The sequence below is a fragment of the Caballeronia hypogeia genome (assembly GCF_001544875.2).
Lineage (GTDB): Bacteria > Pseudomonadota > Gammaproteobacteria > Burkholderiales > Burkholderiaceae > Caballeronia > Caballeronia hypogeia.
This window is the reverse complement of sequence record NZ_FCOA02000002.1, coordinates 398,975-456,645: the sequence shown is the minus strand read 5'-3', so window position 1 is coordinate 456,645 and position 57,671 is coordinate 398,975. Positions and strand designations below refer to the sequence as shown.

The following is a 57,671-nucleotide window of genomic DNA, read 5'->3' as shown; positions in this document are numbered from 1 at the left end:
CGCCGCAATTTCTGCGGCCGGGACTCGACCTTTCGCCGTTCGAAATGGAGGAGGCGTCGATCTTCGAATATCCGGAGCTGGCGCCGTTTCTCTACGAAGGCCATGTCGACTTCGATTTCGGCGAAGCCGAATTCGCCTATGTGCAAGGCGTGATTCGCCACATGATGACGCTCAACCAGCGGCGCGGTCTCGGCACGCTGGAGCGGCTGCGGGGCATGTTGCTTGAGCTGATCGGCTTCGTGACCGAGACTTATCAGGACGCGCTGCGCGAGATGGCCGAACAGCGCGTCTTCCTGCAGCGCCGCTCGGATACCTTCAAGCGCGTGATGCGGCATATCGAAGGCAATCTGGCCGCTCCGCTGTCGATCTATTCGGTCGCGGAGGCCGCGCACGTCTCGCCGAATTATCTTTCCCAGCTTCTCAAGAAGCACACGGGTCTGGCGTTCGTCGAATGGGTGACGGCGCAACGCATGGAGCGCGCGAAGTATCTGCTCGCACATGGCGAGGACCGCGTCGGCGAGATCGCGAAGAGCGTCGGATTCGCGGACGAGGCCTATTTCACGCGCCGCTTCACGCAGCGCTTCGGGCAGTCGCCCAGCAAGTTCCGGAGGCAGATGCAGGTGCAGACGTCGGCCGAACAAGCCTGAAACGCGAACGCGCGTCTTCATTTTCGGCTCGACACGCGCCTGCGCTTGCTTCATAGTTCGCTATATTCTTGCGTATATTGCGAAACGTGTGGAGCGGGGCAATTCGTATGGGTGATCTAGGGACTGTTTTTGGCCAGGCGGAAGATGTCGCGCGCACGCGCTTGCACGAGAACGTGTGCCGCTTTGTGATGTCGATCGCGCACTCACTGGGCGATGACGAGTCCGACGAGATCATCGCTTCGTGTTCGTTCGACGACGTGCTTATCTCTTTGCACGAACACGCCTGCGCGATCGGATTCGGCGGTATGCGCGAGCTGACGGAAGTGATCGATACGGCGCGCGTCGTCGCAGATGCATTGACGCTGGAGGCGCTGGATCAAGCGCTCGCGCGTCTTCACGCGCGATACGTTCTGGAGGAGGGTGCGCGCACCGTGTGCGCCAGTGCGTATCTCGACTAGCGTTCAATCACCGCGCGCCGCTTCCTTCACAAGCCAGTCGCGAAACGCCTTCACCGGCGGAAAATCCACCTGATGGGGCCGCGTGAAGATGTAATACCCCATGCCTTGCACCGGCTCCGCATTGCACGCAATCTCCAGTTGCCCGCCGCGCAACTCTTCCTCGACGAGAAACGTCGCGACCAGCCCAACGCCGATATCCGCCATCACCGCCTGAAGCAAATGCGACGTCAGTTCGAAAACCGGTCCTGGCCGCATGTCCGATAGCGGCAGGCCATGGCGCACGAACCAGTCGCGCCAGTTGTTCGGACGCGCGGCCACCTGAAGCAGTTGCAGCTTCGTGATATCGCGCACGGTTCCATCGCGCAACGCCTTCGCGACGTTCGGGCTGACGACCGGCACCAGCACCTCATCGATCAATTTTTCCGAGACCGCGCCGGGCCATCGTCCATCGGCGCTATTGCTGATCGCCACATCCATGCCCGCCAGTTCGAGATCGAACTGGCCGATCCGCGAATGGATGTGAATCTGCACGTTCGGATTGCTCGCATAGAAGCGATGAATCCGCGGCAGCAGCCATTTCGATCCGACCGAAGGCAGGATCGAAAGATGAAACGAGCCGCCGCCATGCCGGTAGCTGATCGCCTGCAAGGTCGCGTTGCGAATCTTGCCGAGCGCGATCGCGACTTCGTGCAGATAAGCCGCGCCGACGTCGGTCAACGTGATCTTGCGTCCGCTGCGCAGAAACAGATCGACGCCCAGTTGTTCTTCGAGCGTCTGAACATGGCGGCTCACGGCGCTTTGCGTGAGCGCGAGTTCTTCGGCCGCGCGCGTGAAGCTTTGGTGCCGCGCGGCCGATTCGAATGCCAGAAGCATCGACATCGATGGAGTCAGTCGTCTTGGATTCATACATAAAACTCATGCATAGACGGTGAAAAACCCGTTTTGACGGGCAGTTCGAGAATCATACACTGCATTTTTTGCAGGGAATTCACGATTACCGGAGACGCAATGCCAGCATCGAACCTCATCCGCTTGCGCGGACCGTACGCGCCTGTCCTCACGCCTTTCAAAGCCGATCTTTGCATTGATACTGGACGCTTCGTCGAGCACTGCCGCTGGCTCGAATCGCAGGGCATGGGCCTCGCCATTTTCGGCACCAACTCGGAAGCGGCGTCCGTCTCGCTTGATGAGCGCATCGAGCTGACGGAGGCCCTCGTCGCGGCCGGCGTCGATCCGATGAAGCTGATGCCCGGCGCCGGCCTGTGCGCGATTCCCGAAGCCGTTCGCCTCACGCGTCACGCGCTTTCGATCGGTGCGCCCGGCGTGCTCGTGCTGCCACCGTATTACTTCAAGACGCCTTCTGAAGATGGCCTGTTCGCTTACTACTCGGAGCTCGTCGAGCAAGTCGGCGATGCGCGGCTCGCGCTCTATCTCTACCACTTTCCCCAGATGTCGCAGGTGCCGATCACGGTTGCTTTGATAGAGCGTTTGCTGAAGCGCTATCCGGACACGATCGCCGGGCTGAAGGATTCGTCGGGCGACTGGGACAACACGCGCACGATGATCGAGCGTTTTGCATCGCACGGGCAGGGCTTTTCAGTGTTTCCGTCGAGCGAATCGACCATGACTCGGGCGATTCCGCTTGGCGCGGCGGGCTGCATCAGCGCGACGAACAACGTCAATCCGGCGCGCGTGCGCGCGTTGTTCGATCTGCTCGACGCCAAAGGCGATGCGAGTGAAATCGAATCACTGCAACGCGATGTCGATGCCGTCCGAAGCATCTTCCAGCGCCTGCCGATGATCGCCGCGATGAAGTCGACGCTTGCGCGTGCACGAGACGCGCGTGGCTGGAACATCGTGCGCCCGCCGCTCCAGTCGTTCGACGAAAGCGCCGCGCGCGATCTCGATGCGCAACTCGCGCGCATCGGCTTCGAACTTGCGCCTCAACAGGCGTGATTACCTCATACATTCAATAAAGAGCACTTGAGCATGTCGACTATCGAATCCGTATCCGTTTGCGTTGCACGCGTTCCGCTGAACCAGCCGGTGACGTTCTCCACCCGCACGGTCAAGGCGCGCGAGTATTGTCTCGTGCGCGTGCGCTCGACCGATGGCGTCGAAGGGCTCGGCTATTGCTATGCGGTAAACACGTCGGGGCATCTGCTGGCGGGCGCCGTCGCGGAATTGCTCGCGCCGGCTATCGTCGGACAGGAATCGCTGCGCGTGGAATGGCTGTGGCAGAAGATGTATCAGGAAGCGCTGCTGCAAGGACGCGCCGGTGGCGTGATGCGTGCGCTATCCGCCGTCGACACCGCGTTGTGGGACCTCAACGCGCGCAGCGCCGGCTTGCCGCTTTATCAATACCTCGGCGCGGTCGCCGACGATCGTGTGCCCGCTTACGCGAGCGGCGGCTATTACATGGAAGGCAAGAGCCACGACATGCTCGCGCAAGAGATGGCCGATCACGTGCGCGACGGCTTCAAGGCGGTCAAGATGAAGTCGGGCCTGCTGAGCCCGCGCGAAGAGGAAGCGCGCCTTGCGGCGGTGCGCGAAGCGATCGGTCCGGACGTGCTGCTCACGCTCGACATCAACAACGGCTGGCGCGACCTGCCGCACGCGCTGCAATACGTGACGCGCTTCGAGAAGCACGATCCGTTCTGGATCGAAGAGCCTTTCTCTCCCGACGATATCGACAACCACGCGCGGCTCGCGCAGGCGACGCGCATCACCGTGGCGACCGGCGAGATCGAAGCGGGGCGCTGGCGCTTCAAGGACCTGATGCAGCGCGGCGCGGCCACGCTCTTGCAAACCGATGCGACCGTGTGCGGCGGCATCTCCGAATGGCGGCGCATCGCGGCCACCGCTTCGAGCTTCGGCATTCCGGTTTCGCCGCACGCGTGGCATGACCTTCACGTGCATCTGGTCGCATCGACGCCGAACGCGACGATGGTCGAATGGATGCCCGACGATCACATCGTCAACTTCCGTCATCTGATCGATCGGCAACTGGAAGCGCAGGGCGGCGACATTCTGCTGCCCAAGGCGCCGGGCCTCGCATTTCAGTTCGATGCCGACGCCATCGCGCGATACGGCGTCACGCAGCCGGGACAGTCGCAACCGTGGCAGACGATATCGCGGGCAAAGCGTGGCCTGAGCGACTGAGCCTATACAAGAACACACAGGAGACGACATGCACGGTATCGAACCCATCGAGAAGCGCGTCATACGCAAGGTCACGTGGCGTATCGTGCCCTTCATCATCGCGTGTTATTTCTTCGCTTATCTGGATCGCGTGAACGTAGGGATCGCGGCGCTTCAGATGAACGATGACATAGGCCTGAGCGCGGCGGCGTTCGGCTTCGGCAGCGGCATTTTCTTTCTCGGCTACTTCCTGTTTGAAGTTCCGAGCAATCTGCTGCTGCAACGTTTCGGCGCCAGACGATGGATCGCGCGGATCATGATCACTTGGGGACTCATCGCGGCGGCGATGGTGTTCGTGCAGGGCACGAAGTCGTTCGTCGCGTTGCGCTTCCTGCTCGGCGCGGCCGAAGCGGGGTTCTATCCGGGCGTGATTCTCTACATCACGTATTTCTTTCCGGCGGCGTATCGCGGACGCATCGTCGCGATCTTCACGACCGGCGTGCCGCTATCGCTCTTTCTCGGCTCGCCCGTCTCGACGATGCTGCTCGAAATGCACGGCATGCTGGGCCTCGCCGGCTGGAAGTGGCTGTTCCTGCTCGAAGCAATTCCTTCCGTGCTGCTGGGCATAGCGTGCCTGTGGGTGCTGAGCGATCGTCCCGCCGACGCCGCCTGGCTCGACGATGACGAACGTCGCTGGCTCGAACGGCGTCTCGCCGACGACCGCGCCGCGCAGCCGGAACGGGCGTCGCGCTCCTTGCTCACGCTGCTGATCGATCCGAAGGTGCTCGGCTGCGCGTTCGTCTATGCGGGCATCGCGGCGGCGAGCGTGGGGCTCGCGGTGTGGCAGCCGCAGATCATCAAGTCGCACGGGCTCACGAATCTCGAAGCGGGCCTTTTGAATTCGGTGCCTTACGGCGCTGCCGTGATCGCGATGCTCGTGTGGGGCCGCATGTCGGATCTGAGCCGCAATCGCCTGTTCTATACGCTCGTGCCGCTGGTGCTGGTCAGCATCGCGCTGGCGAGCGTCGGCGCGATCGATGCGCTGTCGGTCATCATCCTCGCGCTCTCCGTCGCGGTGATGTCCACGTATGCGTTCAAAGGTCCGTTCTGGGCGTTCGTCTCCGAGAATTTCGCGCCGGGCGAAGCGGCGGTCGTGCTGGCTCATGTGAACGCCATCGGCGGACTGGGCAGCTTTCTCGGGTCGTGGTCGTTCGGGCTGGTGAAAGGCGCGACGGGCAGCTACGCGCTCGGGCTTCTTCCGATCGTCGCGCTGACGACGCTCGGTGCGCTGATCGTCGCGTGTCTCGCGAGCCGTCCGCGAATCAGCCAGGCGGTCTGATTACGTAGGCTCGTGCGGCTAAGGCATACTCTCGAACTTGACGCGCGTCCGATGCATCAGCACCGGACGCAACCGTTCCCGCGTCAGTTCGAGGACACGAGCTTTGCCAGAGGACAATCCAACCACCGCCGTCAAGCGTCGCGTGCGCCGTGGCAGCGGGCGCGTAACGCTGGCCGATGTCGCCCGCGCGGCGGGCGTGGCGCAGATGACCGCATCGCGCGCGCTCAACTCGCCGGAAACGGTGAATCCCGACATGGTGGAGCGAGTGCGTCAGGCCGTCATCGAAACCGGTTATGTGCCGAATCTGCTCGCGGGCGCGCTCGCATCGGCGCGCAGTCTGCTGGTGGCCGTCATCGTGCCGAGCATTGCATCGACGATTTATCTGGAGTTCGTCCAGTCGCTGCGCGGCGCACTCGCCAGCAAGGGTTATCAGGTGATTCTCGGCGAGAGCGATTACGAGCACCAACTGGAGCCCGCGCTGCTCGATGCGCTGATCGCGCGCCGCCCCGACGCCATCGTCACGGTCGGCGCGGTGCGCTCGAAAGAGGGCCGCAAGCGCCTGCTCGCGTCGGCGATTCCGGTCATCGAAACCTGGGACATGCCCGCGCAGTCGCTCGACATGGTCGTCGGCTTCTCGCAGCCCGCCGTGGGCCGCGCCGCGGCGGAATATCTGCTGGGCGAAGGACGCCGGCATGTCGCGATCATCAGCGCGAACGACGACCGCGCCGCCATGCGGGCGCAAGGCTTTCTCGAAGCCGTCAAGGAACGCGATTCCGCCGCGCGCGTAGAGTCGGTTTCTATCGCGGCGCCGAGTACGCTCGGCGAAGGGCGGCGCGCGCTCGCCGATCTTCTGTCCCGCGCCACGCCGCCGGACGCCGTGTTCTGCACCTCCGACATGGTCGCGCTCGGCGTGCTCACGGAAGCGAAATCGCGCGGCATGAAGGTGCCGCAAGAGCTCGCCGTGATGGGCTACGGCGACATGAACTTCGCCGCCGACACCGACCCGCCGCTGACCACCATCCGCGCGGATGGCAAGGTCATCGGTCTGCAGGCCGCGCGCCTGATTTTCGAACGCGCGTCGAAGGATGTGGCCGAGCGCGTCGTCGACGTCGGCTTCTCGATCGTCCGCCGGGCATCGGCATAAACCCTCCCGTCCTCTAAGCAACACCTCCGGGTTTTCCGCAAAAACATCGCTTGTCATTCTGTTGAGATAGCGCTATCTTACGCATCAGATAGCGCTATCTTGCGCTAAACACCCGGAGACTGGAATGACCCAAATTTCCCGCGTCGAGATTTTCGACTTTGAATACGAGGTCGAAAACCTCGCCGCCGAGTCCGAGCACACGCACAACCACGTCGCCTACAAGAAGGGCGGCCGGATGAAGCTGAAGAAGTACGCCATCGTGATCGAAACGGACGACGGCGCGCGTGGCGAATACGTCGCGATGTGGGGCGGCACGCGCCCGGCGCTCGCACAATCGATCATGCTCGCGCCCGATCTGCTCGGCCGCGATCCGGCCATGCGCGAGGCGCTCTACGACGAATTCAAGCGCAAGCTGCATCACTTCGATCACATGGGTCACGGCCCGGTCGACATCGCGTTGTGGGACCTCGCGGGCAAGCAGCTGAACACCTCGATCGCGAACATGCTCGGCGGCTATCGCAAGCGTCTGAAGGCGTATGCGAGCACGTTTCACGGCGACCGCAACGGCGGCCTGGACAGCCCCGAAGCGTATGGCGAATTCGCCGTGCGATGCCGCGAAATGGGCTATCGCGGCTACAAGATTCACGGCTGGTTCGACGGCAATCCGCGCGAGGAAGCGGCCGCGATTCTGGCAACGCGCAAGGCCGTGGGCAACGAGATGGACCTGATGTACGACGGCGCGTGCGACCTGAAGACCTTCGCCGATGCGCTCTACGTCGGCCGCGCGTGCGACGAAGCCAACTACTTCTGGTTCGAGGATCCGTATCGCGATGCCGGTCTGTCCGCGTTCTCGCACAAGAAGCTGCGCGAGATGCTGAAGACGCCGCTGCTCATCACCGAGCACATTCGCGGCCTCGAGCCGAAGGCGGACTTCATCATCGCGGGCGGCACGGACTTTCTGCGCGTCGATCCGGAATACGACATGGGCATCACGGGCGCGATCAAGACGGCGCGTCTCGCGGAAGCCTTCGGCCTCGACGTGGAAGTGCACGCGGTCGGCCCGGCGCATCGTCACGTGATGGGCGCGATCCGCAACTCGAACTACTACGAGATCGCGCTCGTCGGTCCGGACTGCGCGAACAACATTCCGCAAGTCTATGCGTGCGATTACAGCGACCAGATCGACTGTATCGACCGCGACGGTACGGTGCCGGTGCCGACCGGTCCGGGCCTTGGCGTCACGTATGACTGGGACTACATCAAGCGCCATACGAAGCAGCATCACGTGTTCGAGCTGAACAAGCGTTGATTCGTTGAAAAAGCATGAGAGCTGCACGAGCAGCCATAGCAGAGGCGGCCGCCAGGAAGGCCGCCTCACCGACGAGCGGCTTCGCTGCTCGACACTCAGGAGACATTCGATGTCAACGCAGGCTGTTCTCAGCGCTGTTCGCGCGCGGCACCGCTACGTGCGGTATTACGTGCTCGCGCTCATTCTGCTCGTCACCGCGGTGAACCTGGGCGACCGCGCGAACCTCTCGATCGCCGGCGCGCCGATGGCCAAGGAACTCGGCCTCAGCAGCGTCGTGATGGGTTACGTCTTCTCGGCGTTCGCGTGGGCCTATGTGATCGGGCAATTGCCCGGCGGCTGGCTGCTCGACCGCTTCAACTCGATCAAGGTCTACGGCGCGGCATTGTTCCTCTGGTCGTTCTTCACGTTTCTGCAAGGCTATGTCGGCTTTCTGCCGACGACGCTCGCCATCGGCGCGCTGTTCGTGTGCCGCTTTCTGGTCGGTCTCGTCGAAGCGCCGATCTATCCGGCCAACAACTACATCGTCGCGGCATGGTTTCCGCTGCGCGAGCGCGGACTCGCGACATCCATCTTCAGCTCGGCGCAATACGTCGCCGTGGTGCTGTTCGTGCCGCTGATGGGCATGCTGAGCCACGCGTTGAGCTGGCATTGGGTGTTCTGGTTCATGGGCGGCTTCGGCATGCTGCTCGCGGTGTTCTGGTTCGCGTCGATGCGCGCGCCGGACAAGCATTCGAAAGTCACCGCCGAGGAGCTCGACTATCTGCGCGAAAACGGCGCGATGATCGATATCGAAGCGAACAAGCGCAAGAAGACACACGCGCCCGCCGGTTCGATCAAGGTGCTGCTCAAGAGCCGCATGATGGCGGGCGTGTACCTCGGCCAGTACTGCATCACGTCGCTGCAATACTTCTTTATTACGTGGTTCCCGATCTATCTCGTCAAAGGGCGCGGCATGGATCTGCTGCATGTCGGCTTCGTCGCGACCTTGCCGGCGATCTGCGGTTTCGTCGGCAGCGTGCTCGGCGGCTGGATCTCGGATCGCGTGCTGAAGAGCGGCGGCAGTATCACGGCGGCGCGCAAGATTCCGTTCGTCACCGGCATGTTGCTCGCCACCATGCTCGTCTTCTGCAACTTCACCGATTCGACCGCCGTGATCGTCGCGCTGATGTCGCTCGCATTGTTCGGCAAGGGCCTCGCGCAGATCGGGCTGGCGGTTGTCGTCGATACCGCGCCGCCCGAGATCGTCGGCGTCGCGGGCGGGCTGTTCGGCGTGGCGGGGAATATCGCGGGCATCGTCACGCCGATCGTTATCGGCTATATCCTCGCGATCACGGGCACGTTCACCGGGGCGATGTACTTCGTCGGCGGACATGCGCTGGTCGGCGCGCTGAGCTATCTCTTCATTGTCGGCAAGCTGAAGCGGCTCAAACTGCCGGAGGCGGTCGCGGCATGAAGCATCGAATGATTTTTTCCCGGCCGATGCAGCCCGCCGTCGAGGATCGCGCGAAGCTCATGTTCGATGCGTTCGTTCCGCGACACGCGCTTTCAGTCGATGAACTCGTGAGCCACGCGCACGCGCACGAAGCGCAGGGATTGCTGTTCTCGGGCGCGTTGCGTCTGGATCGGGCGCTGATCGAACGCTTGCCGAAGAGCCTGCGTGTAGCGTCGACGACGAGCGTGGGCTTCGATCATATCGATGTCGATGCAGCCGCTGCAGCGAACATCGTCGTGACGAACGCGCCTGTGGTGACCGAATGCACGGCCGACGCCACCATGATGCACATGCTCGCCGCGTGCCGCCGCGCGCGGGAACACCTTCAGGTGATGCAGGATGGCTGGGGCCGCTCGCTCGGCCTGACCGAGCTGCTCGGACATCGCGTGAGCGGCAGCGTGCTCGGCATCGTCGGCATGGGGCGCATCGGGCAGGCGGTGGCGCAGCGTGCGCGTGCGTTCGGCATGACGATCCTGTATCACAGCCGCCGGCGTCTCGCCCCGGAACTCGAACAGGGTGCGCGTTACTTCGCATCGCTCGACGAGATGCTGCCGCATGCCCAGATTCTTTCGCTACATTTGCCCGCGAGTCCGGGCGCGTCGCCGCTGATCGGTGCGCCACAACTGGCGATGCTGCCGCGCGGTGCGATTGTCGTGAACACGGCGCGCGGCTCGCTGATCGACGAAGACGCGTTGATCGCCGCGTTGCAAAGCGGGCAGATCGCCGCCGCCGGTCTCGACGTGTTCCACAACGAACCGCGCTTCGACGAACGCTTTCTCGAACTGCCGCAAGTGTTCCTCACGCCGCACAGCGGATCGGCCACGGTGCAGACGAGAAACGACCTCGGATACCGAGCGCTCGACAACATCGCCGCTGTGCTCGACGGCCGTCCCGCCATCGACCCGCTCATCCCTCGGAAAGTCGCTTAGACACGAACGCCATGGCAAGCTCGGAAACCGCATGGAAGAACGGTGCGCTGTATTCACACATCGATCTGGTCAGCTTCGGCTCGACCGCGTTGCAGCGCTGCGGCATGCGCGCGAAACACGCCGACCAGGTCGCGGCAAGAATGGTCGATGCCGAACTGCTCGGGCATCGCAGTCACGGCCTCTGGCTGCTCGCGACGTATCTCGAACGTCTGAAGGCAGGCAACATCGCAACCGTTGGCGAGGTGCGCGTGCTGTCCGATACCGACAGCGCGTTCTCCTGGCACGCCAACCGCCTGCCCGGAGCATGGGTGATGCATCGTGCGATCGAAGAGGTCATCGAGCGTGCGGCGTCGCGCGCGGTGGTGGTCGCGACCATCGCGGAGTGCTCGCATATCGGCTGCCTGCAAAGCTATCTGCTGCCGCTGGTCGAGCGCAACCTGTTCGTGACCTTGTCGGCGACGAACGCGGGCATTGCGTCGGTTGCGCCGTTCGGCGGCATCGACCCGGTGTTGACGACGAACCCGATCGCCTACGGCATTCCGACGCGCGGCGAGCCGATCCTGATCGACCAATGCACGTCGCTCGGCAGCAACTCGTTTTTCACGGCGTTCGCGGATCGCGGCGAGTCCTTGCCCGACCAATGGCTGCTCGATGCGAACGGCAATCCCACCGACGATCCGAAAGTGCTCGCGCAGAATCCACCCGGCACCGTGCTGCCGCTCGGCGGACTCGAATTCGGCTACAAGGGCTTCGGCCTGGGGCTCGCCGTGGAAGCGCTGACGCTCGCGTTGCCGGGCTCGGGCCGCCGCACGAACCCCGACAAGTTCGGGCAGGGCGTGTTCCTTCAGGTGCTCAATCCGCGCCTGCTCGGCGGTCTGGACGCCTTTCTCGACGAAACCACGCATCTCGCCGATGCCTGCCACGCAAGCCGCGTGCGTCCGGGTTCGCCGCCCGTGCGCTTGCCCGGCGAACGCGCGCTCGCGTTGCGCCGCAAGCAGACGAGCGAAGGCATTGCGCTCGCCGATGACGTGCTCGCCCGCATGATCGCCTGGGCCGACAAACTCGAACTGACGATGCCGGTTGCGCGCATCGCCTGAACATCATCATTCATCTGACACTGGAGTCACACATGTTGCGCGATTCAAAAGGGGTTTTCATCGTCACGCAGACGCCGTTCGACGAGAGCGGCGCGGTCGATCTGGAAAGCATCGACACGCTCGTCGATTTCTATATCAGGCATGGCGCGCAGGGTTTCACCGTACTCGGCGTAAGCGGCGAATCGGGCAAGCTCAACGCCGATGAAGCGCTGCAAGTGGCGCAGCGTTTCATCAAGCGCGCGGGCGCGTTGCCGTGCGTGGTCGGCGTGAGCAATCCGAGCCTCGCGCAACTGACCGACCTTTCTGCACGCGTGATGGACCTCGGCGCGGCCGGCGTGATGATCGCGCCGCCCACGGGCATCCAGACCGACGAAGAACTGCACGGCTACTTCGCCGAAGTATTCCGACGCAACGAAGGCGTGCCGACGGTGCTTCAGGACTTCCCGTTCGCCTCGAAGGTGGCGATGTCGGTGCCGGCGATGCTGCAGCTCATCGAGACGCACAAGGAAATCGAACTGGTGAAGGAAGAGGATCTTCCCGATCTCAACAAGATTTCGCGTCTGCGCGCGGGCGGCGGACGTCGCGTCGCGATTCTGACGGGCAACAACGCGATGTATCTGCCGCTCGAACTCGGACGCGGCGCGGATGGCCCGATGGCCGGCTTCTCGTATCCCGAGATGCTCTCGGAGGTGTATGCACTGCACGCCGCGGGCAAGGTCGATGAAGCCGATGACGTTTTCGATATCTACCTGCCGCTGCTGCGCTATGAAGCGATGGGTTTCTGGGGCGTGTGCGCGCGCAAGGAAATGATGCGACGTCGCGGCGCGATCCGCTCCGCCACGATGCGCACGCCGGGCCCGAAGCTCTCCGCCGCCGATATTCAGGAGCTGGACCGGCTGTCGGCACGACTCGAAAAGCGGCTCGCCGCCCGACGCGGATAAGAAGCCAACCATAACGAGGAAGGGGAGACATGCAAATGGAGAGCGGAAGCGTGGCCGCCGGAAGCGCGGCTACGCAGCGCACATCGGTCCGATACTGGGTGCTGGCGATGCTCGTCATCGCGAGCGCCGTCAATCTCGGCGACCGTGCGAATCTGTCGATCACCGGTTCGGCGATGTCGGCGGATCTCGGCATCGGTCCGGTCGCGCTGGGCTATGTGTTTTCGGCGTTCGCGTGGGCCTACGTGATCGCGCAGTTGCCTGCGGGCTGGCTGCTGGATCGCTTCGATTCGATCAAGGTCTACGGCATCAGCCTGGTGCTGTGGTCCTTGTGCACGATGGCGCAGGGCTTTCTCGGCTCGCTTTCGACAGCGGCGGCGATCGCCGGACTGTTCGTGTTGCGCTTTCTGCTGGGACTGGTCGAATCGCCGGTGTCGCCCGCGAACAGCTATATCGTCGCGGCGTGGTTTCCGGTGCGTGAACGCGGCCTCGCGACGTCCATCTACAACTCGGCGCAATACATCGCGGTCGTCGTCTTCGTGCCGATGATGGGCTTCCTCACGCATCGCGCGGGCTGGCCGAGCGTCTTCTGGATCATGGGCGCGCTGGGTCTGCTGCTCGCCATCGTGTGGTTTCAGGTGATGCGCCAGCCGCTCGCGCATCCGCGCGCCAATGCTGCGGAGATCGACTATCTGCGCGAAGGCGGCGCGAATATCGCCGCCGACGAAAAGAAGGCCGCGGGCGCGCAGCGCATCGACTTCGGTGCGGTGCGCTTCTTCCTGCGCAGCCGCCTGATGCTCGGTGTGTATCTGAGCCAGTATTGCCTCACTTCGTTGCAGTACTTCTTCATTACGTGGTTCCCGATCTATCTCGTGAAGGGGCGCGGAATGAATATCGTCGAAGTGGGCTTGCTCGCGACTTTGCCGGCGATCGCGGGTTTCATCGGCGGTATTTCGGGCGGCTATCTGTCGGACCGTATGTTGCGTCAAGGCTTCGGTGTGAGCGTCGCGCGCAAGACGCCGTTCGTCGCCGGCATGCTGCTAGCGTCGTGCCTCGTGCTGTGCAACTTCGTCGTTTCGCCTTATACCGTCGTCGCGCTGATGTCGCTCGCGATCTTCGGCAAGGGTCTCGCTGCAGTGAACTGGGCCGTCGTCTCCGATACGTCGCCGCCGCATCTCGTCGGGCTCGCGGGCGGGATGTTCAATCTGTTCGGCAGCATCTCGGGCATCGTCACGCCCATCGTGATCGGCTATGCCCTGCAGGCAACAGGCACGTTCACCGGCGCCATGTACTTCGTCGCGGCGCATGGTCTGGTCGGTGCGATCGCGTATCTCTTCATCACCGGAAAGATTCGTCGTCTCGAAGTGACGCAGTGAAGGCTGCGCGCTTTCTCAGCAAAAATATTCCTCATCAATGCAATAAGGATTACTTAAATGAACAAGAAGCTTGTGCTCGGCGCAGCATGCATGACCCTGTCCGGCCTGACGCATGCGCAGAGCAGCGTGACCTTGTATGGCGTGATCGACGAAGGTCTGACGTTCAACACCAACATGAACGGAAGCCATTCGTATGCGATGCAGAGCGGCGTGTTGTCCGGCAGCCGCTGGGGCCTGAAGGGCGTCGAGGATCTGGGCGGCGGACTGAAGGCGATCTTCACGCTGGAGAACGGCTTCGATCCGAGCAACGGCAAGCTCGGGCAGGGCGGACTCGAATTCGGGCGGCAGGCGTTCGTCGGCCTGTCGAGCCAGTGGGGCACGGTGACGCTCGGACGTCAATACGATCTGAACGTCGATTTTGTCGGGCCGCTCGAAGCGGCTTCACAGTGGGCGGGCAATATCGGCGCGCATCCGGCCGATCTGGATAACCTGAACAACGCGTATCGCACCAACAACGCGATCAAGTTCAAGAGCATCTCGTACGGCGGTTTCTCGTTCGGCGGCATGTATAGCCTCGGCGGCGTGGCGGGCGACGCGACACGCAATCAGATCTGGTCGCTGGGCGCGGGATATGCGCGCGGTCCGCTGACAGTGGGCGTGGGCTATATCAACGCGCGCAATCCGAACGTGAGCTTCTTCGGCAATTCGACCTCGGGCACGCCTTCGGCCGCCGTCGCGAATTCGGTGTATCCCGTGTTCAGCGGTTATCTGTCGGCGCACACGTATCAGACGATCAGCGCGGGCGCGGCGTATAACATCGGCGCGCTGACGATCGGCGGCATCTATTCGAACATCGCGTTCAAGGGACTCGGCGATACGACGAGCGGCCCGAATCCCTCCGGCTATAGCGGCAATGCGACATTCAACAGCGCTGAACTGAACCTGAAGTATCAGCTGACGCCCGCACTGCTGATCGGCGCGGCGTATAGCTACACTGACGGCGGCAGTGTCTCGACTGCGACCGGTCGAAACGAAGGCGCGACTTATCATCAGGGCGAGATCGGCGTCGACTATTTTCTGTCGAAGCGTACTGACGTATATGCCATCGGCGTTTATCAGAAGGCGTCGGGCACGGATTCGCGCAATCGCGAGGCGGTAGCGTCGATCAATAACCAGAGCTCGCCGTCCAGCAACGATCATCAGGCGTTGATTCGCGTAGGCTTGCGCCACAAGTTTTAAAGCGGGATGGCAAGGACCTGAACACGCGCGCTCACGGCCTCGGCAAGAAGGCATGAGCGCGCGTTCATGCGACTGCGCCTTGAGCGCGTCGAGAACACTGATTGCTGGAGGAGATGAGGATGCAGCAGGGGAGCGAAGTGGAGGCAATTGAAAAACGCGTGATCAGAAAGGCGACGCTTCGTATTGTCCCTTTTCTGATTGCTTGTTATTTTTTTGCGTACCTGGATCGGGTGAATGTCGGGATTGCGTCGTTTCAGATGAACGACGATCTCGGACTCACTGCACAGGCGTTCGGCTTTGGCAGCGGAATATTTTTTCTCGGCTATTTTCTGTTCGAGGTTCCGAGCAATCTCCTGTTAGAACGTTTCGGAGCAAGACGCTGGATTGCGCGAATCATGATTACGTGGGGCGTACTGGCCGCCGCATCGATATTCGTGACGGGGCCGACATCGTTCGTCATCTTGCGCTTCTTGCTCGGCGCGGCGGAAGCGGGCTTTTATCCCGGCGTGATTCTCTACATCACTTACTTTTTTCCCGCTGCTTACCGGGGACGCGTGGTCGCGATCTTCACGACCGGCGTGCCCTTGTCGCTATTCCTGGGTTCCCCGGTTTCAACATTGCTGCTGGAAATGCACGGCTTTCTCGGCATGGCGGGATGGCGCTGGATGTTCCTGCTCGAAGCCATTCCTTCGGTGTTGCTGGGCATCGCGTGTCTTTGGGTATTGAGCGATCGTCCCGCGAAGGCGTCTTGGCTCGATGCGGATGAACTCAAATGGCTCGAACGCCGCCTCGCCGATGATCGCGCGACGCAACCCGATACGCCCTCGCGCTCGCTGCTGAAACTGCTGACGGACCCGAAAGTCCTCGCGTGTTCGTTCATCTACGCGAGCATTTCCGCCGCCGCCGTGGGTCTCGCCGTATGGCAGCCTCAGATCATCAAGTCGCACGGCCTGACCAATCTCGAAGCCGGCATGCTGAACGCCGTGCCTTACGGCGCGGCCGTCATCGCGATGCTCGTCTGGGGAAAGCGCTCCGATATCAGCGGCAACCGGCGCTTCTATACGCTCGCGCCGATGCTGCTCGTCAGCATTGCACTCGCGAGCGTGGGCGCGACGAGCAGCCTCGCGGTGACCATCGGATTGCTGTGCATCGCGCTCATGTCGATCTATTCGTTCAAGGGACCGTTCTGGGCGTTCGTGTACGAAAACTTCACACCGGGTGAAGCCGCCATCGTCCTCGCGCAAGTCAATGCGGTCGGCGGCCTCGGCAGCTTTCTCGGCTCGTGGCTCTTCGGCGTGGTGAAAGGAGCGACGGGAAGCTATGCGCTCGGTCTCATGCCGATCGTCGCGTTGACGGTCATCGGGTCATTGATGGTCTGCATGCTGGGCGGCGCATGGCGGCAGCAGCGGACCGCCGATGCCGCGAAATGATGGCGGAACACGTCTGAGCGTCAGGTCCTGAATATCTCTTCGAGATCGTTCAGCCCCGCAGCTCCCCCGGTCCCTTGCCGGTCCAACGCTTCAGCGCACGTCTGAAATTGGCCGTGTCGCTGAAGCCGAGCAGCATCGCGACGTCATCGGTGCTCATCTTCGTCGTCTTCAGATATTCGAGCGCGAGCGAGCGCCGCACGTCATCGACGATCGCGAGAAACGACGTGTCCTCCGCCTCCAGACGCCGACGCAAGGTGCGGGTCGTCATGTGCATCGATTCCGCGACCGTCTCCATGCCCGGAAAGACTCCGGGCGTGCTCATCAGGATCTGATACACCTCGCCCGATACGCCGCTGGAAATCTTCGCCTGCCCGATCAGACGGTCGCAGGTTTCCTGAAGCAGCGTGGCCGTGAGCTGGTGCGCGAGCTGCGGCTTGCGATCGAGTATCTCGCTGTCGTAAATGAGCTCGCACTGCTCCTGATCGAAATGGCACGGACAGCCGAGGTATTCCGGATAGATGTCCGCGTGCGCGGGCGCCGGATACGAGAAGCGCGCCATCATCGGCGGACACGCGCCGCCCGCGACATCCTGAAGGTGCGTGACATGCTGCGTGTACTGCTGCTCGATGACGAACTCGCGCAACTCGCGCGACGGACTCGTCACGAAGGCATCGGGGAAAGTCCAGACCATTCTGTCGGGATATTCGGTCCATTCGATCGCGACCATCGGCGTCGCGAGCCGGTGATACTTGACGCCCAGCTTGAAATAGTCACGCAGCGAAAGGCATGACATCAGCGCATAGCCGTACATGCCGTAAGCGGACAGATGCAGCTTCCCGCCGACCTTGAAGGGCGTCGCCGGATCGCACGACAACGACACCGCGTTCCTGCACACCGTCGCATATTGACCGATGGAGGTGAGCACGGACGCGTCCTGCAACGCATCGGCGCTGACGTCGGTTCCGCGCAAGCTCTCCTCCGGCGCAATGCCTTGTTCCGCCAGCACCTCCACCAGCGCGGCGATCTTGTAGGGCGCGTACATGCGCTCGTTGAGCGGTGGCCGGTTCGCCGTCATGCTTGTCCTCGCAGCATATTCACTATGTCCTCGCAGGACTTGCGCGTGTCCGAAAATGACCTTTCGGTCCGAATGCTATCCCAATAATATGACTGTCACAAGCCGCCGTCCGTCAGCGACGGCCGGTCGAAGCAGGCATGGAGACGAGGACAGCAAAGATGAGCAATACGGGCCGCAAGGTCATCATTTCATGCGCCGTGACGGGCGCGACACACGTACCGACCATGTCGGAACATTTGCCGATCACGCCGGCGCAAATCCGCGATCAGGCGATCGAAGCGGCCGAGGCGGGCGCGGCGATCATTCATCTGCATGCCCGCGATCCTGTCGATGGCCGGCCGACGCCAAGCCCCGACCTGTTCCGCCAGTTCGTCCCTGCGATCGCCGAAGCGACGGATGCGGTGATCAACATCACGACGGGCGGCAGCACGCGCATGACGCTCGAAGAGCGGCTCGCCTATCCGTTGCAGGCGGCGCCCGAGATGTGCTCGCTCAACATGGGCTCGATGAACTTCTCGATTCATCCTCTCGCCGCGAAGGTTTCGTCGTGGCGCTACGACTGGGAGAAGAACTACGTGGAAGGCATGGAAGACATGATCTTCCGCAACACCTTCAAGGACATCCGGCACATCCTGCTGACGCTGGGAGACAAGGGCACGCGCTTCGAATTCGAATGTTATGACCTCGGGCACCTCTACAATCTCGCGCATTTCGTCGATCAGGGACTGGTCAAGCCGCCGTTCTTCATTCAGTCCGTCTTTGGGATTCTCGGCGGCGTGGGCGCGGACCCGGAGAACATGACCCTCATGCGCGCGACTGCGGATCGTCTGTTCGGGCGCGAGAACTATCACTTCTCGGTTCTGGGCGCGGGGCGTCATCAGATGCCGCTCGTCACCATGAGCGCCATTCTCGGCGGCAATGTGCGCGTCGGTCTGGAGGATAGCGTGTATATCGCCCGGGGCGTGAAGGCGGAATCGAACGCGCAGCAGGTGCGCAAGATCCGCCGCATTCTCGAAGAGCTTTCGTTCGAGATCGCCACGCCCGCCGATGCGCGCGCCATGCTCGGCCTCAAAGGGCGCGACAAGGTCACGCTCTGACGCTTACTGATCATTCGACCTGCGCCGCGATCGAAAAAACACAAGGGCAGCCGATTCAAACGGAGACAAACATGGACACTGCGAAATCACGAATCGACGCACTGCATCGCGCCGCCACGCAAACGGCGATGCTGCGTCTCATCCCGCTCATGTGCGCGATCTACTTCATGTCGTTCCTCGACCGCACGAATGTCGCGCTGGCGAAAGTGCAGCTCGCGGCCGACGTGGGCATCAGCGCGGCGGCATACGGGCTCGGCTCGGGCATCTTCTTCATCGGCTATGCGTTGCTGGAGGTGCCGAGCAATCTCGCCGCGCATCGCGTGGGACCGCGCCGCTGGATCGCGCGCATCGCGGTGAGCTGGGGCATTCTTTCCACCGCGATGATGTTCGTGCAGGGCGAATGGTCGTTCTATGCGCTGCGCGTTTTGCTGGGCATCGCCGAGGCGGGGCTGTTCCCGGCGCTCATGTACATGGTGACGCTCTGGTTCGCGCCGGAGGACCGGCCGATCGCGGTCGGCTGGATCTACACGGCGCCGGCGCTCGCGCTCGTGCTCGGCAATCCGGTCGGCGGCGCGCTGATGCAGCTGGGCGGCGTCGGCGGCCTGCACGGCTGGCAATGGATGTTCATGATCGAAGGCATTCCGAGCGTGATCGCAGGCATCGTGCTGTACTTCAAGCTGCCCGAGCGCCCGCGCGATGCGCGCTGGCTTTCCTCTGAAGAAGCAGAGGCCCTCGAAGCGCGCGCGGTGATCGATACGCACGGTCATCCGGAACTCACGTCGGCGGACTGGTTCGCGGCGCTCAAGCGGCCGACGACCGTGCTCATCGGCCTCATCTATTTTCTGAATCAGGTAGCCTTTGTCGGCCTGTACTTCTTCACGCCGGCGATCGTTCAGCAGATGCACGTCAAGACGCCGTTCATCGTCGGGCTGCTGTCGGCGAGCGTGGGTGTCGGCTTTCTGCTGGGCGTGCTGATCCTGCCGCGCATTCATCGTCGCTATGGCAATGACTGCGTGTATCTCGGCATACTGACGGCGGGGCTCGTGGCGGGCGCATGCGCGTTCATCGCCACCGCGAATCCCGCGGGCCGCATGGTGTTGCTGGCCGTCACGGCATTCTTCGGCGGCGGTGTGCTGCCCTCGTACTGGGCGATCGCGATGAAGCGGCTCCAGGGCATTCAGGCGGCTGCAGGACTCGCGTTCATCAATACGATCGGGCTGATCGGCGGATTCGTCGGACCATATCTGTTCGGCATGACGGAGACGTTCACCGGCCGCAGCGACTCGGGCTTTCTCGTGATCGTCGCGGCATCGGTGCTCGGACTTCTGCTCGTGCCGGTGTTCGCGAGAGCGATCAGACGCGAAGCGGGCGCATCGAACGCCATGGGCAACGGCAACGCAGCAGGCATGCAGTCGTGACTCACACAACGAAAGAGAACGAGACTATGAAACTGAAGAACAAAGTGGCAGTCGTGACAGGCGCGGGGCAGGGCATTGGCGCCGCGACCGCGTTGAAGTTCGCGCGGGAGGGCGCGGTGGTCGTCGCGTGCGACGTGAATCAGGCGTCGGTGAACGATGTCGTTTCGCAATGCCAGCAGGCAGGCGGCGAGGCGAGCGCGTTCTGCATCGACATGTCCGATCGCCGCAGTGTCGACGAGATGGTGGCCGCGGTGCTCGCGCGTCACGGCGGCGTGGATGTACTGGTCAACAACGCAGGCATCACGCGCGATGCGCGCCTGCAAAAGATGACGCTCGAACAGTTCGACGCGGTCATCGACGTGAATCTCCGCGCCGTGTTTCACGCGAGCCAGGCCGTCCTCGACGGCATGATCGCGCAAGCCTCGGGCGTGATTCTGAACGCGAGTTCTGTGGTGGGCATCTACGGCAACTATGGGCAGACCAACTACGCCGCCGCGAAGTTCGGCGTGATCGGCTTCACCAAGACATGGAGCCGCGAACTCGGGCCGAAGGGCATTCGCGTCAATGCGGTGGCGCCGGGCTTCATCGATACGCCGATTCTGTCGACCGTGCCCGGCGAGGTGCTCGACAAGATGCGCGCGCAGGTGCCGATCGGCCGCCTGGGCAAACCCGAAGAGATCGCCAACGTCTACGCGTTCCTCGCCAGCGACGAAGCCAGCTACATCAACGGCGCGGTGATCGAAGTATCGGGCGGCATGACGCTCTGACGTGTATCTGGATCGACGAACGAACATGAATGCATTCGAACTATTGACGCCGCAACCGGGCCTGCGCGTTCTGGTGACGGGCGCGGCGTCGGGCATCGGCGCGGGCATTGCCGAAGCTTTCCTGCAAGTGGGCGCGCAAGTTTTCATCTGCGATGTCGATGCCGCCGCCATCGACCGGTTCACGTCGAGGCATGCGTCGCTGCACGGCTGCGTGGCCGACGTCGGAGATTCGCATCAGGTGGACGCGGTCATCGAACGAACCCGCGAAGCGCTGGGCGGTCTCGACGTGCTCGTGAACAACGCTGGCATTTCGGGTCCCACGGGACCGGTCGAGGAACTCGATCCGGTTCAATGGGAGCGCACCGTCACGACCAACCTGAACAGCCAGTTCTATTTCCTGCGCAGGGCCGTGCCGTTGCTGAAGGAGACGTCCGAGCGCGCCAGCATCATCGCGATGTCGTCGGTGGCGGGCCGTCTCGGCTATGCGTTTCGCACGCCGTACGCGGCGACCAAGTGGGCGCTCGTCGGGCTCGCCAAGTCGCTCGCGATCGAACTGGGACCGAGCAACATTCGCGTCAACGCGATCCTGCCGGGCGTCGTGCAGGGAGAGCGCATGGACCGCGTGATCGCCGCGCGTGCGCAAGCGCTGGGCATTACGTTCGACGCGATGAAGGAGGAATACCTGAAGAAAATCTCGCTGCGGCGCATGGTGACCGTCGAGGACATCGCCGCGATGACGCTGTTCCTGACCTCTCCCGCAGCCGGCAACGTCACGGGCCAGGCGATCAGTGTGGACGGAAATGTCGAGTATCTTTGAGCATGGAAGTTGACCGACAAGTTGCGGTCCGCCTTCGCCCGTCGGCCGAAAGGGAACGTCTTTGTACCTGATGTCGATGCTGTCATTGTGACGGTCGATTCTTTGCTTATGCTTGACAGTAGGGCAGCGAGGCGGCCCGTGAATTGCGACATGCAAGTCATCGGCAGGTCACGCCCCGGGAAGTCGCGCAGACGACGGGAATGACCGGGAGGGGAGAGAAGCGGAGGACGAGATGGAACTTTCGGAAACTGTAGGGTCCCGCGATTTCACGGCGACGCTGGCGCTCAACGGGCTCCTTGTACTGAAGGAAGGTCATCGTGAAGTACTGCGAGGAACCTTGTGCGACGCGCTTGCCGCAGTGGGAGAGCGGCCCGAAATGGCGAATCTGGAAACGACCGTGGAGGACATGTTGCGCGCGTTCATCCGGGCGCATGCGCGTGTCACCTGAGGAAAACGTCTGCTGGACGCGAGATGGTACGGTCCCATTCAATGACCTTGAGTTGATCGCTTTGCGAACTTTTCCTCATTGAGCAGACAGATCCGGTCCGCAAGCGTTTCCTCAAGGTAGTCAATTCGCAAGGCAGGCTTATCGGACGCCTGGCGTCGTACCACGGCGCCGACGCCGGTTATCTCAACATGGACGACGCGATCCTGTTCGCCGGCGTCACATGGCCGCGCATGCAGGAAGGCAGCGCGTAACTTCGGTGGAATCAGTGTTTTCCCGTGCTTCCCGAAAAGCCTTTGACTTAATTAAATCAATTGATTTAATCTGCGTTCCATTGGCACCGCATCAACGGCCATCGGTTGCAATGGAGCGTTCTGACATGTCGAACAAGCAATCCCGACATCAACACGGATACAACGGCCCTCGCGTGCGCGACCTCAATCGCGCGCTCGTGCTCGAGGCCATCCGGCAGGAGCCGGGCATCGCCCGCGCCGACATCGCCGCAGCCACGAGACTCACCGCCGCGACCATCACGAATATCGTCGCGGCCCTTATTGGGGAGGGCGCGGTCGAAGAGTCGGTGGATCGCGAAGTGCGCACCACGGGGCAGCCCGTACGGAGCCTGCGCATCATCGCGGATTACGCGAGCACCATCGGCCTGCATTTCGATCACGAGTTCGCAACAGGCGTACTGGTCGATGTAGCCGGGAACGTCATTCATCAGGTCCGTCAGCAGTTGTCGGTCGAAGACCCGGAGCGCGCGGTCGGCGTCCTGGCAAAGATCCATGACTCGCTGTCCCGACATCCTCGTCGTGGCGGCAATCTGCTCGGCGTCGGCGTTTCGGTGATGGGCCCGATCGACAATCAGCGCGGGCTCGTCTGCCAGTCCGCCGAATATCCGGCCTGGCGCGAGTTCGGGTTCCGTGACGCGCTCGCGAAGCGCATCGACAGCGAGATTCACATCGAAAACAACGGCACTGCGGCGGGCCTGGGCGAATACTGGTTCGGCGACGGTCAGCGACTCGGCAGCTACATCCACGTTTTCATCGGCAACGGACTCGGCGGTGCGTTGCTCATGAACCGGCGCGCGGTGCGCGGCCTGACAGGCAACGGCTGCGAGATCGGACACGTGAACGCCTACAAGGACGGAAAGCCTTGTTTCTGCGGCGCGCGCGGGTGCCTCGAGACCGTCGTGTCGCTGCGAGGGCTCGCGCATGCGCTGGGCCGCGACCATGCCGGCGAACTCGATCTGTCCGCGCTCGGCGAACGCCCGAACAAAGCCCTCATGCAATGGATCGAACAGGCGGGCGCGGACCTCGGCAGGGTGCTGGCGAGCGTGTCGAACATCGTCGACGTAACCGACATCGTCATCAATGGAATGTTGCCGCCGGCGTTGCTCGGACAACTGATCGAGCGCGCGCGCTCATCGGCGGCGGAGTACGAGATGAACGGACGTCCCGGACGCCTCGCTCTTCATCGAGGTCGCGCGGACAGTGAAGTGTCGGCCGCGCTGGGGGCAGCCACCATGCCGCTCTATAGCAATCTGTTCTGAAGTTCACGCATTCGTCGCGGGCGGGCGGATTCGATTGATTCGTCATGCGAAATGACGCTCTCACCAAACAAGTACCATGACCAACACCGAATTGAACCTCGCCGGAAAATCCGGCTACATCCTGACGATGGGCGAAATCCTGGTCGAGATCATGGCCAGCGAACGCGGACAGTCGTTTCGCAGGCCCGGAACGCTCCTCGGTCCGTACGCGAGCGGCGCTCCGGCCATTTTCATCGACCAGGCCGCGAAATCGGGTGGCCGATGCGCGATGATCGGCTGCGTCGGCGACGACGACTTCGGGGCGCTCAATGTCGAGCGTTTGCGCACGGACGGCGTGGAAGTATCGGGAATCTCGGTTGTCGAGGCCGCGACCACGGGGAGCGCCTTCGTCACCTACCGCGACGATGGCGATCGCGACTTCGTCTACAACATCACGAACAGCGCTTCCGTTTTCCTTTCGGCGAAGCGACTCAACAAGGACCTGCTGAAGCAGGCCGCGCATTTCCATGTGATGGGCTCATCGCTTTTCTCCCCGTCGATCATCGACGCGATGAAGAAGGCTGTCGAGACCGTGAAGGCGAACGGCGGCACGGTGAGCTTCGATCCGAACGTCCGGAAGGAAATGTTGCGCATACCCGAAATGAAAGGCGCGCTCGACTTCATTCTCGACTACACCGATATCTTTCTGCCGAGCGGTCATGAAGTCATGCTGCTGACGAGCGCGACCGACGAAAAAGGCGCCATCGATGAACTGCTCGAACGCGGTGTGCGCGAGATCGTGGTGAAACGCGGCAAGGACGGATGCAGTCACTTCAACGGAAAGGCCGAACTTCATCTTGCCGCCTTGCCAGTGCAGGAAATCGACCCGACCGGCGCGGGAGATTGTTTCGGCGGCGCGTATATCGCCTGTCGTTCTCAGGGGCTGAGCATCGAGCAGTCCTTGAAGTATGCGATCGCGGCCGGCGCGCGCGCCGTGACGTTTCGCGGACCCATGGAAGGAACCGCGACCCTGGCTCAGCTCGACGAATTCGTCGCAACCCTTTCGGAGTAGTTCGATGGCTAACGTGGTATCCCGCCTCTCGGGTGACGAAGGCGCAGCAAGCAAACTCAGAGGTATCTATTCGATCTGCTCGGCGCAACCGTGGGTACTGGAAGCGGCGATGAAGCAGGCGCTCGACGACGATACGCCGCTTCTGATCGAATCGACGTCCAACCAGGTCGACCAGTATGGCGGCTACACCGGCATGAAGCCCGCCGATTTCGTGCGCTTCGTCCATCTGATCGCGGACCGCGCTGGCTTGCCGCGCGCGCGGCTGATTCTCGGCGGCGATCACCTCGGGCCGAACGCGTGGCGCAACCTGCCCGCAGAAGAAGCCATGCAACGCGCGGCGGCGCTCATCGACGCTTACGTGTCGGCAGGATTCACCAAGATTCATCTGGATACCAGCATGAGTTGCGCGGGCGATCCCGCGCGCCTCTCGGACGATGTTGTCGCCGAACGTGCGTCATATCTGTGCGCGATCGCCGAGGCCGCGGCCGAACGCGAAGGCAAGCCCCAAAGGCCCGTCTATATCATCGGAACCGAGGTTCCCGTTCCCGGCGGAGCGGCCGAGGAACTGGAAGCCATCGAGGTGACCGGTCCGGATGCGGCGCTGAACACGGTCGCCGTCCATCGCAACGCGTGGCGCGCGCGCGGACTCGATGAAGCGTGGGAACGCGTGATCGCTCTCGTCGTGCAGCCCGGCGTGGAGTTCGATCACACAAAGGTCTTCGACTACGACCCCGAGCTGGCTGCGAAGCTTTCCGCGGTGCTCGACGAGTTGCCCGGCATGGTCTTCGAAGCCCATTCCACCGATTACCAGAAGCCGGAAGCGCTCGCGTCGCTCGTGCGGGACGGGTTCGCGATTCTCAAGGTCGGCCCCGGCGTTTCCTTTGCCTTGCGCGAAGCGCTTTATGCGCTCGCGGACATCGAAACCGAACTCGTCGCGTCCGGAGCCAGATCCAATCTCCGCGAGGTGGTGGAGAAGGTGATGCTGTCGAAGCCTGGCAACTGGGAGAAGTATTACCACGGCGACGACCGCCAGAAACGACTGCTCAGGACCTACAGTTACAGCGACCGCGTTCGTTACTACTGGAAGGATGCGGAGATCGATTCGGCAGTGCAAAAGCTCATCGACAATCTCGCGAGCATTGCGCTTCCGGAAAATGTGCTCAGCCGTTACATGCCCGAGCAGTACTGGCAATTCAGGCGCGGGCTGATCGACGCATCGCCGATGAGCCTCATCCAGAGCAGGATTCGCGAAGTGATCGGCGCATACGCCGCGGCTTGCCGGGCGTAATCTGGTTATGGCTGGAAATTTTTAAATATCGATCGGATAAATGATAAGGATGTCGAAAGACATTCAAGTCAAGGAGGTTCAAGATGAAACTGAAGGACAAGATTGCCGTCGTCAGCGGCGGCGCAACGGGCATCGGTGAGGCGGTGGTGCGCAGATATCTCCGCGAAGGCGCAAAGGTGACCGTCGTTGATGTGAGGCCGAAGTCCGAACTTGAGACGACCTATGGCGACGCAGACGCGGACCGATTGCTGCTGCTTCAGGCGGACGTCACGAAGCGCGAAAGCATCGAGGAAGTCGTCGGGTCGACGGTCGAGCGGTTCGGGTGCATCGATATCCTGTTCAACAACGCCGCAATCTTCGATATGCGTCCGTTGCTCGAAGAGTCGTGGGAAATTTTCGACCGCGTCTTCGCCGTCAACGTGAAGGGCATGTTCTTTCTGATGCAGCGCGTGGCGCAACAGATGGTCGAGCAGGGCGGCGGCGGAAAGATCATCAACATGGCGTCTCAGGCCGGCCGGCGCGGTGAAGCGCTGGTGTCGCACTACTGTGCGAGCAAGGCTGCGGTCATCAGCTATACGCAGTCCGCGGCGCTCGCCCTTGCGCCTCATCGCATCAATGTTAATGGCATCGCGCCGGGCGTCATCGACACGCCGATGTGGAAGGACGTCGATGCGCTCTTCGCGCGCTACGAGAACCGCCCCATCGGCGAAAAGAAGCGGCTCGTAGGCGAGGCGGTGCCGCTCGGACGCATGGGACGGCCCGACGAACTGACCGGAGCGGCGGTCTTTCTGGCGTCCGCAGATGCGGACTACATCACCGCCCAGACGCTCAATGTGGACGGCGGTAACTGGATGAGCTGAGTTTGGGCCGGCATCGGCCGGCATCGCGCGGACGCGCAAATCGAAGTGAATAAACGAATGGAGACTCTCATGAAGATGAAATCCCCGACGCGTCGCGCGTCGCTTTGCAAAGTTGCGCTCGCGGGCTTCTCGGTTTGCGCGGCGCAACTCGCCAGTGCGGCGAACGTGACCATCGCCACGCTCAACAATCCTGACATGCTGGAACTCAAGAAGCTCTCGGCCAGCTTCGAGAAGGCGAATCCGGATATCAAGCTGAACTGGGTGATTCTCGAAGAAAACGTGCTGCGTCAGCGAGCGACGACCGATATCACGACCAACAGCGGCCAGTTCGACGTGGTCGCCATCGGCACGTACGAGGCGCCGCAGTGGGGCAAACGCGGCTGGCTCGTGCCGATGAACAATCTCCCCGCCGATTACGATCTCGACGACGTCGTGAAGACCGCTCGCGATGGGCTGTCCTACAACGGCCAGCTCTATGCATTGCCGTTCTACGTCGAGAGCTCCATGACGTTTTATCGCAAGGACCTGTTTCAGGCGGCGGGTCTCAAGATGCCCGATCAGCCGACCTACGATCAGATCAAACAGTTCGCCGACAAGCTCACCGACAAGTCCAAGGGTCAATATGGCATCTGCCTGCGTGGAAAGGCGGGGTGGGGCGAAAACATGGCGTACGTGTCGACCGTGGTGAATACCTACGGCGGACGATGGTTCGACGAGAACTGGAAGGCCCAGATCGACACTCCGGAATGGCACAAGGCGATCAGCTTCTACGCGGACCTGCTCAAGAACGACGGGCCGCCCGGAGCGAGCTCGAACGGCTTCAACGAGAATCTCACACTGATGTCGTCCGGCAAATGCGCGATGTGGATCGACGCGACGGTCGCCGCGGGCATGCTCTACAACAAGTCGCAGTCGCAGGTGGCGGACAAGATCGGTTTTGCCGCGGCACCGGTCGCGGTTACGCCGAAAGGCTCGCACTGGCTGTGGTCGTGGTCGCTCGCGATTCCGAAAACGTCGAAGTCGCAGGATGCCGCGAAGAAGTTCGTGACCTGGGCGACGTCGAAACAGTACATCGAGATGGTCGGAAAGGATGAGGGCTGGGCGTCTGTTCCGCCTGGAACGCGCAAGTCGACTTATGCGCGTCCCGAGTACAAGCAGGCTGCGCCGTTTGGCGATTTCGTGCTGAAAGCGATCGAATCTGCCGACCCGAACGATTCATCGATCAAAAAGGTGCCTTATAGCGGGGTGCAGTTCGTCGGCATCCCCGAGTTCCAGTCGTTCGGCACCGTCGTGGGACAGGCGATCGCGGGCGTCGTCGCCGGGCAAACCAGTGTCGATGCGGCGCTGAAGTCGGGCAACGCCGCCGCGGATCGGGCGGTGAAACAGGCGGGTTATCAGAAGTAGAGATTGTGCCGGGCGCGGACCGTGTCGGGGATGCGGTCCGCGAACGGGATTTTGGTGTCGCGGTGTTCGGGGGATGGATCATTATTGACATAATACAAATTAGCGTCGGTTTCGGTATTGATATGAAGATACCAAAACCCGCAAACGCAGGCCGCGAGCGCGCTCATCCGCAACTCGCGACCATCCACGCTCAACCGCGCTCAGCCACAAATCCCCCAAAGAACGCCCGCGCATTCGCCTCCAGACTTTCCAGGTGATAGCCGCCTTCCTGCACGATCACCGAAGGCAAGCGCAGCGCACCGACTGTCTCGCCCAGCCGTCCGAATCCTTCGGTCGTCACGGCGACCTGCGCCTGCGGATCGTCCTTGTAGATATCGAATCCCAGCGCCAGCACCAGTGCATCCGGTTCGAAGCGCTTCAGCACGCCCAACGCGTCATCGAGCTTCTCGAAGAACACGCCTTCCGATGAACCATGCGGCATCGGCAGGTTGACGTTGAAACCATCGCCCGCGCCCGCGCCGCGTTCCTCCTCGTAACCGGCGACGACCGGATAGAAGTTCGTCGGATCGCCGTGAATCGAGATGTACAGTACGTCGTCGCGTCCGTAGAAGATTTCCTGCACGCCCTGACCGTGATGCATGTCGGTGTCGAGAATCGCGACGCGCTTGAACTTGCCGCGCAGCGCCTGCGCCGCGATCGCCGCGTTGTTGAGATAGCAGAAGCCGCCCGCTGCATCCGCACGCGCATGATGGCCCGGCGGACGGCACAGCGCATACGTCTCGCGCGCGCCACCGCTCACCGCATACGCCGCGGCCAGCGCACTTTGCGCCGACCAGTACGCCGAACGCCACGTATTCGCGCCAACGGGACAACTTCCATCGGCGAGATAGCGCGCCGCCTTCGCGAGAATTCCGCGAAGCGGATTGGGATCGCGCACGAAAATGTTCGACATGATTTCGTCGCCCCAGTCATCGGGCATCTTCTTCCACTCGCGATGACCTTCCTCCAGAAAGCGCAGATAGTTCATGTCGTGCACGGCGGCGATCGCGGCCGTGCCGTGATCGCCGGGTGCGATCACGTCGAAATCCAGCGACTTCGCCGCGGCCACCAGCCGCGCCGCGCGCTCGGGCACTTCCTGCGGCGCGCGCATCTGTCCGCGCGACATATAACTGCGCGGATGATGCAGCAGTTGTTCGGGGTGAAAGTAGGTTTTCATCTGGATTCCTTTATTGCGCATCCACGGTGGCCGCGACGCCCGCGCGCGCGAGCACCGCTTTCAGCAGCACGTTCGCGCCGCGCGTGACGTCCTCCGGCAGCGCGTCTTCGGCTTCGTTGTGCGAGAGGCCATCGACGCACGGTATGAACACCATCGCCGTCGGACAATGGCGCGCGAGATGAATCGCATCGTGGCCGGCGCCGCTCACGATCCGCTCGTTCGAATAGCCCAACGCATCGACCGCTTGCGCGACCAGCGCGACGCAATCCGCATCGAACGGTGTCGCGGGACTGCGCCAGTAAGTCTCGACCGATACCGTTACGCCGCGCGCTTTCGCGACGCCGGCGAATGCGGCGCGCAGGTCGCGCTCCATCGCATCGACTTCGCTGTCGTCGTGATGGCGCAGATCGACGGTGAACGCGACCTGCCCCGCGATCGTATTGCGCGATGCATTCGCAATGTCCACTTGCCCGACGGTCACGAGCCCGCGCGGCGCATGGCTTTCGACGATGCGCTCCAGTTCCAGCGCCATCGAAGCGGCGGCGAAGTACGCGTCCTTGCGATACGGCATCGGCGTGGTGCCCGCATGCGCGGCGATGCCCGTCACGGTGACGTCGAGCCAGCGGATCGCCTGTCCGCCCGTCACGATGCCGATGGTCGTGCCGTTCGCCTCCAGCACCGGCCCCTGCTCGATATGCGCCTCGAAATACGCATCGATCTGCTGGCCACTCACCGCGCGCGTGCCGCGATAACCGCTTTGCGTGAGCGCATCCGCAAGCGTGATGCCTTGCGCGTCACGCTTGGCCAATGCTTCATCGAGCGAGGTCGCGCCGGTGAACACCGCCGAGCCGAGCATCGCCGGCGTGAAGCGCGCACCCTCTTCGTTCGTCCATGACACGATCTCGATCGGCTTCTCCGTGACGATGCCCGCGTCGTTCAACGCGCGCACCAGTTCCAGCGCGGCGAGCACGCCATAGACGCCGTCGAAGCGACCGCCTTCCGGTTGCGTGTCGAGATGACTGCCGATCAGAACCGGCGGCGCGTCCTTGTCCGCACCTTCGCGACGCGCAAACAGGTTGCCGATTTCATCGACGGAAACCGTCATGTCCGCGTCGCGGCACCATTGCGCGAAAATCTCGCGGCCACGTGCGTCGTCTTCGGTCAACGCGAGACGGCGCACGCCGCCTTTCGCCGTCGCGCCAATCGCGGCCATGTCCATCAGGCTGCGCCAGAGACGCGCGCCATCGATTTGCAGCAGGTCTTTCATGTGCTTTTCCATAAGGTTCGAATTCACATCGCGCCGACGGATTCGGCCTGTTCCACATGGGTCGCGCGGCGCGCATCGAGCGCCACGATGCAAACCAGCGATACCCCCGCGAGGCACGTATAGAACACGGCGAGGGGCCACCATTGCCCCGTGTAGCGATGCGCGAGCCACGTGCCGACGAGCGGCGTCAGTCCGCCCGCGATCGCGCCGCACACCTGATACGCGAGCGAGATGCCCGAGTAGCGCACGCGCGTCGGGAACACGCCGGAGACGAAGCCCGCGATCACAGAATAGAAGCTCGCCATGCAGATCACCGCGATCGCGATGCCGATCACCATGGGCACAGCGGAGCCGCTCTGCACGAGCACGAACATCGGATACGGCGAGATCATCGCGAGCAAGGCCGTGAGCTTGAGGAAGCGTGCGCCGCCCATGCGTTCCGCGAGCCACGCCGCGACCGGCTGCGAGAGCAACTGGATGATCGCGACGGCGAACAGGCAGTCGAGAATCAGCGAGCGCGTGACGCCGACATACTGCGTCGTGTACGCGATCATGAAGGTGTTCGTGAAATACACGCCCGCAATGCCGATGGTGTTCGCGCCGATGCACAGCAGCACGAGCCCCCACGCGGAACTGAAGACTTCGGCGATCGGCAGCTTGGCCGTGCGGTTCGATTCCTTCACGCGCTGGAATTCGGGCGATTCGTTCACGCCCAGCCGGATCACGATACCGACGATCAGCAGCATGGAGCTCGCGAGAAACGGCACGCGCCAGCCCCAGGATATGAAGTCGGCCTTGTCCATCGCGGTCACCGCGCGGAACGCGATCAGCGAAAGAATCAGCCCGGCGGGACTGCCGAGCTGCGCGAACGACGCGAAAAAGGTGCGGCGTCCCTCGGGCGCGTGTTCGCCCGCCATCAGCACCGCGCCGCCCCACTCGCCGCCGACCGCAATCCCCTGCACCACGCGCAGCAGCACGAGCAGCACGGGCGCGAGCATGCCGACCTTCGAGTAATCGGGCAGCAAGCCGACGCCGACGGTGGCTGCGCCCATCATCATCAGCGTGGTCATCAGCGCTTTTTTCCGGCCGACGCGGTCGCCGAGATGGCCGAACACGATGCCGCCCAGCGGCCGCGCGAAAAAGCCCACGGCGAACGTGGCGAACGAAGCCATGGTGCTGACGAACCTGTCGCCCGACGGAAAGTACAGTTCGCCGAAGACGAGCGCGGCGGCGGTTGCGTAGATATAGAAGTCGTACCACTCGATCATCGTGCCGATGAAGGCCGCGGTCGCGGCGCGTCCTGGCTGACGGGTATTGACGATGGCTTGAGTCATGCTGGCTCCGATGCACTTTCGAGTGCGTTGACGGTCGATACGCGTCTTTATCGTCAGCCATAAAACATTAGTCAAATTTCGAGTTATTATTCAGCGCATAAATTCAACTAATACCTTGCCGACACGACCCAACGGATGCGCCCCGAGATCGCCCGCTTTGTGAACGACCGGCTCGACTGGAATCTGCTGCGCACCTTTCTGGTGATCATGCAGGAGCGCAGTCTGAGCCGCGCCGCCGCGCGTCTGTACGTGACCCAGCCGGCGGTGAGCCAGGCGCTGCGGCGGCTGGAGGAAACGCTGGAGCGCAAGCTGATCGAGCGGCGCGGCCCCTACTTCGCGCCGACCCAGGCGGGCGAAGAGGTCTACCGGATCGCGAGCGACATCTACGGCAATATCTCGCGCCTCGAAACCGAACTCGACGACCGCACAGAGGATATCAACGGCTCGATTCGTCTGCTTACGATCAGCCGCATCGAGTCACCCGTGTATGACGAATTCCTCGCGGAATTTCATCGCGCGTATCCGCGCATCGACTTGCAGATCGAGGTGATGCGCTCGTCGGACATCATTTCGTCGCTGTTGCAGAAGACCGCGACGGCGGGCCTGGGGCTGTGCCGCACGCCGCACGACAAGCTCGAAATGCGCTGCTTCCTGCGGCAGCGCTACGCGATTTTCTGCGGCCGGCATCATCGGCTGTTCGGGAAATCGTCGCTGACCATGGACGATCTGCTTGCAGAAAACTTCGTCTCGTTCACGAGCGATCAGATCGGCGACAGCCTCTCGCCGCTCACCGTGTTCCGCGATCAGAAAGGTTTCACGGGGCGCATCGTGGCGTCGTCGCCGAGTCTGGACGAAGTGCGCCGGCTGATTTTCGCGGGATATGGCATTGGCTGCCTGCCGGAGCACATCGTGCGCGACGACATCGCGCAGCAGCGTCTGTGGCGGCTGCCGCCGGAGGATGGGCTTGTCGATGTCGACGTGCATCTGCTGTGGCATCGCGACCGCAAGATGAACGCCGCCGATCACGCGTTTCTCGACAGCATGGAGCGCTGCATGCGGCGCTATGCGCTCGCGGAACGGCTGGGCAAGTAGTCGTCGGGCGCGTTAGCCTTGCGCGCATTCGGCGCGCGTCACCGCGTGTCCTACCATCAGACCGAAATCGTAGGCGCGTTCGAGCGCGCGGCCGATATCTTCCACGCGGCACATGCGGAAATCCGCGCTGGGTTTGCCGACCGGATCGAACGAGTGAATGCCGAGTTCGTCGTGAGCGATCGTCAGCAGAGGTTCCAGGTGCGCGTCCATGTTGTTGCGATAGGTCATGATTTGTGCTCCCAAGACTTGCGTTTCAATAGGTAAAAGCTTAGTGCGAGCTCAACGGGAGCGATGCGACTGATCGACGCGAATCAAAAGTCATATCTGGTAACGGAGCGTTTCATAACGCGAATCGATGGTAATGTCTCGCGCGTTTCTAGACTTAATCGCCCGTATGTTCTATTCGTTGAGCGAAGCACGGAGCCGTTGCCTATGATTGAGCACAGGCCTCTTCCATGGCTCGCGCCCCGCGCTGTCCAGCACGTCCTGGGTATCGACCTCAAACCGTCAACGGACAAGGAGTCGTTCCGATGAAAGCTCCTCAGCGTCTGGCACGGATCGAACTGCTGGCGCCGCTCTCCGGCGTCATGGTGCCGATCGAAACCGTGCCCGATCCGGTTTTCGCACAGAAAATGGTCGGTGACGGTGTGTCGATCGATCCGATTTCCTCGGAACTGCTCTCCCCGCTCGCCGGCAAGGTCACGCAACTGCATCGCGCGGCGCACGCCGCCACGGTGACGAGCGAGGACGGGCTGCAGGTGCTCATCCATATCGGGCTCGACACCGTCACGCTGCGCGGCGAAGGCTTCACGCCGCTGGTGAACGAAGGCGACACGGTCAAGGCGGGTCAGCCGCTGATCTGCTTCGATTCGCTGTTCGTCGGCGAGCGCGCGCTCAGCCTGCTCACCCAAATGGTGATCGCGAACGGCGAGCTCGTGACGCGCTACCTGCCCGCGACGGGCGTCGTCTCGGCGGGCCGCGACGTGGCGCTGACGGTGGAATTCGTCGGTGCGGCCCGCGACGAAGCGAGTGGCGGCGCGGCCGGCGCGGTTCTCTCCGACGAAGTCGAGCTGCCGAATCCGCAGGGCCTGCACGCGCGGCCCGCTGCGGTGTTCGCTGCCGAAGCGAAGAAGTACAAGTCCGATATCCGCGTCGTACGCGGCAGCGACACGGCGAACGCGAAGTCGGTCGTGGCGCTGATGGCGCTCGCGACGAAGTTCGGCGACAGGGTGCACGTCGAGGCCGCCGGTCCCGATGCGGCCGAAGCCGCCGCGGCGCTCGCGCGCCTTCTCGCGTCCGGCTCGGGCGAGAAGCCCGGCGATGCGCCCGCGCCCGCCGCGCCCACAGCGGAAGCGGCCGTCGTGCAGCGCAGCACGCCCGCCGATGCGAACGAGTTCACCGGCGTTTCCGCTTCCCCGGGGCTCGCGGTCGGCCGGGTCGTACAGTTCCGCCAGGAAGTCATCGACGTGGCCGAATTGGGCGAGTCACCTCAGCGTGAGCGCGCGCGGCTCGAAACAGCGCGCCATGAAGCGCGGCAGCAGATCGAGGCGCTCAAGGCGAAGCTCACCGATCCGTCAAAGGCGCAGATTCTCGACGCGCATCTCGAACTCCTCGACGATCCCGATCTCAACGACGCCGCGATCGCCGGCATCAGCGAGGGCAAGAGCGCAGGCTTCGCGTGGCGCGGCGCCTTCGAGACGCAGGCGGGCACGCTCGAAAAAGTCGACAACGCGCTTTTGCGCGAGCGCGCCGGCGATATCCGCGATGTCGGCCGCCGCGTGCTGGCCTTGCTCGCGGGCGTGAAGCAGGCGCGCATCGAGGTGCCCGACGAATCGATCCTGATCGCGGAGGAGCTGTCGCCTTCGGATACCGCATCGCTCGACCGGAGCAAGGTGCTCGGCTTCTGCACGACCACCGGCGGCGCGACGAGCCACGTCGCGATTCTCGCGCGCTCGCTCGGCATCCCTGCGATCTGCGGCATAGACGAAGACGCGTTGCAGTTGCCCGACGGCACGCTCGTCGTGCTCGACGGCTCGCACGGCAGCTTGCGGCGCAATCCGAACGCGGACGAGCTGCGGAAGGCGCGCGAGCGCATCGAGCGGCAGACGGCCAAACGCGCGGAAGAAAAGACCGCCGCGAGCAAGCAAGCCGTGACCGCCGACGGTCATCGTGTCGAAGTGGTCGCGAACATCCGCAATGCGCAGGAAGCGCGCGATGCGGTCGCGGCGGGCGCCGAAGGCGTGGGCCTGTTGCGCTCCGAGTTCCTGTTCGACAACCGCGACACCGCGCCCTCCGAGGACGAACAGGCGGCCGAATATTGCGCCGTGGCCGAAGCGCTGGGGCGCGAACGTCCGCTGGTCGTGCGCACGCTCGATGTCGGCGGCGACAAGCCGCTCTCCTACATGCCGCTGCCGAAGGAAGACAACCCGTTCCTCGGTCTGCGCGGCGTGCGCGTGAGTCTCGATCGTCCCGACATTTTCCGCACGCAGTTGCGCGCGATCCTGCGGGCCGCGCCCATCGGCAATCTGCATGTGATGTTTCCGATGGTCGCCTCCATCGAAGAAGTGCGCGCGGCGAAGAAGCTGTTGCAGGAAGAAGCAGGCGAGCGCATGGCGAGCGTGAAAGTGGGCGTGATGATCGAAGTGCCTTCCGCCGCGCTGATCGCGGAGCCGCTTGCGCGCGAGGTCGATTTCTTTTCCATCGGTACGAACGATCTGACGCAATACACGGTCGCGATGGATCGCGGTCATCCGAAGCTCGCGAAGCAGGCGGACGCGTTGCATCCGGCGGTGCTGCGGCTGATCGGCATGACCGTCGATGGCGCGCACAAGCACGGCAAGTGGGTGGGCGTGTGCGGCGGCATCGCCTCGGATGCGATGGCGGTGCCGGTGCTCGTCGGGCTCGGTATCGATGAACTGTCGGTCAGCGTGCCCGCCGTCGGTTCGATCAAGGCGCAGCTCGCGCGACTCACGATGGACGAGGCGCGCGCGCTCGCGGCAAAGGTAATCACGCTCGGCACGGCCGCGGAAGTGCGCGCCCTGCTCGCCCCGTACGCGGAATAAGGGGAAAACCCGTCATGTTCAAGAACGCTTTCGGCGTGGTGCAGAAAGTCGGCAAATCGTTGATGCTGCCGGTTGCGGTGCTCCCTGTTGCCGGCCTGCTGCTCGGCCTCGGCGCGACCGATTTCCACGGCTACGTGCCGGCTATCGTGCTCGCCTTGATGAAAAACGCGGGCGACGTGATCTTCGGCAATCTGCCGCTCATCTTCGCGATCGGCGTCGCGCTCGGCTTCACGGAGAACGACGGCGTCTCGGGCATTGCCGCGACCATCGGCTATCTCGTGATGACGGCGACGCTCGGCGTGATCGCGAAGCTCGAAGGCGTCGAGCCTGACATGATCATGGGCATTCCGTCGATCCAGACGGGGGTGTTCGGTGGCATTCTCGCGGGCGGCCTCGCGGCGTGGATGTTCAATCGCTATTACCGCATCACGCTGCCGGCTTATCTCGGCTTCTTCGCGGGCAAGCGCTTCGTGCCGATCGTTACGGCCATCGGCTCGATCGTGCTCGGCGCGATTCTCTCCGTGGTGTGGCCGCCGATCGGCGGCGTCATCAAGGCGTTCTCGCAATGGGCGGCGGTTTCCGATCCGCGCACGGCGGCGACCGTTTATGGCTTCGTCGAACGTCTGCTGATTCCGTTCGGCCTTCATCACATCTGGAACGTGCCGTTCTTCTTCGAGGCGGGCAGCTTCCTCGATCCGACGACCGGCAAGGTCGTGCACGGCGACATCAACCGCTTCTTCGCGGGCGATCCGACCGCGGGGATTCTGTCGGGCGCGTTCCTGTTCAAGATGTTCGGCCTGCCCGCCGCGGCCATCGCGATCTGGCATTGCGCGAAGCCGGAGAAGAAAGTGGCGGTCGGCGGCATGATGGTGTCGGCGGCGCTGACCTCGTTCCTCACGGGCATCACAGAGCCGATCGAGTTCGCGTTTCTGTTCGTCGCGCCCGTGCTGTATTTCATTCACGCGTGTCTGGCGGCGTCGGCGCAGTTCGTCGCGAATACGCTGAACATGCACATGGGCTTCACGTTCTCGCAGGGCGCGATCGACTTTCTGATGTTCAACCTGATCGGCAACAAGGCGACGCACGCGTGGTATGTGTTCATCCTCGGGCCGATTTATGCGGGCATCTACTATTGCGTGTTCCGCTTCGTGATCAGCCGGTTCAATCTGAAGACGCCGGGACGCGAGGACGATACGGTGGCGGCGCCGGTGATCAGCTCGGGCGTCGGCGGACGTTCGCGCGATCTCGTGCTCGCGTTCGGCGGACGCTCGAACATCAAGAGTCTCGATGCGTGCATTACGCGCTTGCGCATTACGGTGAACGATCCGGCGCTCGTCGATGATGCAAGGTTGAAGGCGCTCGGCGCAGCGGGCGTGGTGCGCGTCGGCAATGGCGTGCAGGCGATCTTCGGACCGCTGTCGGAGAACATGAAGACCGACATGCAGGACTATCTGAAGACGGCGGGTAGCGACGCGGATCTTCCGGTGGCGGGTGCGGCTGCGGCGCCTGCGACCGAGACGCAACCGGCGGCTGCGCCTGCGGCGCCTGTGGCGGATAGTGCGCAGCAGTCCGCGCGCGCGGAGAAGATTCGCGCGGCGCTCGGCGGTGCGGCGAACATCCTCAAGCTGGAGCCGCGGGCAGCGACACGGTTACGAGTCGCGTTGGGTGACGTGGCGCGCCTGAACGCGGACGCATTGCAGGCAGCCGGCGTGCCCGCGACGCAACTGCTCGCCAATGGCGAAGTCGATCTGATCGTCGGACTGGATGCGGCGGGGATTGCGGGCGCGATGCGGTGAACTCGATCGTCAGGCCGCCACATTCCCTGTGCGCGGCCGCTCGATCACGTAGTAGACAACACAACCCGCCACCACGCCCCAGAACGCCGCGCCCACGCCGAGCAAGGTCACGTCGCTCAGCGTGACCACGAACACGATCATCGCGCTCAGCGGCAGCGCCGACCGAAACGCGCTGACGAAGGCCTTTTCCAGCACGCCCATCATCGCGAGTCCGGCGAGGATCGCGATGTACGCGCCCGGCAGGCTCGTCAGCAGAAACACATAAGCCGTCGCGAACACGCCGATCGCGACGCAAATCACGCCCGCGAGCAACGCGCCGATGTAATGCCGCCCATGCTCGCCGCCCGACACGAGAATCGCGTTGCTCGGCCCCGCCAGCACCGAAGGGCAGCCGCCGAACGGCGCCGTGATCGCGGTCAGCACGCCGCTGTAGATCGTCACCAGCCGCAGCGACGTCCGATACCCCGACGCGCGTGTCACCGCGATGCCCTGCGCGTTCTGCACGAAGAGCACGGTGATGAGCATCGGCAGCAGCAGTTGCGAGATCGCGTGAATGTCGAAGCGCGGCGCGACGAGCGCGGGCGTGGCGGTCCAGGCGCCGCCCGTGTGTCCTGGCAACTGAAAGCCCGTCGCGAAGAGCATGGCCGCGCCCGTCAGCATCGCGCCGATAAGCGGCGGCACGGGCGCCGCGCGACGCCGTTCAAGCCACATCAAGCCGAAGAACGCCAGCAGCATGCCCGTGCCGATGAGCGGCGCGGCCACGGTCGAATGCACGACCGCCAGCACGTATTTGATGAAGAGCCCGGCGATCATCGCCATGACGATGGGCATCGGCACCCACCGGTCGAGCACGGCGACGAGGTTGGTCACGCCGAGCACGAGCAGCACCGCCGCGCACACGAGATACGTGCCCACCGCCGCTCCGAAACCGTACTGCGCGATCACCGGCGCGGCGAGCACCGCCCCTGGAATGGTCCACAAGAAGAGCAACGGCTGACGCGTTTTCCAACTGATCGCGATGCTCGCGAGCCCGTTTATACCGATCGACGCGAACAGCCACGACGATGTCTGCGCGAAGCTCAAGCCCCCTTCGCGCGACGCCGCGATGATGATCGCGACCGGTCCCGTCGCGGAGAAGCTCATGCTCGCGAACGCGAGCGAGAGATACAGAAGCCACGACCGGCCGATGCCGGTATCGGATGCGCCATCAACAGACATGGAAAGCACTCAGTCGGATGCGATCCCGCGCACAATGAAACGCGGAACCGCGTCGGATGAAAAACTCGGGCGTCAATGCGCGGCCGACGCTTCGGCATGCACGGGCGCACGCCACATCAGACCGATGATCAAGCCGAGCACGCAAAGCGCGCAAATGTACCATGCGGGCGCCATCGTGATGCCCTGCCGTCCGACCAGGAACGACGCGATCGCAGGCGCGGTGCCGCCGAAAATCGCATACGCGGTGTTATACGAGAGCGCGAATCCCGTGAAGCGCACTTCAGGCGGAAAGCTCTTGACGATGATGTACGGCCCGAGCGTGATGGTGCCGATGAGAAAGCCGCCGGCGATATACAGCGCCCACACCGACTGGCTGCCCGCGCTCAGGCTCATGTAGAACGCGCCGCAGACCAGCAGCATCGCGACGCTGCCAATCGCATACGCGCGCCCGCCGCCGATCTTGTCGGCCGCCCAGCCCGCGAACGTGCTGCCGAGAATCAGGCCGAAGATCGACCACGAGTTGTTGGTGAAAACATCCTTCGGCGCGAAGTGAAACTGCGCTTGCAGGAAGGTCGGCGTATAGAGGAAGTACAGCACGAAGATGCCCGAGAACACCCACGTCGCGAGCAGCGAGACGATTACCGCGCCGCGATGCTCCTTCAGCACGACCGCGAGCGGCAGACGCGCGTCGGCTTCGCGCTTGGCGCGCAGCGCTTCGAACACCGGCGTCTCCTGCAGATAGCGGCGCAGATACACCGAGATCAGCCCGAACAGGCCGCCCGCGATGAACGGCAGACGCCAGCCCCAGCTCTTGAGGTCGGCCGCATCCATGTTGCCGATCAGGAACTTCGCCGACAACGCGCCGAGCAAAATGCCCGTGCACAGACCCGACATCAGCAGACCGCACGCGAGACCGACGCGGTCGCGCCTCACGTGCTCCGAGCAGAAGATCCAAGCGCCCGGCACTTCCCCGCCGACCGAAAGCCCTTGCAGCACGCGGCACAGCAAAAAGAGCAGCGGCGCAATCATGCCGAGCGTCGCGTAGCTCGGCAACAGACCGATGAGCAACGTAGGCGCTGCCATCAGAAACAGGCTCAGCGCGAACATCTTCTTGCGGCCGATGCGATCGCCGAAGTGGGCGAAGAAGATGCCGCCGATAGGACGCACGAGATAGCCCGCCGCGAAAATGCAGAAGACTTCGAGCTGCGCGAGCCATTCCGGCGTTTGAGGCGGAAAGAACACGGTGGCGAGCAGCTTGGTGAAGAAGACCGCGACGATGAAGTCGTAGTATTCCAGCGCACCGCCGAGCGACGCGAGCATGAGCGTCTTGATATCGTTGCGAGACATCGACCGCCCGTGGATGGCGACGTCGTCCGTCTGTACTGGGGTAGAACTCATCTTTGGCTCCAGACTCTGAGTGAGGTGACGTTCAACGCATTCGCCATGTAATCAGCATGCTGATCGTTCGTGCGACGCATCGTTGTGTTGACTTCATGTGTTGACCAGCATCATTGACTTCCTGCGCTACTGCCATCAGCATTTCGTCAGTACGCTGATGGATATGATTTGTATCCGGAAAAAAATGACTGCGCAACTCTGACCGCACCTAGGTTCGTGACGGTGCGTCACGCACCGCGAATGACATCGGTTATGACAAACGCGCCGTGCGAACGCTACACTTGCGACTGACAGAACTTCTTCGAAAAAGGGTAAAGATGGCCACCGTAGCCGCGAAAAAAACTGCCGTCTCCGAAGGCGGAATCGAGACCGGGCATTTGTGGCAGCGCCCGGGCTTTCTGGTCCGGCGGCTCAATCAGATTCATATCGCGCTGTTTTTCGAGTGCTGCAAGGATTTCTCGATCACGCCCGTGCAATACGGCTTGCTGACGACCCTGAGCGAGCGGCCCGGGCTCGATCAGACCTCGCTGTGCGCGGAAGTCGGCGTCGACCGCACGACCATGGCCGACGTGCTGCGCCGCCTCGAGGAGCGCGGCCTCGTCAAGCGCGAGCCGAGCCCGCACGATGGTCGGCTCAAGCTCGCCAACATCACCGCGAAAGGCCGCCGCGTGATGAAGGACATGTACGGCAGCATGCGCGAAGCCCAGGTGAAATTTCTCGACCCGCTGAGTGCCGAAGATCGCGTTCATTTCGTGCGCATGATGATGCAGCTCGTCGAGGGCAATAACCAGTACGGCAGGACTTCGCTCAAGCATTTCGACTGACTAGCGTGAGATATCGCGGCGGTACGTCTCGGGCACGAAGCACGCGCCGACCGCGAAAGAAACGACCGCGATCACGACCGGATACCAGAGCCCGAAGTACACATCGCCGCGCGCGACCGCCATGGCCGACACGACGAACGGCAGCATGCCGCCGAACCATCCAGAGCCGAGATGGAACGGCAACGATAGCGACGTGTAGCGGATGCGCGCCGGAAACAGCTCGACCATGAACGCGGCCATGGGGCCGTAGACCATCGCGAGATAGAGCAGCAACAGCCACATCAGGAAGACGACCATCGGTGCGTCGATGCGCGCGGGGTCCGCGTGCGCCGACCATCCCGATGCAAGGAGCGCTTCTTCTAGCGCATGCCGGTCGCTGCCGCGCACGATCGTCGAACCGATCGTGGTCGTCGCGCCCTCGCCCGCCTGCTGCGGCGCCTGGTCGTATGAGACACCGGACGCGCTCAAGAACCCGCGTATGCGATCGCACTCGGTCACCGGAGCGGAGAACAGCGTGAAGCGGCAATCGTCGGCGCGAACTGTCACCGGGGCACGCCTTTGAAACGCCTCCAGCTGAGGATTGGCGTAATGCGTGAGCGCGTGGAAGATCGGCTGCGTGGTCGCGGCGAGCAGCAGGCACGCGAGCATCATGATCCATTTTCTGCCGATGCGGTCGGACAGCCAGCCGAACAGGAGATAAAACGGAAACACGGCGATCAGCGCGATGGCGAGAAACAGATTCACCGTGTTCGGCGCAACCTTCAGCGTGTTTTGGAGGAAGTACATCGAATAGAAATGGCCGGTGCCGAATATGACGCCCACGCCCGATGCCGTGCTGAACAACATGATCAGCACGTATTTGAGGTTATCCCATTTGCCGAAGCTCTCGCCGATCGGTGAGGCAGACAATCGTCCGGCCTGCTTCATGTCGCGAAACGTCGGCGATTCCGCGAGCCGCGTGCGCAGCCAGACGGAAATGGCGAGCAGTACCACCGAGACGAGAAACGGCATACGCCAGCCCCAGCTTTTGAACGCGACGTCGTCCATCAAGGCGCGGCTGATGCTGACCGCCGCAATCGACGCAAGCAGACCGAGCGTCGCCGTGGTCTGAAGCGAGCTTGTATAGAAGCCGCGACGTTCCGCCGGCGAATGTTCCGCGAGATACGTGGCCGCTCCGCCCGTTTCGCCGCCGAGCGCGAAACCCTGCAGGAGCCGCAGCGACACGAGCAGAATCGGCGCCCATATGCCGATTCGTTCGAACGAAGGCAGCAAGCCGACGCCAACCGTCGCCACGCCCATCAGCACAATGGTCGCCATGAACGTGTACTTCCGGCCGATCCTGTCGCCGAGTCGCCCGAAGAACAGTGCGCCGAGCGGCCGCACGAGAAAGCCTGCGCCGAAGGTGGCGAGGCTGGCCAGAAACGCCACGGTATCGTTGCCGCCCGGGAAGAACAGCATGCTGAACGTGCCCGCGAGCGCCGCGTAGATATAGAAGTCGTACCATTCGAGCAGCGCGCCGAATGACGACGCGACGATCAGCGTGAACTCGTGACGCGTGACTGTGCGATGCGAGCGCTCCGATAGAGACGTGGCCATAACGATCCCATGCGCGTGGCGGACTTCGAGCTGATCAAAGATTGCCGAGCAGTTCCAGCGCTTCGTCGCGCTGCATCACGGCGGCGTATTTCTGAGCCATGTCGAAGAGATTGGCGTCATGCGGTGCAATCGCCCGATCGCCGACACAGTCCGACAGCACGAACGGACGAAAGCCGTATTGCATTGCATCGACGACGGACGAGCGCACGCAGCCACTCGTCACCGCCCCCGCGATCACCAGCGTGCGTGCTCCGTGCTGCGTGAGCCATGCCGCGAGCGAAGTGCCGAAGAACGCCGATGGAACCGTCTTGCGCACGACGAGTTCGCCATCGCGCGGCGTGAGTTGCGACACGATCGCGCTGTCGTGCGACTGCTCTTTCAACGCGAGCAGGCCCGGCACTTTCATGGTGAAGACGTTGTGATCGGCGTCGTCGTCGGCGAAGACGATGCGGCTATGCGCGACCGGCCAGCCCTTCTCTCGTGCATGCGCCAGCAGCGGAATCGTGTTCTCGATCGCCTGCGGAATATTGCCGCCGCCGAACACTTCGGGATTCGCGAAGCCGTTCACGAAGTCGACGATCAACAGACCGACCGGCGCTTTCGGCTCCAGCATCGAGCCGAAGCTCTGACGCTTGTAGGTTTCGATATCGTGGGACATGTGTGTGTTTTTCGTGTTTTCGTGGATCAGCGCTCGAGCACCACGCCATCGCGCACGACGGCGTCGCCATCGAGAAAGACATCGCAATGACGCAAGGGAATGTCGATATGACACGTCGTCGTGCGGCTACCACCTGCTTCGTTGTTCGGTCCGAGCGAGAACAGGAAGTTGCCTTCGAACGCGCGCGCATCCATGCCGATGGTCGCCTCGCGATCGTAGAGCCCGAGCGTCGACCAGTGCGCGCGAGGCTGCAATCCCCAGCCGATATGCGAGATCGCATAGGCTTCGGGATCGTTGAAGGTCGACATGTACTCGCTGAGCAGTTGCGCGTCGGTGCCGCCGTCGATGCGCGTTGCATAACCGCCCTCGACCGTCAGTTCGATGCGCTCCTGCACGTAGCTCTTTTGCGGCAGCAGGATATCGCCGCGATCGATCACGATGCGGCCGTGCGCCTCTTTATCGTTCGGAAAGGTCAGTGCAAAACCGCTCGGCCAGTGATCCCAGCGCCCAGGCTCATCGACGAAACCGTATTCGGCGATCGGCTCGAACTCGCCCAGCGGACAACGGAAATCCGTGCCGGCCGCCGACACGATGTGCATCTCTTTCGCGCGCGCTATGCGCGCTTGCGCGGCGAGCACGCGCTCGCGATCGGCGGATGTCGGCACGAGACGTGTGAGCACTTCAGGCGGTTCGACGGCAAGAAGAATCTTCGTGCCGGTCTTGAGAATATCGAGTTGCTCGGGCGAGAACAGCAGCGTCATCAGATCGAGCACGAGATCGCTTTCCTTCAGCGCGGCGATGGCGGCGCGATTGCCCGTGAGCGGCGTCGTGCCGAGATAGGCGAGCGAATCGCGGCTCAGGGCTTTTTCGCCGTTCACAGGAGGAAGGTCCAGCCGATTGACGATCGCACTCATCGATTGCGTGGCGATCAGCGCCGTCGAGAGCGTCTGAGGATGCGTGGATGCGCTCGTGAGAATCGTGACTGTTTGCCCCGCCTCGAGACGAGAGAGCTTGAGCACCTTCGTCCATGCATCGACCATCTGGTAATCACTGACTGGCATGCCTGTCTCCTTGAGCGAGCGGCGGCACGGATGCGCCGAGGAAACCGCCGAGCGCGGCGTGGAATCCGGCTTCGTCATCCCACGGAATCATGTGGCCCGCGTTTTTCACGCGCGTATGGTCGAGTTGAGGCACGAGCGCGCGGATTTCCTCGACGTCTTCATCACGTACGACATCGCCTCTTCCTGCCGTGACCAGCAATGCGGGAATCTTCAGATGCGCGAGATCGGCGTGAATGTCATCCGCGTGGAAGCCTTCGAAGCTCGCGCGAATCGCGCGTTCATCGCATGTATGCAGCCATTCGGCGCGCAACGCGAGTTGCTCGTCGGTCCATGTCGTGCAGAACGCGCGCATTGCATCGGCGGTCATGCCTTCGCGCGACTGACGAATCGAATCGATGTACCAGGGCAATTGCGACGGATACGGACGGCGCCCCGGACCCGACACCGGCGGATCGATCATCGCGAGACGGGCCATGCCCACCGGTTTCGCACGCGCAGCACGAATGCCGATGCGCGCGCCCATCGAATGCCCGAGCACGCTGTAACGCTCCATGCCCAGAGCCGTTGCGAAGGCGATCAGGTCGGCGGCTTGCGCATCGAGGCTGTAGTCGAGCGAATCGGATGCTGATGACAGTCCGCGTCCGCGCACATCGAGCACGTAGGTGTCGAAGACCTCGCCGAGATGCTCCGCGACGAATCCCCAGGTCACCGCCGGACTCGTAATGCCCGGCACGATGATCACCGGATCGAGTTCCGCGCGCGCGCCGCCGTAGCGCAAATAATGCTGACGGATGCCGTTGGCCTGAACGTTCGCGCCATAAAGATAGGTCGACATGTTCGCCTCTGTCAGTACGCGCCGGACAGCAACGCGCCCGCGCCCGGCACGATCGGTTCGAGTCCGAGTTGCCTGAGCATTGCGTAGGTCGTGGCGACGGCAGCGGTGATGACGGGCTTGCCGGTCATCGCTTCGACCTTGGCGATCGCGGGCAGCGACGGCATCTGCACGCACGCGGACAGCACGATGGCGTCGGCTTCCTGATAGCGCATCGACATGACGATCTCGGGCAGACGCGCCGGATCGTGACGGCCCACTTCGAGATTGTCGGGAATCTCGAGCGCACGATAGTCGATCACTTCGTAATCTTCGCTGCGAATGTAGTCGACGACGAGCTCGGTCAGCGGCTTCATATACGGCGCGACCACGACCACGCGTTTCGCGCCGATCACCTTCAACGCATCGACCAGCGCGCCCGCGCTCGTTATGACGGGCGCGGCGCCGCCGTTCTCGACCGTGCGTTCGTGCAGACGTTTCTGCGACACGCGATGGTAGCCGTGCCCCATCGCCATGATTGCGACGAGACACGCATAGCCGAGCACATCGACACGCGCATCCGACAACTCGACCGCGCAACGGTCCGACTCGGCATCCATTGCCGCGAGTTCTTCCTTGACCACCTTCTTCATGCGCATGCGGCTCGAATGGAAGGTGAAGCGTTCCGGACGGATCGTCTGCCGGGCGAGCAGCATCGCTGGAATCTCGGTTTCCATCGTCGTATTCGAGCTCGGCACGATCTGGCCGATGCGATAAGGCTTCGTCATTTGCTGCTCCATGTTCTTGAGTCGGGTAGGTTCATCAAAGCCGGAAGATGCGTTCGGCATTGCCGTGACAAACGAGCGCGCGCGTGGCGTCATCGAGCGGCGCACGTTCGATGAAGTCGGCCGCGATCTCCGTCGATTCATACGGATAGTCCACCGAGAACATCACCGCCTCCGCGCCCATTTCGCCGATCGCGCCCATGAGCGCGGGCGCCGAGCACACGCCCGATGTGGTGATCAGGACGTTCGTGCCGATGTAAGCAGACGGCGCGCGTTCGAGGCTCACGCCGTGCGAGTAGACGGCGAAGCGGCTGTCGAAGCGCCAGCGCAGGAACGGCAAGCCCTCGCCCATGTGGCCGAGAATGATCCTGACGCCGGGGAAGCGATCGAACACGCCGCTGAAAAGAAGACGCAATGCGTGGCTGCCGGTTTCGACGCCCCATCCCCAGGTTGCGCCGGTGAGTTCGGGATGACCATCGAGCGCGCGCGGATTCACGAACGCGTCGGTCGGATGCAGGTACAAGGGCACATCGAGTTCCTGCAGCGTCGCCCAGAACGGATCGTACGCGCGATCGTCGTAGTAGACGCCCAGCGTGTGCCCGTTGACCAGCGCGCCCTTGAAGCCCAGTTCGCGGATCGTGCGCGTGAGTTCGTCGGAAGCGGCTTTGGCGGTGTGCATCGGCAAGGTGGCGAAGCCGCCGAAGCGCAACGGATGGCGCGCGATCTGTTGCGCGAGGAAGTCATTGCTTTCCTGCGCCCGGCTGATCGCGAGCGCCGCATCGGGCTCGCCCTGCACGCTCGGCCCGGTCTGCGAAAGAATCGTATAGTCGATGCCCGCGCGGTCCATCTCAACTATGCGTTGTTCGTCGAAATCGCTCAGGCGCGCGGCGAGATCGCGCAGGACTTCGGGCGCGATGTGCTGCGTGAAGCTCTTCGAATATCCCTGGAAGCCCGGTGTGCCGAAGTGCTCTTCCAGAGCGATCTTGCGAATCCGCTTGCTCATTTTCACCTCATTTAATCAGTGGACTGACGATATGCGCGAACGACGACCGATGATGATCGTCCCGACATTGCGCGATCAGTCGCGTTTGCCGAAAAGTCGTTTGATGCGCCCCCAGACGACGCTCCACACGAGGCTGCCCGCGTTGAACTTCGCGGACGCCGCCGCCGCGTTCGATTCAGGGGCCGCGACACCGCCGAGTTGCGCCGTGATACGCGCGCCGAAATCGGCGATCATGCGGCGCACGAAATCCTTCACGAGCCCTGAGCGCGAAAACTGTGCGAGCGGCCCTTGCAGCATGTACTCGAGCGTAACGGCGACACGCGTGCTGTTTCCGCCGTCTTCGCGGCTCAACGCGTAGGTCACGTCGCCATTGGCGCGCGAACGGCTGATGTTGTCCTGTCCCGCACCGCGCATCACGGCGCGATGCGCGGCGTCATCGCGGTCCAGACGGGCCGCGCCCGCGAAGTTCGCGGACATTGGCCCGAACTTGATCGCGATCTTGCCCTTCACGCTTTCGCCGTCGTGCTCCAGCAGTTCCGCGCCGGGCAGGCACGAAGTCACCGATGGCAGATCGCCCATGAACGCCCACACGCGATCGAGCGCGAACGGCACGACGAAGCTGTCGTCGATCGCGGTCCAGCCTTTGCGTTGCGCAGCGGGTTGCTCCGTGGAGACGGCGCTCGCGGCCACGGGTGCAGACGGTGCGCTCGCGGGCGCCGCTGCGAAGGTCTCGAACGCGGGCGCCGAAATCGTTGCTTCGCTGGTCATTGCGCGCGTTGCGGGAGCATCGACGAGCGGATTTTCCTTGACGTCCGCGAGCACCGACTTGATCGCCGCGACTATGCCCATATAGCCCGTACATCGGCACAGATTGCCCGAGAGCTCGAGCCGGATGCGCGCTTCATCGGCATCGGGAAAGCGCCGTACGATATCGCGCGCCGTGATCAGCATGCCGGGCGTGCAATAGCCGCACTGCAAGCCGTGATGAACCGAGAACGCGCGACGCAGCCGCGCCATCAGTTCGTCGTCGTCGAAGCCTTCGATGGTGCGGACTTTCTGCTGGTCGCACGCGACGGCGAACGTGATGCATGAGCGCACCGGTTCGCCGTCGACGAGCACGGTGCACGCGCCGCACACGCCGTGCTCGCAGCCCAGATGCGTGCCGGTCAGATTGTGCGTCTCGCGCAGGAAGTCGCCGAGATGCACGCGCGATTCCACATCGCTGCGCACGGCACGGTCGTTGATGGTGAGTTCGATGACGGACATGGCGGTCTCTTTCATGCGGGGTTTTCGCTCGATACGCCGAACGTCTGCGCGAGGCATCGCTCGAGCGCTGCCGTGTGCATCGAACGGTCGATGTCGTCAGCATTGGGCATCGCGCTCTTCACTGCTTGGGCGAGCGCGTCTTCCGTGGCGGCGCCCGCGCCGCGCTGCGCAATCTGGCGCGCGAGTTCGTCGAGCGAGGCGGGCGGACCGTCGAGTGCGCCGAGCACCACGCGGGCGAGCCCGGTGCGTGCATCGAACGCAGCGGCCGCGCTCGCATGAGCGAACTCGCCGGTCTTGCGGCACAGCTTGTAATACCCCCAGCGCAGCGTCGGCCCGAGCTTGGGCACGAGCACGGCGCTGATGATCTCGCCATCGTCGAGCAGCGTCGTAAAGGCGCCGAGCATGAACTCGCTCACGCGCACCTGCCGCGTGCCGCCCGATTGGGACAGTTCCAGACGCGCGTCCAGTGCTGACAAAGCAAGCGGCCAGTCCGCAGCCGGATCGGCGTGCGCGAGACTGCCGCCTATCGTGCCGCGATTGCGAATCGCACGATAAGCGATTCCACTCGCCACATGCTGAATGTAGGGATGACGCAGCAGCGCGTGCTTGCCGTCCTCGATTTCCGCATGCGTCACCGCCGCGCCGACACGCACGAAATCGCCTGCATCGGAGACCGCGCGCAGATCGGCGATGCGCGAGACATCGACCACGCGGCCAGGCCGCGCAAGCCGCAGATTGAGCATCGGGCCCATCGACTGGCTGCCGGAGATAGGCTTCGCGCCGCTCAGTTCCGTCAGCGCTTCGGGCAGCGACGCCGCTCTCACATATTCGAACGCAGCGGCCTTCATTCCGCCACCTCCTGGCTCAACTCTTCGTTCTTGCCCGTCTTCGCAGCCTTCGCCGCCGCAATCGCCGCGAGCAGACGGCGCGGCGTCAAGGGCGTTTCCGACACGAGCGCGCCGAGCGGCGTGAGCGCATCGTTCACGGCGTTGAAGAGCGCGGCCGGAGGCGCGATCGCGCCGCCCTCGCCAACGCCCTTCGCGCCGAACTCGGTGTAGGGCGACGGCGTTTCCATGTGAATGATCCTGAGCGACGGCAATTCCGTCGGACCCGGCAACATGTAGTCCGCGAGCGTCGATGTGAGCGGCTGCGCGTTATCGTCGTACAGCGTCTCTTCATAAAAGGCCGTGCCGATGCCCTGCGCCGTGCCGCCGATCGTCTGCCCTTCCACCACCATCGGATTGATCATGCGACCGCAATCCTCGACGATCACGTAGTCGAGGATCTCGACATCGCCGGTCTTGGGATCGACGGCGACCGCTGCGGCGTGCGTCGCGTAACTGAACGCACCGGTATCGACTTTCGGTTTGAAGCCTTGCGTCGCTTCGAGTCCGGCGAGATTCACGCCGGCGGGCAAGCGTTCGGGACGCAGATACCAGGCGGTCGCGATCTCCTGTATCGAGACGCTTCCCTTCGAACCCATGATCTGGCCGTGCTCGAAACGCACGGCATCCTGCTCCTCACCGAGCAGATGCGCACCAATGAACATGAGACGCGGCACCAGTTCGCGGCACGTCGTGGCCACCGCGCCGCCCGCCATCACGATGCTGCGCGACGCATACGTGCCGGTGGAATATGGCGTAAGCGCCGTGTCGCCATGCACGACCTTGATCTTTTGCAAGGGCACGCCGAGCACTTCGTTCGCAATCTGCGCGAGCGTCGTTTCCATGCCCTGCCCATGCGAATGAATCCCGGCTCGCACTTCGAGACCGCCGTCGGCGGTGATGCGCACCGTCGCGAGATCGTAGCCCGGCACGACCGGCAAGCCCCACGAAGCAAACACAGCCGTGCCGTGCGCCGATTGCTCGGTGAAGGTCGCAAAGCCGATGCCGACCAGCCGGCCATCTTTCTCGCCGGCCTTCTGCCGTGCGCGCCACTTCGGCACGTCGAGTTGCCCGACCGCGCGACGCAGGCTTTCCTGGAAGTCGCCGCTATCGTAGTGCTTCTTCACGACGTTGGTATAAGGCATGTCCGCGCCGCGCACGAGATTGTCGTGACGCACTTCCCACGCTTCGCGTCCGACCGCGCGCGCGATCGCATCCATCGTCAGTTCGATCGCAAAACACACGCCGGTGCGCGCGACGCCGCGATACGGTAGAAAGCCGGGCTTGTTCGTCGCAGCGCACTGCGTACGGCAGCGATAGCCCGAGAAATCGTAGGGCCCGGGAAGATTGCCGAGCGCTTGTCCGGTTTCGAGACCGATGGTGAACGGCCACGCCGAATACGCGCCGCCGTCGATCAGCAGTTCGGCGTCGAGCGCGAGCAGGCGGCCGCTCTTGTCTGCGTAAGCGGTGAGCTCGTAATGATGCTGACGCGAGTTCGCACCGGCGATCAGATGCTCACGCCGGTCTTCGATGAAGCGAAACGGCTTCTTGTACGTGAGCGCGAGCCACGCGATGCACAGCTCTTCCTGCTGCAGCACGCACTTGTAGCCGAACGCCCCGCCCACATCGGGCGAGATCACGCGCACCTGCGCATGATCGATGCCGAGACATTGCGAGAGCACCGTGCGAATCATGTGCGGCACCTGCGTCGACGTGATGACGACGAGTTGCTCATGCGTGTGGTCCCAGTAAGCGAGCACGGCCTTGCCTTCCATCGGCACCATGCATTGACGCGCGAGATCGACCTTCTGCTTCACGACGACGGGCGCATCTTTCGAGCGTTCATCGAAGTTGATGTCCGCCTTGAGGTCGAGAAAGAGATTGTCGGTCCAGTGATCGTGCACGCGGACATCGGAGCGCTCGCGTGCGACGAACGCATTCGCGAAGGCCGGCAGTTCAGCGAGATCGAGCTCGATTTCTTCCGCGATATCCTCGGCCTGCGCGCGCGTCTTCGCGAAGCACATGGCCAGCGGCTCGCCGACGAAACGCACCTTGCCCGATGCAAGCGGCGGATGCGACGACGGCTTGTACGAAGGCAGGCTCGAATCCGCGACGATGTCGGTGGCGCTTCGCATGTCGTCGCGCAGGATGACCTGATCCGCGCAACGCTCGGGCTTCGCTACACGCACGATGCGCGCGTGCGCGACGGGACTGCGCAGAAACGCGACTTCCTGCAAGTCGGGAAACGTATAGTCGGCGACGAACTTGCCCTTGCCGTGCAGATGCCGCTCATCTTCGCGACGCCGCACGCGCGCGCCGACGCCGCCGCTTTCGGCCGGCGCTTCCGTGTGTTCCGTATGACTCATGCGCTCTCTCCCAGCGACGTTCAGACGGGGTAGGCGAGATCGTTGGCGATCATCGCCGTGTCGTACACCGCCTGTCTTTCCTTCAGCAGAAGAACGTTACCATTGCGCGCGAAGCGGTCAAAAAGCCTGCCCGCCTGATGCAGCGTCGTCGCGCCTTCGACCAGCGTCTGCAGCAGCATGTAGTTGCTCTGCGCGACGATCTCTTCATCGGTCGCGTTCAGAATGCGCACGTTGGAAACGAAATGCAGCATCTGCCGCGGCGCGAACATCTGCGTGCGCGCGATCGCCACCGCGCGGTCGCGCAGCATGTCGCGGCCTTCCGCATAGACAAGGCCGACGGGAAAGCCATTCGCCGCGTTCTCGTATTCCGTTACGCGATACAGACAGTTCTCGGTGAAGAATTCCGGCCAGCGTTCGATATCGCCGCCATCCAGCGCCGCGCAATACTCGGCATGAAAATCCTCCACCGCCGCGCGCGCAATCAGCGCCTTGTCATGCGCGATGTTCTGCTTCTCGAATCCTGGCAACATCTAGAACTCCATGACTTCACGATAGTGTTTGTACATGGCCCGAATGGCAGCCTCGGAGATCAGGTTGTCAGCCGTGCCGATCTTGTCGCCGTCCAGTCTGACGATGCTGCGGTCGCTCACCGAGCGGCGCACGCCTTCCTGGACGAACTTCATCGCTTCGTTGTCTTCAAGGCCGAGAAAGCCCGACGGCCCCATCAGATTGCCTTGCCGCAGACGGTGACGCACCATCTCGTCGGTATCGTCCTCGTAGCCGAACATGGTCCACAACATGATCATGCTGTTGGGTCCGTTCGGCACGATATGACGTACGCCAAGCGTATTCATCTCGCGCTGCACGACGAGATTCGGCCAGATGGTCTGCATCGTGACGGACCATTCGGAATCGAACTCCTTGATGAATTCGAGGAAGCGTTCGTCGCGCAGGATCATGCCGTCGTGAAACGAGCGCATCTCCTTCTTCTTATCTTCATCGACGGTCGCATACAGCGAATCGCTCTTCGCCGATGCCATCGTGCCGTGAATGCCGTACTTGCTGTCCGCGACCATCGCCGAGCGGTTGCCCGCGACCAGCAGGCCGAACACGACGAGAAACGAATGCAGCAGCGTCGCGTGATACGGGTCCTTCAGATTCTCGTGATACATCTTCCAGTTGCACGGCAACTCGTTCTTGTAGAAGCCGAGCACGCGCAGCTTCCTGCCGTTGAACACGGCGTCGAAGTCCGTGAGGATCTCGGGCGTGAGGTAGTCCGCGAGCGCTTCCATGTCGTGCGAAAACGACGCGAACACCACGCCGTTGCGTGTCGCGACCGCAAGCTTGCGCAGGCCGTGTTCGTCGGTGCGGAAGTCCTTCGGCATGCCGCCGAGCTTGTTCACGCCGCGCCTGAACGGCACGCCCTGAAGATTGCCCTTCAGGTCATACGACCATTGGTGATACGGACAGACGAATTCCTTATTGTTGCCGCGGCTATGACGGCAGAACTCCGCGCCGCGATGCGCGCAGCGATTTTCGAACACGTTGATCGAACCGTCCTCGGCGCGCGATACGACCACCGGCGTCGGGCCGACGTACGAGCGCTTGTAGTCGCCGGGATTCGGCACTTCCGCTTCGAGCGCGACGAAGTTCCAGGTGCGTCCATGAAAGATGCGTTCGACTTCGCGCGCGTAGACAGCTTCGCTCGTGTACACCCAGTCCGGAATGCTATGCAGCCCCTCTTCGGGCCACGCGAGTCCTTCTAGCGGCGGATTCTTGGCTTGTGGCGTATGTGCGCCGATGATCGTTTCAGACGAGTACACCTTGATCTCCCGAGTGTGTTGAGCGAAGCAGCTTGTCTAGCTGACGCAACTTGATCGCGGGGTCCGCGAGCATGGCTGCATCGACTCGCAGCGCGTCTTCCACGAGCCCCCTGAGTGCGCGCAACTCGCCGCCCTGATTGATCGCGAGCACTTGGACGATGACGCCGTCGCGCAGTCCCATCAGCACGGTCTTGTCGGCCGCGCCCGCGCGTTCAATCCATCGATCGATGGTTGGATCGGGCAAGCCGAGCATCTGGATGTTCCAGTCGTATTGATCGGTCCAGAACCAGGGCGTCGGTTCATACGCCACGGCGTCGCCCGTGATGTTGCGCGCCGCGACGATCGCCTGCTCCTGCGCGTTCTGCCAGGATTCGAGACGCGTCGGCCGAGCCGTTGCGCCGAAGGGAAAATTGGCGCAATCGCCCGCGGCATAGACATCGGCGGCGGAGGTGCGGCAATGCCGATCCACAACGATGCCGTTGTTCGTTGCAATGCCTGCCGCTGCGGCGAGTTCGTCGTTCGGCTGCTGGCCGATTGCGATCACGCACAGGTCGAACGCTTGCGTGCCCACCTGCACGCCAGTCGGGTGTTCTTCAATTTGCAACGCTCTCGCGTTGAAAACGAAGCGCACGCCGTGGGTTTCATGCTTGAAGCGCAGACGCTCCGACATCGCGGACGGCAACGCACGGCTCAACAAGCTCGATGCGGATTCGAACACGGTCACGTCGAGAGCCCGTGCGCGTGCGCTCGCGGCGAATTCCAGACCGAGAAACCCGCCTCCGATCACCGCCACGGAGCGCGCAGTCATGAGCCGTGCACGCAGACGCATGGCGTCATCGAGCGTGCGCAGATAGAACGTGTGCGGACCTTCGGGCGCGGCGGGCAACGGGCGAGCGCGCCCTCCGGTCGTCAGAAGGCAATGGTCGTAACGCAGTTCGCCGCCTCGCTCCAGTCTCGCGACATGCCGCTGCGTATCGAGTTCCAGCACGCGATCACTGATCCACTCGATACGCTCATCCTCATAAAGCTGCGCGCCGTGCATCCAGCTCTTGAAGCAATCGGCATCGTCCGTTGCGATGAGCACGTCCTTCGACAGCGGGGGGCGCTCATACGGCGGATGACGCTCGTCGCCCGCGAGCACGATACGCCCGCCGAAGCCATGCGTGCGCAGCTCCGCGGCCGCGCATGCGCCGGCCTGCCCCGCGCCGACGATCAATACGGTCTGCGTCATGGTGTCCGCTCGCATCACAGATCGACGTAGATTTCGCCGCCCTCGACCTGCACGGCATAAACGCGGATCGGCTGCGTGACCGGCGCGCACTGCGCCGCGCCCGAACGAATGTCGAAGCGCCCCTGATGCAGCGGACATTCGATGCAGCCGTCTTCCATATAGCCGTCGCTCAACAGCGCGAACTGATGCGTGCAAACGTTGTGCGTCGCATGAACTTCCCCATCGAGCAGATAGAGCGCGATGCGCTCCTCGCCGATCGTCACGCCGAGCGGCTCGTCTTCCACGAGTTCGGCGAGTTTCGCCGCGAACCTGAGAGCCATCTGTCGCTCCTTGAAAATTGCTCAGTATGCTGATGAACTTATGAGCGTATGCTAGCAGGACTTTTCGGCGAGTCAACCAGAACAAAAATAGTGGCTTTCCCGTAGAGAGTCGGGCAAGAAGCGCGGGAACGCCACGCGTCGCGCGCGCGGCTATGCGATGATTCGAAGCTCCGTCACGAATTCGCCGCACCATGCCCGCCACCGCCGCCACGCGCACGAGCCATCTGCCTCTCGCGAGCATCGGCTTCATCCTTGCTTCGATGCTGTGCTTCGCAATCGTCGATACGCTCGCGAAGGCTATCGCGCTGCACTATCCGGCAAACGAGCTGACCTTCTTTCGCATGCTTTTCGGTCTCGTGCCGGCGTTCGCGGCGTGCTGTATCGGCGAACGTTCGTTGATCGATCGCGTGAAGCGGCTCGACCTCAAGGGACAGACTTGGCGCGCGCTCACGCTGCTCGGCGCGTCGGGATTCTTCTTCGCGGGATTGCCGTACATCCCGCTCGGCGAGGCGGTGGCCATCGCTTACTCGGAGACGCTGCTGGTAGTGGTGCTCGCGCCTTTCGTGCTCAAGGAGAGGCTCACGTCGCGCGCCGCGGTGGCCGCGCTGATCGGTTTTATCGGCGTCTTGCTGGTCGTGCGGCCGGGCGGAGGCGAATCGAACTGGCTCGGACCGGCGCTGTTGCTGATGAGCGCGTTGTGCGGCGCATTCTCCATCATTCAGATCAAACGCATTCGCGTCACGGACGATTCACGCACCACGGTGTTGTTCTTTACGATCGTGGGCACGCTCGTCACTTCGCTCACGCTGCCGTTCAGCTGGAAAGAGCCCACACTCGATGCCCTCGCGCTCATGGCGCTGCTCGGCGCGCTGGCGACCGCCGGACAGATCCTGATGACCGTCGCCTTTCGCCGCGCCGATGCGGGCACGCTCGCGCCTTTCAACTATACGAGCATCGTGTGGGCGGCCTTGTTTGCCTATATCGCGTGGGGCGAGACCATCGCGCCGCTGTCGCTCGCAGGCATTGCGCTGATCGTCGGCAGCGCGATCGCGGTCGCGTGGCAACGCAAGCTACCCGAAGGGCCGATCGCCTGAGTGGCGCCGGAGCATCAGGTCGCGGAGAATCGCTCATGGACGATAAGCCCGCCGAACACGAGCCCAGCGGCAAGACTCGTGCAGCCGCTATATGCGACGAGCCCGAGCGCCCAGCCCTGATTGCCGACGATGAAGCGCAGCGCAAGAACCAGCCCGCACCACCCGGCGATGCGAAAGCCGCGAGATTGCCCGGCGCGAAGCTCGCGTCCGAACACGTTCTGCTGATGCCGGTCCATCGAGAAGGCCAGAAACGCGAACGCCATCACGCAGAAAGCGAGAGTCAGAAGGCCCGTCACACGCTTTCCTTTTCACGCTGAGGCGTCGCGACAGGCGCCGTATGCTTCGCTTGCGTCTTCACGCGCGGACGATGACGCATCACACGCAGCGCCAGCGCGGCATGCAACGCGGCGAAAGCCCACATCATCAGATCGTAGCCCGCGAAAATCCAGTCGCCTTGCGCGACGCTGCGCCAGAAGGGACGGTCCGTGGTCAACGCGTTCAGCACGGGCAGCAGCGCGAGCAAGGCGGCCGCGAGCCACAGCAACTCGATCCACGCGCGCTTCGCGGGACGCGCGATCGCATAGAGCAAGGTCGCGCCCCACACCGCAAAGAAGACGTTGATCTCGGCGTGATCGCGCGCAGCGATCCCAACAGGCAGCAGGCGATTGCCCCATAGATAGCTCGTCATCGCGACGGACAGCCCTGCGATGCCCGCAATGTTCAAACGCTCGACGAGCCGGAAGCCGAAGTACGGCCGCGCGGGATCGGGCAGCTTCTGACGGCGCTTGACGGTCCACATCACAAGACCGGTGCCGACCATCGCCGTGCCCGCGAGACTCACGATGAAATACAGCCAGCGCAACTGCAGATCGCTGAAGCGGCCGAGATGCAGCGCGTACAGCACGCCGCGCGTCTCGGCCGCGCCGCCGACGCGGTCCTTCACTTCGATGAGCTTGCCCGTCACGCCATCGAAGAGCATGTATTGCGGGCTCATTGACACGCGCGAGGCCTCGCCGCGCGATACCGCCACACGCGCCGTGATATCGCCCGGATTGGTGATCGTCACGCGGCCGACCTTGTCGCGGCCCCAGCGCGCCTGCGCTTCGCGGACCATCGCATCGACGGGAGCGAGGCTCGCGTGCTGTCCGGCTGGCTTGCCCGGCTGAATGAATGCGCTCAGTTGCGCCATCATCGTCTGACGCTCGGCGGGTGTCCTGAATGCGGTTTGCGCGCCCCATGGCATGTACATAGCC

General features: G+C 63.1%; 53 protein-coding genes (2 of these 53 running past the window's edge). 29 read left to right on the top strand and 24 right to left on the bottom strand.

Features of this window, described 5'->3' with window-relative positions:
* A protein-coding gene (locus tag AWB79_RS05345; RefSeq protein ID WP_061166327.1) for a helix-turn-helix transcriptional regulator crosses the window boundary here: on the top strand, nt 1-647 show its 3' portion. The gene continues 280 nt to the left of window position 1, outside the view; the window shows 647 of its 927 coding nt (coding positions 281-927); its start codon lies beyond the left edge, outside the window; it ends in the stop codon at nt 645-647.
* Between the two features lie 86 nt (nt 648-733).
* Nucleotides 734-1,105 (top strand): hypothetical protein, encoded by a 372-nt coding sequence (locus AWB79_RS05340; RefSeq protein ID WP_157695692.1) that lies wholly within the window; start codon nt 734-736, stop codon nt 1,103-1,105.
* A gap of 3 nt (nt 1,106-1,108) precedes the next feature.
* Here AWB79_RS05340 and AWB79_RS05335 read toward each other — a convergent pair whose 3' ends face one another.
* Entirely contained in the window at nt 1,109-2,011 is a 903-nt protein-coding gene (locus AWB79_RS05335; protein ID WP_061166325.1) for a LysR substrate-binding domain-containing protein, read from the bottom strand.
* 102 nt (nt 2,012-2,113) lie between these two features.
* Between AWB79_RS05335 and AWB79_RS05330 the strand changes: the two genes are divergently transcribed.
* From AWB79_RS05330 to AWB79_RS05275, 12 genes are all read left to right on the top strand, one after another.
* Nucleotides 2,114-3,061 (top strand): dihydrodipicolinate synthase family protein, encoded by a 948-nt coding sequence (locus AWB79_RS05330; protein ID WP_061166324.1) that lies wholly within the window; start codon nt 2,114-2,116, stop codon nt 3,059-3,061.
* Between the two features lie 33 nt (nt 3,062-3,094).
* A complete protein-coding gene (locus AWB79_RS05325) occupies nt 3,095-4,267 on the top strand; it encodes a mandelate racemase/muconate lactonizing enzyme family protein (RefSeq protein ID WP_061166323.1) in 1,173 nt (390 codons plus the stop codon).
* 28 nt (nt 4,268-4,295) lie between these two features.
* Nucleotides 4,296-5,585, top strand: a complete 1,290-nt coding sequence (locus AWB79_RS05320; RefSeq protein ID WP_061166322.1) for an MFS transporter — start codon at nt 4,296-4,298, stop codon at nt 5,583-5,585.
* Between the two features lie 103 nt (nt 5,586-5,688).
* Nucleotides 5,689-6,729, top strand: coding sequence for a LacI family DNA-binding transcriptional regulator (locus AWB79_RS05315; RefSeq protein WP_082862275.1), 1,041 nt, complete (start codon nt 5,689-5,691; stop codon nt 6,727-6,729).
* A gap of 124 nt (nt 6,730-6,853) precedes the next feature.
* Complete coding sequence (locus tag AWB79_RS05310) at nt 6,854-8,038, top strand: enolase C-terminal domain-like protein (protein WP_061166321.1); 1,185 nt, start codon at nt 6,854-6,856, stop codon at nt 8,036-8,038.
* A 109-nt stretch (nt 8,039-8,147) separates the two neighbouring features.
* Nucleotides 8,148-9,491, top strand: coding sequence for an MFS transporter (locus tag AWB79_RS05305; RefSeq protein ID WP_061166320.1), 1,344 nt, complete (start codon nt 8,148-8,150; stop codon nt 9,489-9,491).
* A complete protein-coding gene (locus AWB79_RS05300; RefSeq protein WP_061166319.1) occupies nt 9,488-10,459 on the top strand; it encodes a 2-hydroxyacid dehydrogenase in 972 nt (323 codons plus the stop codon). Before AWB79_RS05305 ends, AWB79_RS05300 begins: the two co-directional genes overlap by 4 nt.
* 11 nt (nt 10,460-10,470) lie before the next feature.
* Nucleotides 10,471-11,556, top strand: coding sequence for an Ldh family oxidoreductase (locus AWB79_RS05295; RefSeq protein ID WP_061166318.1), 1,086 nt, complete (start codon nt 10,471-10,473; stop codon nt 11,554-11,556).
* A 32-nt stretch (nt 11,557-11,588) separates the two neighbouring features.
* Complete coding sequence (locus AWB79_RS05290; protein WP_061166317.1) at nt 11,589-12,497, top strand: dihydrodipicolinate synthase family protein; 909 nt, start codon at nt 11,589-11,591, stop codon at nt 12,495-12,497.
* A 35-nt stretch (nt 12,498-12,532) separates the two neighbouring features.
* A complete protein-coding gene (locus AWB79_RS05285; RefSeq protein WP_061166316.1) occupies nt 12,533-13,870 on the top strand; it encodes an MFS transporter in 1,338 nt (445 codons plus the stop codon).
* 57 nt (nt 13,871-13,927) lie between these two features.
* Nucleotides 13,928-15,109, top strand: coding sequence for a porin (locus tag AWB79_RS05280; RefSeq protein WP_061166315.1), 1,182 nt, complete (start codon nt 13,928-13,930; stop codon nt 15,107-15,109).
* A 113-nt stretch (nt 15,110-15,222) separates the two neighbouring features.
* The gene (locus AWB79_RS05275; RefSeq protein ID WP_063963448.1) at nt 15,223-16,539 is read left to right on the top strand and encodes an MFS transporter; all 1,317 of its coding nucleotides are present in this window, start codon (nt 15,223-15,225) and stop codon (nt 16,537-16,539) included.
* A gap of 49 nt (nt 16,540-16,588) precedes the next feature.
* On the opposite strand, the gene AWB79_RS05270 is transcribed toward AWB79_RS05275, so the two are convergent.
* On the bottom strand, nt 16,589-17,614 hold the full coding sequence (locus tag AWB79_RS05270; protein ID WP_061166313.1) for an AraC family transcriptional regulator: 1,026 nt from the start codon (nt 17,612-17,614) through the stop codon (nt 16,589-16,591).
* Nucleotides 17,615-17,772: 158 nt separating this feature from the next.
* Between AWB79_RS05270 and kce the strand changes: the two genes are divergently transcribed.
* From kce to AWB79_RS05220, 10 genes are all read left to right on the top strand, one after another.
* Entirely contained in the window at nt 17,773-18,711 is a 939-nt protein-coding gene (gene kce, locus AWB79_RS05265) for a 3,5-dioxohexanoate:acetyl-CoA acetone transferase (RefSeq protein ID WP_061166312.1), read from the top strand.
* A 71-nt stretch (nt 18,712-18,782) separates the two neighbouring features.
* Nucleotides 18,783-20,129: an MFS transporter gene (locus tag AWB79_RS05260; RefSeq protein WP_061166311.1), complete on the top strand. Its 1,347-nt coding sequence runs from the start codon at nt 18,783-18,785 to the stop codon at nt 20,127-20,129.
* Nucleotides 20,130-20,155: 26 nt separating this feature from the next.
* Complete coding sequence (gene fabG / locus AWB79_RS05255; protein WP_061166310.1) at nt 20,156-20,896, top strand: 3-oxoacyl-ACP reductase FabG; 741 nt, start codon at nt 20,156-20,158, stop codon at nt 20,894-20,896.
* 25 nt (nt 20,897-20,921) lie between these two features.
* Nucleotides 20,922-21,713 (top strand): SDR family oxidoreductase, encoded by a 792-nt coding sequence (locus AWB79_RS05250; RefSeq protein ID WP_061166491.1) that lies wholly within the window; start codon nt 20,922-20,924, stop codon nt 21,711-21,713.
* A 232-nt stretch (nt 21,714-21,945) separates the two neighbouring features.
* Nucleotides 21,946-22,161, top strand: a complete 216-nt coding sequence (locus AWB79_RS39315) for a hypothetical protein (protein ID WP_157695691.1) — start codon at nt 21,946-21,948, stop codon at nt 22,159-22,161.
* 376 nt (nt 22,162-22,537) lie between these two features.
* On the top strand, nt 22,538-23,710 hold the full coding sequence (locus AWB79_RS05240) for an ROK family protein (protein ID WP_061166308.1): 1,173 nt from the start codon (nt 22,538-22,540) through the stop codon (nt 23,708-23,710).
* Between the two features lie 76 nt (nt 23,711-23,786).
* Entirely contained in the window at nt 23,787-24,761 is a 975-nt protein-coding gene (locus AWB79_RS05235) for a tagatose kinase (RefSeq protein WP_061166307.1), read from the top strand.
* A gap of 4 nt (nt 24,762-24,765) precedes the next feature.
* Nucleotides 24,766-26,049, top strand: coding sequence for a D-tagatose-bisphosphate aldolase, class II, non-catalytic subunit (locus AWB79_RS05230; protein WP_061166306.1), 1,284 nt, complete (start codon nt 24,766-24,768; stop codon nt 26,047-26,049).
* An 83-nt stretch (nt 26,050-26,132) separates the two neighbouring features.
* On the top strand, nt 26,133-26,909 hold the full coding sequence (locus tag AWB79_RS05225) for an L-iditol 2-dehydrogenase (protein ID WP_061166305.1): 777 nt from the start codon (nt 26,133-26,135) through the stop codon (nt 26,907-26,909).
* Between the two features lie 69 nt (nt 26,910-26,978).
* Nucleotides 26,979-28,313, top strand: a complete 1,335-nt coding sequence (locus AWB79_RS05220) for an ABC transporter substrate-binding protein (RefSeq protein ID WP_374728522.1) — start codon at nt 26,979-26,981, stop codon at nt 28,311-28,313.
* Here AWB79_RS05220 and AWB79_RS05215 read toward each other — a convergent pair.
* Genes AWB79_RS05215 through AWB79_RS05200 form a run of 4 tightly spaced genes read right to left on the bottom strand, consistent with a single transcriptional unit; the run spans nt 28,304 to nt 32,130 of the window.
* Complete coding sequence (locus AWB79_RS05215) at nt 28,304-28,480, bottom strand: hypothetical protein (protein WP_157695690.1); 177 nt, start codon at nt 28,478-28,480, stop codon at nt 28,304-28,306. The genes AWB79_RS05220 and AWB79_RS05215 overlap by 10 nt on opposite strands.
* Nucleotides 28,481-28,503: 23 nt before the next feature.
* Entirely contained in the window at nt 28,504-29,529 is a 1,026-nt protein-coding gene (locus AWB79_RS05210; RefSeq protein WP_061166303.1) for a histone deacetylase family protein, read from the bottom strand.
* A 10-nt stretch (nt 29,530-29,539) separates the two neighbouring features.
* On the bottom strand, nt 29,540-30,796 hold the full coding sequence (locus tag AWB79_RS05205) for a Zn-dependent hydrolase (protein WP_061166489.1): 1,257 nt from the start codon (nt 30,794-30,796) through the stop codon (nt 29,540-29,542).
* Between the two features lie 23 nt (nt 30,797-30,819).
* Nucleotides 30,820-32,130, bottom strand: coding sequence for an MFS transporter (locus tag AWB79_RS05200; protein ID WP_061166302.1), 1,311 nt, complete (start codon nt 32,128-32,130; stop codon nt 30,820-30,822).
* Nucleotides 32,131-32,265: 135 nt separating this feature from the next.
* On the opposite strand from AWB79_RS05200, the gene AWB79_RS05195 reads away from it, so the two are divergent.
* Complete coding sequence (locus tag AWB79_RS05195) at nt 32,266-33,222, top strand: LysR family transcriptional regulator (protein WP_061166301.1); 957 nt, start codon at nt 32,266-32,268, stop codon at nt 33,220-33,222.
* Between the two features lie 12 nt (nt 33,223-33,234).
* On the opposite strand, the gene AWB79_RS05190 is transcribed toward AWB79_RS05195, so the two are convergent.
* The gene (locus AWB79_RS05190; protein ID WP_061166300.1) at nt 33,235-33,450 is read right to left on the bottom strand and encodes a DUF6900 domain-containing protein; all 216 of its coding nucleotides are present in this window, start codon (nt 33,448-33,450) and stop codon (nt 33,235-33,237) included.
* Between the two features lie 302 nt (nt 33,451-33,752).
* Here AWB79_RS05190 and ptsP point away from each other — a divergent pair, with 302 nt between their 5' ends.
* The gene (gene ptsP / locus AWB79_RS05180; protein WP_061166298.1) at nt 33,753-36,284 is read left to right on the top strand and encodes a phosphoenolpyruvate--protein phosphotransferase; all 2,532 of its coding nucleotides are present in this window, start codon (nt 33,753-33,755) and stop codon (nt 36,282-36,284) included.
* A gap of 14 nt (nt 36,285-36,298) precedes the next feature.
* Nucleotides 36,299-38,080, top strand: coding sequence for a PTS glucose transporter subunit IIBC (ptsG, locus tag AWB79_RS05175; RefSeq protein ID WP_061166297.1), 1,782 nt, complete (start codon nt 36,299-36,301; stop codon nt 38,078-38,080).
* Between the two features lie 9 nt (nt 38,081-38,089).
* Here ptsG and AWB79_RS05170 read toward each other — a convergent pair whose 3' ends face one another.
* Both AWB79_RS05170 and AWB79_RS05165 read right to left on the bottom strand, forming a co-directional pair.
* On the bottom strand, nt 38,090-39,298 hold the full coding sequence (locus AWB79_RS05170) for a benzoate/H(+) symporter BenE family transporter (RefSeq protein ID WP_061166296.1): 1,209 nt from the start codon (nt 39,296-39,298) through the stop codon (nt 38,090-38,092).
* Nucleotides 39,299-39,370: 72 nt separating this feature from the next.
* Complete coding sequence (locus AWB79_RS05165) at nt 39,371-40,645, bottom strand: MFS transporter (protein WP_082862273.1); 1,275 nt, start codon at nt 40,643-40,645, stop codon at nt 39,371-39,373.
* A 368-nt stretch (nt 40,646-41,013) separates the two neighbouring features.
* On the opposite strand from AWB79_RS05165, the gene AWB79_RS05160 reads away from it, so the two are divergent.
* Nucleotides 41,014-41,520, top strand: coding sequence for a MarR family winged helix-turn-helix transcriptional regulator (locus AWB79_RS05160; RefSeq protein WP_198398965.1), 507 nt, complete (start codon nt 41,014-41,016; stop codon nt 41,518-41,520).
* On the opposite strand, the gene AWB79_RS05155 is transcribed toward AWB79_RS05160, so the two are convergent.
* From AWB79_RS05155 to AWB79_RS05095, 13 genes are all read right to left on the bottom strand, one after another.
* The gene (locus AWB79_RS05155) at nt 41,521-43,116 is read right to left on the bottom strand and encodes an MFS transporter (RefSeq protein ID WP_061166294.1); all 1,596 of its coding nucleotides are present in this window, start codon (nt 43,114-43,116) and stop codon (nt 41,521-41,523) included.
* Between the two features lie 34 nt (nt 43,117-43,150).
* Nucleotides 43,151-43,774, bottom strand: coding sequence for an N-carbamoylsarcosine amidohydrolase (locus AWB79_RS05150; RefSeq protein ID WP_061166293.1), 624 nt, complete (start codon nt 43,772-43,774; stop codon nt 43,151-43,153).
* 26 nt (nt 43,775-43,800) lie between these two features.
* Complete coding sequence (locus AWB79_RS05145) at nt 43,801-44,835, bottom strand: 2,5-dihydroxypyridine 5,6-dioxygenase NicX family protein (protein ID WP_061166292.1); 1,035 nt, start codon at nt 44,833-44,835, stop codon at nt 43,801-43,803.
* Nucleotides 44,822-45,670, bottom strand: coding sequence for an alpha/beta fold hydrolase (locus AWB79_RS05140; RefSeq protein WP_061166291.1), 849 nt, complete (start codon nt 45,668-45,670; stop codon nt 44,822-44,824). Before AWB79_RS05140 ends, AWB79_RS05145 begins: the two co-directional genes overlap by 14 nt.
* Nucleotides 45,671-45,681: 11 nt before the next feature.
* Entirely contained in the window at nt 45,682-46,434 is a 753-nt protein-coding gene (locus tag AWB79_RS05135) for a maleate cis-trans isomerase family protein (RefSeq protein WP_061166487.1), read from the bottom strand.
* A 34-nt stretch (nt 46,435-46,468) separates the two neighbouring features.
* Nucleotides 46,469-47,434 carry an amidohydrolase family protein gene (locus tag AWB79_RS05130; RefSeq protein ID WP_061166290.1) on the bottom strand — a complete coding sequence of 322 codons (966 nt, stop codon included), beginning with the start codon at nt 47,432-47,434 and terminating at the stop codon, nt 46,469-46,471.
* Between the two features lie 75 nt (nt 47,435-47,509).
* Nucleotides 47,510-48,700, bottom strand: coding sequence for a xanthine dehydrogenase family Fe-S subunit (locus tag AWB79_RS05125; RefSeq protein ID WP_061166486.1), 1,191 nt, complete (start codon nt 48,698-48,700; stop codon nt 47,510-47,512).
* Nucleotides 48,701-48,711: 11 nt separating this feature from the next.
* Nucleotides 48,712-49,548, bottom strand: a complete 837-nt coding sequence (locus tag AWB79_RS05120; RefSeq protein ID WP_061166289.1) for an FAD binding domain-containing protein — start codon at nt 49,546-49,548, stop codon at nt 48,712-48,714.
* Nucleotides 49,545-51,950, bottom strand: a complete 2,406-nt coding sequence (locus AWB79_RS05115) for a xanthine dehydrogenase family protein molybdopterin-binding subunit (protein ID WP_061166288.1) — start codon at nt 51,948-51,950, stop codon at nt 49,545-49,547. Before AWB79_RS05115 ends, AWB79_RS05120 begins: the two co-directional genes overlap by 4 nt.
* A gap of 20 nt (nt 51,951-51,970) precedes the next feature.
* Nucleotides 51,971-52,480, bottom strand: coding sequence for an aromatic-ring-hydroxylating dioxygenase subunit beta (locus AWB79_RS05110; RefSeq protein ID WP_034470910.1), 510 nt, complete (start codon nt 52,478-52,480; stop codon nt 51,971-51,973).
* Nucleotides 52,481-53,773, bottom strand: coding sequence for an aromatic ring-hydroxylating dioxygenase subunit alpha (locus tag AWB79_RS05105; protein ID WP_061166287.1), 1,293 nt, complete (start codon nt 53,771-53,773; stop codon nt 52,481-52,483). It lies immediately after the preceding gene.
* Nucleotides 53,760-55,004 (bottom strand): NAD(P)/FAD-dependent oxidoreductase, encoded by a 1,245-nt coding sequence (locus AWB79_RS05100; protein ID WP_061166485.1) that lies wholly within the window; start codon nt 55,002-55,004, stop codon nt 53,760-53,762. The genes AWB79_RS05105 and AWB79_RS05100 overlap by 14 nt, the downstream gene beginning before the upstream one ends.
* 14 nt (nt 55,005-55,018) lie before the next feature.
* Entirely contained in the window at nt 55,019-55,324 is a 306-nt protein-coding gene (locus AWB79_RS05095) for a non-heme iron oxygenase ferredoxin subunit (RefSeq protein ID WP_061166286.1), read from the bottom strand.
* 191 nt (nt 55,325-55,515) lie between these two features.
* Here AWB79_RS05095 and AWB79_RS05090 point away from each other — a divergent pair, with 191 nt between their 5' ends.
* Nucleotides 55,516-56,418 (top strand): DMT family transporter, encoded by a 903-nt coding sequence (locus tag AWB79_RS05090; RefSeq protein WP_061166285.1) that lies wholly within the window; start codon nt 55,516-55,518, stop codon nt 56,416-56,418.
* A 14-nt stretch (nt 56,419-56,432) separates the two neighbouring features.
* Here the strand turns inward: AWB79_RS05090 and AWB79_RS05085 are convergent, their stop codons facing one another.
* On the bottom strand, nt 56,433-56,714 hold the full coding sequence (locus tag AWB79_RS05085; protein ID WP_082862272.1) for a DUF3325 domain-containing protein: 282 nt from the start codon (nt 56,712-56,714) through the stop codon (nt 56,433-56,435).
* Nucleotides 56,711-57,671: the 3' portion of a PepSY-associated TM helix domain-containing protein gene (locus tag AWB79_RS05080; protein ID WP_061166283.1), read on the bottom strand. The gene runs 611 nt beyond the window's last position; only the last 961 of its 1,572 coding nucleotides appear in the window; its start codon lies off the right edge, out of view; its stop codon occupies nt 56,711-56,713. Before AWB79_RS05080 ends, AWB79_RS05085 begins: the two co-directional genes overlap by 4 nt.

Coding starts and splice junctions, on each gene's coding strand:
- AWB79_RS05240 (WP_061166308.1), top strand. CDS start 22,538: ATGTCGAACAAGCAATCCCGACATCAACACGGATACAACGGCCCTCGC.
- AWB79_RS05110 (WP_034470910.1), bottom strand. CDS start 52,480: ATGTTGCCAGGATTCGAGAAGCAGAACATCGCGCATGACAAGGCGCTG.
- AWB79_RS05140 (WP_061166291.1), bottom strand. CDS start 45,670: ATGTCGACCTATCTTTATGGCGCGAACGTTCAGGCCAACGGCATCCGT.
- AWB79_RS05210 (WP_061166303.1), bottom strand. CDS start 29,529: ATGAAAACCTACTTTCACCCCGAACAACTGCTGCATCATCCGCGCAGT.
- AWB79_RS05260 (WP_061166311.1), top strand. CDS start 18,783: ATGGACACTGCGAAATCACGAATCGACGCACTGCATCGCGCCGCCACG.
- AWB79_RS05310 (WP_061166321.1), top strand. CDS start 6,854: ATGACCCAAATTTCCCGCGTCGAGATTTTCGACTTTGAATACGAGGTC.
- AWB79_RS05235 (WP_061166307.1), top strand. CDS start 23,787: ATGACCAACACCGAATTGAACCTCGCCGGAAAATCCGGCTACATCCTG.
- AWB79_RS05325 (WP_061166323.1), top strand. CDS start 3,095: ATGTCGACTATCGAATCCGTATCCGTTTGCGTTGCACGCGTTCCGCTG.
- AWB79_RS05115 (WP_061166288.1), bottom strand. CDS start 51,950: ATGAGTCATACGGAACACACGGAAGCGCCGGCCGAAAGCGGCGGCGTC.
- AWB79_RS05335 (WP_061166325.1), bottom strand. CDS start 2,011: ATGAATCCAAGACGACTGACTCCATCGATGTCGATGCTTCTGGCATTC.
- AWB79_RS05090 (WP_061166285.1), top strand. CDS start 55,516: ATGCCCGCCACCGCCGCCACGCGCACGAGCCATCTGCCTCTCGCGAGC.
- AWB79_RS05320 (WP_061166322.1), top strand. CDS start 4,296: ATGCACGGTATCGAACCCATCGAGAAGCGCGTCATACGCAAGGTCACG.
- AWB79_RS05250 (WP_061166491.1), top strand. CDS start 20,922: ATGAATGCATTCGAACTATTGACGCCGCAACCGGGCCTGCGCGTTCTG.
- AWB79_RS05305 (WP_061166320.1), top strand. CDS start 8,148: ATGTCAACGCAGGCTGTTCTCAGCGCTGTTCGCGCGCGGCACCGCTAC.
- AWB79_RS39315 (WP_157695691.1), top strand. CDS start 21,946: ATGGAACTTTCGGAAACTGTAGGGTCCCGCGATTTCACGGCGACGCTG.
- AWB79_RS05100 (WP_061166485.1), bottom strand. CDS start 55,004: ATGACGCAGACCGTATTGATCGTCGGCGCGGGGCAGGCCGGCGCATGC.
- AWB79_RS05160 (WP_198398965.1), top strand. CDS start 41,014: ATGGCCACCGTAGCCGCGAAAAAAACTGCCGTCTCCGAAGGCGGAATC.
- AWB79_RS05270 (WP_061166313.1), bottom strand. CDS start 17,614: ATGACGGCGAACCGGCCACCGCTCAACGAGCGCATGTACGCGCCCTAC.
- AWB79_RS05285 (WP_061166316.1), top strand. CDS start 12,533: ATGGAGAGCGGAAGCGTGGCCGCCGGAAGCGCGGCTACGCAGCGCACA.
- AWB79_RS05290 (WP_061166317.1), top strand. CDS start 11,589: ATGTTGCGCGATTCAAAAGGGGTTTTCATCGTCACGCAGACGCCGTTC.
- AWB79_RS05125 (WP_061166486.1), bottom strand. CDS start 48,700: ATGTCCGTCATCGAACTCACCATCAACGACCGTGCCGTGCGCAGCGAT.
- AWB79_RS05165 (WP_082862273.1), bottom strand. CDS start 40,645: ATGTCTCGCAACGATATCAAGACGCTCATGCTCGCGTCGCTCGGCGGT.
- ptsP (WP_061166298.1), top strand. CDS start 33,753: ATGAAAGCTCCTCAGCGTCTGGCACGGATCGAACTGCTGGCGCCGCTC.
- AWB79_RS05145 (WP_061166292.1), bottom strand. CDS start 44,835: ATGCCAGTCAGTGATTACCAGATGGTCGATGCATGGACGAAGGTGCTC.
- AWB79_RS05280 (WP_061166315.1), top strand. CDS start 13,928: ATGAACAAGAAGCTTGTGCTCGGCGCAGCATGCATGACCCTGTCCGGC.
- AWB79_RS05220 (WP_374728522.1), top strand. CDS start 26,979: ATGAAGATGAAATCCCCGACGCGTCGCGCGTCGCTTTGCAAAGTTGCG.
- kce (WP_061166312.1), top strand. CDS start 17,773: ATGAGCAATACGGGCCGCAAGGTCATCATTTCATGCGCCGTGACGGGC.
- AWB79_RS05205 (WP_061166489.1), bottom strand. CDS start 30,796: ATGAAAGACCTGCTGCAAATCGATGGCGCGCGTCTCTGGCGCAGCCTG.
- AWB79_RS05295 (WP_061166318.1), top strand. CDS start 10,471: ATGGCAAGCTCGGAAACCGCATGGAAGAACGGTGCGCTGTATTCACAC.
- AWB79_RS05130 (WP_061166290.1), bottom strand. CDS start 47,434: ATGAGCAAGCGGATTCGCAAGATCGCTCTGGAAGAGCACTTCGGCACA.
- AWB79_RS05150 (WP_061166293.1), bottom strand. CDS start 43,774: ATGTCCCACGATATCGAAACCTACAAGCGTCAGAGCTTCGGCTCGATG.
- AWB79_RS05135 (WP_061166487.1), bottom strand. CDS start 46,434: ATGACGAAGCCTTATCGCATCGGCCAGATCGTGCCGAGCTCGAATACG.
- ptsG (WP_061166297.1), top strand. CDS start 36,299: ATGTTCAAGAACGCTTTCGGCGTGGTGCAGAAAGTCGGCAAATCGTTG.
- AWB79_RS05095 (WP_061166286.1), bottom strand. CDS start 55,324: ATGGCTCTCAGGTTCGCGGCGAAACTCGCCGAACTCGTGGAAGACGAG.
- AWB79_RS05215 (WP_157695690.1), bottom strand. CDS start 28,480: ATGAGCGCGCTCGCGGCCTGCGTTTGCGGGTTTTGGTATCTTCATATC.
- AWB79_RS05120 (WP_061166289.1), bottom strand. CDS start 49,548: ATGAAGGCCGCTGCGTTCGAATATGTGAGAGCGGCGTCGCTGCCCGAA.
- AWB79_RS05200 (WP_061166302.1), bottom strand. CDS start 32,130: ATGACTCAAGCCATCGTCAATACCCGTCAGCCAGGACGCGCCGCGACC.
- AWB79_RS05225 (WP_061166305.1), top strand. CDS start 26,133: ATGAAACTGAAGGACAAGATTGCCGTCGTCAGCGGCGGCGCAACGGGC.
- AWB79_RS05275 (WP_063963448.1), top strand. CDS start 15,223: ATGAGGATGCAGCAGGGGAGCGAAGTGGAGGCAATTGAAAAACGCGTG.
- AWB79_RS05190 (WP_061166300.1), bottom strand. CDS start 33,450: ATGACCTATCGCAACAACATGGACGCGCACCTGGAACCTCTGCTGACG.
- fabG (WP_061166310.1), top strand. CDS start 20,156: ATGAAACTGAAGAACAAAGTGGCAGTCGTGACAGGCGCGGGGCAGGGC.
- AWB79_RS05155 (WP_061166294.1), bottom strand. CDS start 43,116: ATGGCCACGTCTCTATCGGAGCGCTCGCATCGCACAGTCACGCGTCAC.
- AWB79_RS05330 (WP_061166324.1), top strand. CDS start 2,114: ATGCCAGCATCGAACCTCATCCGCTTGCGCGGACCGTACGCGCCTGTC.
- AWB79_RS05170 (WP_061166296.1), bottom strand. CDS start 39,298: ATGTCTGTTGATGGCGCATCCGATACCGGCATCGGCCGGTCGTGGCTT.
- AWB79_RS05300 (WP_061166319.1), top strand. CDS start 9,488: ATGAAGCATCGAATGATTTTTTCCCGGCCGATGCAGCCCGCCGTCGAG.
- AWB79_RS05195 (WP_061166301.1), top strand. CDS start 32,266: ATGCGCCCCGAGATCGCCCGCTTTGTGAACGACCGGCTCGACTGGAAT.
- AWB79_RS05230 (WP_061166306.1), top strand. CDS start 24,766: ATGGCTAACGTGGTATCCCGCCTCTCGGGTGACGAAGGCGCAGCAAGC.